This is a genomic window from Pantoea sp. FN0305, assembly GCF_050113845.1.
GTDB classification, from domain to species: domain Bacteria; phylum Pseudomonadota; class Gammaproteobacteria; order Enterobacterales; family Enterobacteriaceae; genus Mixta; species Mixta alhagi.
Window position 1 is genome coordinate 461374 of record NZ_JBNJSN010000001.1, and the last position, 57671, is coordinate 519044.

Below are 57671 nucleotides of genomic sequence, written 5' to 3' on the forward strand. Positions count from 1 at the left end.
TGCTGCTGGCAGCGGCGGAGCAGCGTGATATTCTGCTGCTGGATGAGTGGGCCGCCGATCAGGATCCCCATTTCCGCCGGGTTTTCTATCGTGAACTCTTGCCCTGGCTACAGCAAAGCGGCAAAACCGTTTTCGCCATCAGCCACGACGATCACTATTTTATCCATGCCGATCGGCTGCTGGAGATGCGCGAAGGGGAGCTGTACGAGTTAACAGGTAGTGAGAGAGAGAAGGCGACGCTGGATGCAGTTCAGCGCACCGATACCGGGCGTTAGGCGTGTACCGTAAGCCGGGGTATGCGAACGCAACCCCGGCCGAGTGTTGTCAGTCATTTGGCGGGATAGCGAAACCTTTTACCGACAGCACGAAGTGATGCTGAGAGCGGGTAATTTTTGCTCCACGCTCGCACCAGTGGCTGGCAAGATGGAAGAAATCATCGCTGTCTATTTCCCAGTCCAGTTCCACCTTGTTAACGCCTGAATGCAGCAGGGCTTCAGTATCCTGTATGTTTTTTGCTTTAACAGCCGCCATAGCCTGATTCCCGTTTCGTTAAGGTGGCAACAGGCTAGGAAAGATTTGTGACAATAATGTGAAGGTTTTATTAAGTTAAACCGCTTTGTGACAGGGCGCAGCATTTATCCGGCCCTGATTAACTGAAGGCTACCGGATAAAATCGCGATACTTTTCCTGATTTTCTACCAGCGGAAGGGGGAATTGTTCCTTACACAGAGGAACGGCTTTTAATATCCTTTCTCGCTTCCAGATATCCTTCCCTTCTGACATCAGTTCAGCGCTTTTTCTTGCCGGTAAAAGTGTGGGTAGATTCAACAATGACAAATTTATCAATATGAGGAGCCAGGACGTTGAGTCGTAACTCCAGCAGCATATCTTCGTCATAATAAAGAAAATAATCGTAAATCATAATGACCCAAATATGTGTCGCAGCATCGGGTGTCCTGCATTAAGGGGAAGGGCTGGAGAGATAGGCGGGCAGATGGTGGTGGTTAGCGCCTGAGCGCTAACCACAGAGTAAAAATATCAGGCACAGCGTGCTTTGCACGCTGTTTGGTGAAAACCAGGCCAGCCTCAGGCCTTCGGCTGGCATCAAATATTGTTCCGATCAGACGCGGAAAGTATCCACCATACCCCGTAAGGCATGAACCTGCTCCGCCAGCGACTGCGACGCGGTGCTGGACTCTTCAACCAGCGCGGCGTTGCTCTGCGTGACACCATCCATCTGACCTACCGCGACGCTGATCTGGGAGATCCCCTGCATCTGTTCTTTTGAAGCGAGCGCGATTTCATCCATCGCACTGGCCAGTTCGCTGACCATAGTGACCACGCTCATAATGCTGGCCGCAGTGCCGTCAGCAACCGTGACCCCTTGATCCACCAGTGTTACCGCCTCTTCGATAAGCCCTTTGATATCTCTTGCCGCCGTGGCGCTGCGCTGCGCCAGGGTGCGCACTTCGCCAGCGACTACCGCAAAACCGCGTCCCTGCTCGCCAGCGCGCGCTGCCTCAACGGCAGCATTCAGCGCCAGAATGTTGGTCTGGAACGCAATACCTTCAATGGTGCTGGTAATGTCCCTTACCTTCGCCGCGCTGAGAGAGATATCAGCCATGGTTTTGTTCATCTTGCGCACGCTCTCTTCCCCGTTACGGGCCAGAGTAGCGGTATCACGCGCCGACCCTGCCGTATGGCTGGCACCTGCCGTGTTGCTTTTCACCGTTGCTGTGAGCTGCTCCATGCTGGCAGCGGTTTCCTGCAGAGCGGCAGCCTGCTGCTCGGTACGTGCAGAAAGCTCGGTATTGCCGCGCGCGATTTCATCCGAGGCGAGTGAAACGGAAGCGGAGGCATCTTTAATCTGTGTGACCATCTCGCTCAGGCGCGTTTGCATACGCAACAGCGAGGCCAGCAGGCTGGTGGTATCGCCCGAACGCAACGACATGGTGGAGGTCAGATCGCCGTCTGCGATGGCCGCTGCCAGCGTCTGCGCCTGCGCCGGTTCACCGCCTAACTGTCGCATCAGGCTCCGTACGGTTATAAAACCTGTTGCCGCCGCCAACGCTATCGACACTGCTACCAGCACGCTCAGGAAAATAAAGGTACGCGTGATTTCGTCGCTGCTATCCGTAACCGCATTGCGGGCGTTTTGCATTTGCACATTGGTCATGATGTTTAGCGCGTCGAGCAACTTATTTTGCGCCGGACGCGTTACGGTCATCAGGTAGGTGGTTGTCTCCTGCTGCAGGTTTTGCAAGCCGAGCTGTCCCGCTTTTTCATAGGCGTTAAATGCCGCCTCTTCATTATCCAGCACCTTGCGGAAGGCATCGCGTCCTGCCGACGTCGAATCAATTTTCATTATCTGCGACAGTTCTTCGCGATTATGAATGTAAAGCTGCTTTTGCTTCTGCAGACGCTCCCACTCCGGCTGCATTGCCTTTGGATCACTCAGCAGCGCCAGGTTGCGGACGGCAATAGCCATATCCCGAATGCTGCCGCGCATATCAAGGATCAGCTGATATTTTTTCATCTTAACGTTCACCGTATCGTCCATGCCTTCCCGAGCATTAGTCAGGGCATGCAGCGCTACGCCAGCGCAAAGAACTAACAGTAAGATAAGCAGGCCATATCCAGCCGCAAGTCGGGTCGATAATTTCATGAGGGTTTACCTGGATGATTAATGAACGTTGTTACTATCGGCCTGCGGTAAAAAGTTTATAGATCCCCTCATTAAAGAAATTAATAAGCGAATGATTGCTCAGGGAAAATATTTCGTTGCGTAAAGAAAATACGTAACCATAGAGAGATATCGAACCTGTCAAACAAGTGTTTCGCAGTGTATTGAGTCAGCCAGGGCGGATTTAACGGTACTTTTTGGGCACCAGTTTAAGCATTATGTATACAGCCAGTAGTGTCAGGCCAATATAGATGCCTCGTTCTGTCCAGGTCTCAAAATGGAAAAACCAGTAGGCGCACAGGAATACGAGCAATCCACCGATTAGTGAACCAGCGTAATGCAGGAGTATGCGAATAGCGGTCTCGTGTTTTGCATCATTTTTGTTTGAGTTCATTATCTACCGCATCGAGAATTCGGTTAAAGGCTGGCGTTCCGTTAGTCCATTTCACATGTAACGCTTCTACAAAGGGTTGCAAAGCTGGCTCAAGTAAAAAATAAAGTAAATCATAATTGTGAGCTCGTAGAGCTTTATAAACCTCAGGAGCGTAATTTTGAAGCCGTAGGGACGTATAAATACTGCGTTCCGCCATTCCTCCGGCCAGTAATACATTACCAACGACACTACCACGTATGCCGACAAAAAAGCCTGAATTTTGTGCAATAGCTTGTGCTAATCGTCCAGAAATCAGCGTATTAGTCGTGGCTCTGCCCGCAATGGAAAACAGCGTTTTACTGTAGATACTGTTCTGTTTTTCTTGCGGGACATATTGATTAAAAGCCTCAAACACGATCTCAATGGTTTTAATGAAATTATGATTCTTCAAAATGCCATAGCGAATCGCTGTCACTATCCTGATGCGTTCGGTTTCCCGAATATACCGTGAGTCAGTATCTATAAAGCCATATGCCAGATAACCAATATCTTTTGGTACTGAAAGCACGCCATTCCAGAAGCCGAAAGCTGAATCGGGTGAGATGAGTATTTTTACTATACGCTGCGCTATTTCCCTGTAGTTGCTCATACCTTAATTCCTTTCAGGTAGATAAAAATCAAACTGAATTTATCAGATTTTTAAGGCCAGAAAAATATAAACGAAAGGATGTGTGAGTTAACAGGGCGGTATAGGGTCCTGAAAACTACCTGTACAGAAATTTACCCTGCAATATCAGAATGCTGCTGGGCTTCTGCCGTCCGGTATTTTCAGGAAGAAAAAAACCAGCCGGTTAGGGCTGGTTTTTTAGGGAATTTGGTCGGCACGAGAGGATTTGAACCTCCGACCCCTGACACCCCATGACAGTGCGCTACCAGGCTGCGCTACGTGCCGATATGTGGACGCTATACTACCTGGAATCTCGCTAAATGCAAGACGCCGGCTTTCTAACTGCTTTATTAATAATCAGTTAGCGATAAAGCGTTTCTCGTCTGTCAGCACTTGCAGCAGCAGTGCCAACTGCGGCTTATGATCCTTCAATTGCTGACCTTCGCGGTTATAAGCCTGATAGCTGCCGTTAGCATCCAGCACCAGCGTAATTTGCGACGTGGTGACAATGAGCCGATCGTTATCCGCACTGGTAACCCAGTCATGGCGACGTCTGGCAGCAAACAGATCCTCTCCCTGCGAATACTCCGCAGGGGGCGTGCTGACATGCAGCAGGCGTTGCATTAATGTCGTCATAACATCCTGATGATCGGTCAGCTTGTTGATGGTTTGCGCTGGCGTTTTCGGCCAGTGGATCAGCAACGGAACCTGCAGGGCAGGGCGGGCATCATTACTCTGCTGAGCATGCAACGTAACGGCCTGCTGAGCGGTGATCACCACCACGGTATTATCCAACAGTCCTTTTTGCTGCAGCGTGGCTAATACCTGACCGATCTCGCTATCAATTTCTTTGGCGTTACGGCTATAGCGCTGCGCGCGCTGTTTAGCGCCATCCGGCAGATCGCTCAGCCCGGTATAGGAAATCCATGAGAACCACGGCGCGCGGCCTGACGGCAGCGAACCGAGCCAGCGCTGCCATTGCCCGGTAGTCTGACTGTTGGGCTGATCGCCTGCCAACGGCAGAGAAAAATCAGCCAGCAGCGCCTGACGATAAAGCGGCGAGCTGAAACCATCAGAGGCAAACAAGCCAAACTGATAGCCTTGCTGACTTAGCGCATTAATAAAGGCAGAAGGGATACGCGAGGCCAGCACCCCATCCATATAGCTGGGAGAAATGCCGTAAAACAGGCCAAACAGGCCGCTATCCGGCGAGCTGCCCGCAGTAAAATGCTGGTTGAAACGTACGTTCTCTTCCCCGAAGCGCGTCAGGTTAGGCAGCGTCTTAGGTAGAGAAGCCTGATTAAGACCGTCAACAGTAATCACCAGCAGATTTTGACCGGAGCCGCCGTCGCTAAAGCGAATATCGCTCAGCGGATAGGCCACAGAAACCGCTTCCGGATTGCCCTGCTGCATCAGACGGCGTTGATATTCCTGTGCATCCAGTAAGCCATGCTTTTCCAGAAAACGGCGGGCGGTCATCGGATAAGAGAGCGGCAAGTTAGCGCGCTGCATGGTGATCGGGCGATAGAAGTTGGCGTCTGCCCAGATATAAAGCAGGTGGCTGGCGAAAAAGGCGCTAATAAACAGCGCGGCCAGCGGCTTGCCAAAGCTGCGGCGGTTAAGGCTACGCAGCTTTTGCCAGCTCCAGGTGGCGAACAGCATCTGCACCAGAAAAATAGCCGGCACGCTGATAAACATCAGCTGCCAGTCTCGCGCCATTTCGCTTTGATCCGGGTTAACGACCAGCTCCCAGACCACCGGATTCAGGTGAAGATGGAAACGGTTAAACACGGTACTGTCAACCAGCAGCAGCGTAAGCCCGGCGGTGGCGACAATAGCGGATAAAAAGCGCAGCAAACGCTGCGACATCACCACAAATGTGAGGGGAAAGATCAGCAGCAGATAGGCCGCAAAAACAATGAAGCTGAAGTGGCCGATCCAACTGGTAAACGCGTAAACGCGCCCCGCCAGTGAACCGGGCCAGTCAGCAACCAGCAGATAACGGCTGCCCAGCAGGGTAGCAAAAATGATATTAAACAACGCGAACCAGTGCCCCCAGCTAATCATCTGGGAGACTTTTTCACGGTAGCGTTGCCGATTGGTAACCATATTTGCGGTCAGATCATCACATTAATGGGCTTTATCTTCGCGCACTGAGGCTTGCAGCGCATCAGCGAAGGAACGGGCCAGCGCACGACGCTGTGCAGGCGCTACGCTGGTATTGATTAAGTTGGTGACCATGTTTCCCAGCACCATCAGGGAAAGATCGGTTGGTGCCTGGTTTGATTCCAGCACCTGCACCAGCTGCGCGAGGATCTGCTCCACGCGTTCGTCACTATAACGGGATGATTGTGGCATAACCTTAACTAATACGTATTGAAAAGGCGGTATCTTACCGTAAGCACGCCTTTTTTTCTGCACTTTTATCGTGTCCGTAGCGTTAAACTTCGGCAACGCTTCCGGATGATGAAGTCGCCAGTTGATCGCAAGGGCGCGGGGTGTTTGAATACGCGCCTGAAGCTTAAAGGAGAGTCTAACATGAGTCTGGATATCGACCAGATTGCCCTGCATCAGTTGATCAAACGTGATGAGCAAACGCTGGAACTGGTGCTGCGTGATAGCCTGCTGCCCGCCACCCAGGCCGTGTCGGAACTGGTGGAAGAGCTGCACCGGATCTACAGCGCGAAAAGCAAAGCGTTTGGCCTGTTTAACGCCGAGAGCGAACTGGCGCAAACCCTGCGGGAATGCCGCGATGGCCAGCAGGATTTTCTGGCCTTCAGCCGGGCCGCGACCGGACGGCTGCGCGATGAACTGGCAAAATATCCTTTTGCCGAAGGCGGCATTGTACTGTTTTGCCACTACCGCTATCTGGCGGTGGAGTATTTATTGATCGCCGTACTGAACAGTCAAAGCAGCATGCGCGTTAATGAGCAGCTTGATATCAGCAGCGTTCACTACCTGGATATTAACCACGCCGATATCGTTGCGCGCATTGATTTAACCGAATGGGAAACGAATCCGGAATCCACGCGTTATTTGACCTTCCTGCGCGGGCGCGTCGGGCGTAAGGTCGCTGATTTCTTCATGGATTTTCTGGGAGCCAGCGTAGGGCTGGATACCAAAGCGCAGAACCGGGGATTACTGCAGGCGGTGGACGACTACTGTGCCGAATCCAGCCTGGATAAAGCCGAGCGGCAAAACTATCGCCAGCAGGTCTACAGCTACTGTAACGAACAGCTGCAGGCGGGCGAAGAGATTGCCATTGAAGAGCTGGCGCGCGAGTTGCCGCCGCTGGGGGAAAAGAACTTTCAGCAGTTTACTCAGGAGCAGGGATACGAACTGGAAGAGAGCTTCCCGGCAGATCGCACTACGCTGCGTCAGCTGACCAAATTTGCCGGCAGCGGCGGTGGGCTAACCATCAATTTTGATGCCATGCTGCTGGGCGAGCGTATCTTCTGGGATCCGGCGACCGATACCCTGACCATCAAGGGCACGCCGCCAAATCTGCGCGATCAGCTGCAGCGTCGCACTGGCGGGCAGTAAACGCGAGCGCGTGGGTTACTGCCCGCGCGCAGGCATAAAAAAACGCCGCAGATGCGGCGTTTTTTTTGGGTCCGAAACGCGATTAAACGCGAACGAAGTCCATGTGGTGCAGTTTTGGCTTGAACGGGTGACGCTGTACAGCCTGCACTTTAACTTTGGTCTCTTTACCATCGACAACCAGAACCAGTTCGTCGGTGTAGAAGCCAGGCTTAGCCTGCAGGTTCAGCACAGAGTCGTGATCCAGTTCGATAGAAACTGCTGCTTCCTTGCCACCATAGATGATAGCCGGGAATTTGTTAGCAGCACGCAGGCGGCGGCTCGCACCCTTACCCTGCTCTTTACGTTCAGTTGCTTTGATAGTTAACATGGTAACTCTCTTTAATAAATGATCCTGCTACAGGCGACCCAGCAACAGGTTGGATTGTTCAGCTCTTGTCAGACAAAAGCGCGCGGCATTATAGCGATGTTTAGCCGCCGGGGCAAACGGAAGTGCTGAAGCCTGCGCGCCTGGCGCAGCTCATTAGCGCAGCTCATTAGCGCGGCGATAGCGGCCCTGATAATCGAATACCTTTTCCCGCACCTGCCAGAACTGCCCGCGTGCGCGTGCCACGACAAAGTCGGGATGACGCAGCAGTGGCTGCAGCGCGACCACGTCACGGGCGCTTTGCCAGCCGAGCGGTACGCCAGGCGCGCGCTGATGCGGCCGCATAAACAGTTGCTCAAAGGCAGTGCGCTGGGCCGACGTTTGTAGGCGGAAGCGTTCGCTAACGCTGGTGCCATCCTCATCGTAATAGGTGGCCTTCAGCCATTCACCTTTATCGTCACGGCCCGCCTCAAGCGTCATGCCGCCGCAGCGTAACACCAGCGCATCCTTGAGCTTCAGCGCGGCTTTCAGCATATCATCGGGATCGACCAGCACCGCATCGCACTCATGGCAGCGGCGCGCGGCAATATCATTTTCCGCGTTGCAGTGCGGACAGCTTTTAAAGCGAAAACGATAGTCGCACTGTTCACGATTCCCTTCGTCATCCTCCAGCACGCCCTGGCAGCGGCGACCAAAGTGCTCGATCAAGGTGCCGTCAGCGGTGGTTTTGCCCCAGAAAGTATTGGCGAAGCCGCAGGCCGGGCAAAATACCTGCACCGGCTGGTTATCGCTCTGACCTTTCGGCGCGCCCACTTCCGGCGTAAAAAGATCGTGCGGGTTACCGGCATAATCCAGAATCAGGCAGTCGCTCTTTCCTTCACACAGACGCAGTCCACGCCCCACAATCTGCTGGTAGAGGCTGATCGATTCGGTAGGACGCAAAATCGCGATCAGGTCGACATGCGGCGCGTCAAAGCCGGTGGTTAACACCGCGACATTAACCAGATATTTGATCTGCTGCTGTTTGAACGCATTGATTAGCGCATCGCGCTCCGGCCCTGGCGTGTCGGCGCTGACCAGCGCTTTACCTTCCGGCAGCAGCGACAGCACCTCTTTGGCATGTTCAACGGTGGCGGCAAAAATCATTACGCCTTTACGCTCGGCGGAAAATTCTACGATCTGGCTAATAATATGCGGCGTAATACGCTGCTGCTGTTTTAGCTCGCGGTTAAGATCGGCTTCGGCAAACAGGCCGTTACCCTGGGCGCTCAGGCGGCTGAAATCGTACTGCACCACCGGCATATCCAGGCGTTCCGGCGGCACCAGAAAGCCATGCTTGATCATATAACGCAGCGGCAGTTCATAAATGCAGTCATGGAACAGGGCGCGCTCGTCGCCGCGCACCATGCCATGATAGTGAAACCGATAGATCCAGCCTTTGCTGAGACGATAGGGCGTTGCGGTCAGCCCCAGCAGCCGCAACTGAGGATTATGCTGACGCAGATGCGTAAGGATCTGCTGGTACTGGCTGTTTTCATCGTCGCCGATGCGATGACACTCATCGACAATCAGCAGCGAAAAGGCGCTGTCGAACAGCGGCAGATTACGCGCCACCGACTGAACGCTGCCAAATACCACTTTGCTTTTACTCTCTTTGCGCGCCAGTCCGGCAGCGAAAATATCCGCTTCCAGCCCCAGCGCCAGATATTTGCTGTGGTTTTGCGCCACCAGCTCTTTAACGTGAGCCAGCACCAGCACGCGTCCGCGCGCCAGCCGCGCCAGTTCGGCAATCACCAGACTTTTACCGGCGCCGGTGGGCAGCACGATAACCGCAGGCTGTTGGGAGCGGCGGAAGTGGTTAAGCGTGGCTTCAACCGCTTCCTGTTGATAAGGACGCAGAGTAAACGACATGAGCAGAATTGATTTTGGAAACCGGCCCATATTATGCCATGAAAGCGGGTGAAACGGCATTTCACTCTGTCCGCTGCTGACAACTCCAGGTATACTTAGCGCTCTTAATGCGCCGCAGGCGTATCTCTCCAGGTCAGACAACAGGCATCAAAACAGTAATGCGACTTGATAAATTTCTTTCTCAACAACTGGAAGTTAGCCGGGCCATCGCCGCACGGGAACTGCGGGCCAAACGCGTAACGGTAGACGGCGAAATTGTACGCGACGGCGCATTTAAAGTGCTGCCGGAACACCAGGTAGAATATGAAGGTAATCTGCTCCAGCTTCAGGTCGGGCCGCGCTATTTTATGCTGAACAAACCGCAGGGCTATGTCTGCTCTACCGACGATCCCGATCATCCTACCATTCTCTATTTTATTGAGGAGCCGACCGCATGGAAACTGCATGCGGCAGGGCGTCTTGATATTGACACCACCGGGCTGGTGCTGCTCACCGATGACGGCCAGTGGTCGCATCGCATTACCTCGCCGCGTCACCATTGTGAAAAAACGTATCGGGTCACGCTGGAGCATCCGCTACGGGAAGATACCGCGCAGCTGTTTGCTGAGGGCGTGCAGCTGCATGGAGAAAAAACGCTGACTAAACCGGCCACGCTGGAGGTGCTTAGCGAAACAGAGGTGCGTCTGACCATCAGCGAAGGGCGCTATCACCAGGTAAAACGTATGTTTGCCGCGATAGGCAACCATGTGGTGGCGCTGCATCGTGAGCGCATCGGCGAGATTACGCTGGATGACGATCTGGAGCCGGGCGAATACCGCCCGCTGACCGAGGAAGAGGTCGCCAGCGTCGGCGCGCCGCGTTAACCATGACATCTGTGGCATAAGCTGACAAAAGGAGCAGAGGTTGCGTAAGGAAAAAAATTCCTCGATCGGGCTGGTGATTATCCTTGGCCTGCTGGCGATGTTAATGCCTTTATCGATCGATATGTATTTGCCAGCGATGCCGCAGATCGCCAGGGAATTTGGCGTGTCCGCCGGCAGCGTACAGATGACGCTTAACGTCTATATCCTGGGCTTTGCGCTGGGACAGCTGGTATATGGCCCGCTGGCGGACAGTTATGGCCGCAAGCCGGTGATCACCATCGGCACGCTGATTTTTGCGCTGGCTGCGGCCGCCTGTGCCCTGTCACAAAGCATTGAGCAGCTGATTAATATGCGGTTTCTGCACGGCCTTTCGGCGGCAGCTGCCAGTGTGGTAATTAACGCGCTTATGCGTGACGCTTTCTCGAAAGAGGAGTTTTCACGCATGATGTCGTTTGTCATGCTGGTAACCACCATTGCGCCGCTGCTGGCACCGATTATCGGCGGCTGGCTGCTGGTGCTGTGGAGCTGGCATGCGATTTTCTGGAGTCTGTCGCTGGCGGCGCTGGCGGTCACGGTAATGGTCGCGACGCAAATTCGCGAAACGCTACCAAAAGAGCAGCGCCAGCGCTTTCATTTACGCACCACGCTACGCAATTTTCTGTCGCTGTTTCGCCATAAGCGCGCCTTTAGCTACATGATGGCCAGCGGCTTCTCGTTTGCCGGGCTGTTTTCATTTCTTAACGCCGGGCCGTTTGTTTATATCGAAGTTAACCATGTCTCGCCGCAGAACTTTGGCTACTACTTTGGGTTAAACGTAGTGTTCCTGTTTATTATGACGCTGATTAACAGCCGCTCGGTGCGCCGCTTTGGTGCGCTGGCAATGTTTCGATTTGGCCTGCTGATCCAGTTTGCTATGGGCATCTGGCTGCTGGTGGTCAGCGCGTTCGATCTCGGTTTTCTGCCGCTGGTGTTTGGCGTGGCGCTGTTTATCGGCTGTGTGGCGATGGTTTCCTCTAACGCGATGGCGGTAATTCTGGATGAGTTTCCTCATATTGCCGGCACCGCATCGTCGCTGGCAGGCACGCTGCGCTTTGGTGTGGGCGCGTTGGTAGGCGCACTGCTCTCTATGGCTAATTTTACCACCGCCTGGCCGATGGTATGGTCAATAGCCTTATGCGCCACCTGTTCGCTGCTGCTGTTTAGCTATGCCAGCCGCGCGCATAAGCACGCGCAGGCAAGTTAACGTTCTTCGCCCTGGCAAAAGTGCGGTTTGTTGATTATATGTAAAAGTATAGGCGTGTAAAAGTTACAGGGATGAAGCAAAAGTGGTTGTGCCTGTTTCCCGAACGCGGTACATATAGCAGCAAAATGAGAGCTACCTCTCAAAATGCCGTAACAATAAAATGCTCGCTACGCGCTTTTGCCATCTGGTCAGGCTGTGATCGGAGGCAGCGAACCGCGAGCATCAGGTGCCCTGGGGATTGCATTTGAACACTTTACAATTGTCGATTGTACATCGCTTACCACAAAGCTACCGTTGGGCTGCCGGAATGGCTGGCGGGGCGATAGAACTGAATACGCTGGCGGCCGATGACGATTTGATTGGTTTGCGGCTGCTTAGCCATGATGGTGCGCCCGCCTGGGAAGTGATGCAGAAAATGCGCGCCATGCTGGCGGAAATCCAGGTGGAATGTGCCATTGTCGAGTGGCAGGGCGAGCCCTGTCTGTTTGTGCAGCGCAGCGATGAAAGCGCTGCTACGGTACGCCTGAAAAATCAGGGCGTGGCGATTGCCGAAACCTTTACCGCTCAGTCGCTTTGATTCGGTCACTCCGGTCATTTGGCTAGCTATCGGCCGGATAGTGATACTGATAAGGCGCTGCGGTGCCTCTGCTAATCCGCCGTTTGCGCCAGCGTTAACAATTGCCTCGTATATTCCTGCTGCGGTGCGGCAAAAACCGCAGCGCAATCTCCCTGCTCAACCACTTCGCCCTGACGCAAAACCACCACCTGATGGCACAGCGAACGCACCACCTGCAAATCGTGGCTGATAAAAATGTAGGCCAGGCGATGCTCTTGCTGCAGCTTTTTTAACAGCTCCAGGATCTGCTTCTGCACCGAGCGATCCAGCGAGGAGGTTGGCTCATCGAGGATCACCAGTTCAGGTTGCAGGATCAAGGCGCGGGCGATAGCAATGCGCTGACGCTGACCGCCGGAAAATTCCGCCGGATAACGATGTCGGGTAGCGGGATCGAGCCCGACCTCCTGCATTACCTGAATTACCTGCTCTTCACGCTGCTGCGCCGTAAGCGCCGGACGATGTACCTGTAAACCTTCTTCAATAATCTGCACCACGTTCAGGCGTGGGTTCAGCGAAGAGTTAGGATCCTGAAAAACCACCTGTAGCCGGGGCCGCCAGGGCAGCATTTGCCGACGGCTAAGATGCTGTAGCGGCTGACCTGCAAAGTTAATCTCGCCCTGCGAGGCGATGAGCCGCAGCAGCGCCAGACCGGTTGTGCTTTTCCCGGAGCCAGATTCGCCCACCAGCCCCAGGCTTTCCCCGGGCCGCAGGGTAAAGCTGAGGTTCTTTAATGCCTGATATTGATGCGTGGTACGGCGCAGCAGCCCACGTTTTACTGCAAAAGCTACCTGCAACTGATTCACCTGCAGAAGCGCGGGCTGGCTTTGGTCAACCGGTGCGGGACGTCCGGTCGGCTCCGCATCGATCAGCTTACGCGTATAGGGATGCTGCGGCGTCGCAAACAGCCGATCGCAGCGATTATGCTCTACGCCTTTACCGTTTTGCATCACGCTGACGCTATCGGCCAGTTGGCGAACAATGTTCAGGTTATGAGTAATAAACAGCAGGCCCATATTCAGCTCGCGCTTCAGCTCTTTCAGCAGCGTCAGGATCTGCGCCTGCACCGTGACATCCAGCGCGGTGGTTGGCTCATCGGCGATCAATAAATCTGGCTGGGTCAGCAGCGCCATCGCAATCATAACGCGCTGACGCTCGCCACCGGAAAGCTGATGCGGATAGTCAGCCAGGCGCGCACGCGCGTTACGGATGCCAACCCGATCAAGACAGCTTAGCATTTCAGCGCGCGCCGCCTCGCGTCGCATGCCCCGATGCAGCGACAGCACCTCATACAGCTGTTTTTCCAGAGTATGCAATGGGTTAAGCGACACCATCGGTTCCTGAAAAATCATGGCCATGCGGTTGCCGCGCAGCCGCTGTAGCGTGCGTTCATCGGCGCGCAGCAGATCCTGCCCCTCGAACAGGATCTCACCCTGCGGCCAGACCACCGGCGGTGACGGCAGCAGACGCATCACTGAAAGCGCGGTAACGCTTTTGCCGGAGCCAGATTCGCCGACCAGCGCCAGCGTTTCGCCCGCTTCGACCCTAAGCGAAAGGTCATCCACCACGCGTTGCTCGGTAGCGCCGTGGCGAAAAGCGATGCTGAGATGATTGATGCTAAGCAGGGGAAAAGACATATCAGGAGACCTTAGCGGGATCGAATGCGTCACGTACCGCTTCGCCGATAAAAATCAGCAGCGACAGTAAAATAGCCAGAGTAAAGAAGCCCGCCAGACCGAGCCAGGGCGCCTGCAGATTGTTTTTCCCCTGCAGCAGCAGCTCGCCGAGCGAAGGAGAGCCGAGCGGCAGGCCAAAGCCCAGGAAATCGAGCGAGGTTAAGGTAGTGATTGAACCACACAAAATAAACGGCAGCCAGGTCAGGGTCGCGACCATCGCATTGGGTAAAATATGGCGCAGCATAATCCGGCTGTCGCTGACGCCCAGCGCGGTTGCCGCCCGAATATAGTCAAAGTTGCGTGTGCGCAAGAACTCGGCGCGCACCACGCCGACCAGGCTCATCCAGCCAAATGCCACGGTAATTGCCAGCAACCACCAGAAGCCGGGCTGGACAACGCTGGAAAGCAGAATAATCAAAAACAGTGTCGGCATACCGGACCAGATTTCAATAATACGTTGACCAAACAGATCCACTTTGCCGCCAAAATAGCCCTGCATCGCGCCCACCGTAATGCCGATAACGCTGGAAATCAGCGTCAGCATCAGGCCAAACAGCAGAGAAATGCGCGTGCCGTACAAAATGCGCGCCAGCACATCGCCGCCGTTGGCGTCGGTACCCAGCCAGTTTTGCGTAGAGGGCGGAGAAGGGAAGGGGACTTTCGTGGCAAAATTAATGGTGTCGTCATCAAAGCGGATCGGCGCCCACAGCGCCCAACCATCCTGCGTCAGACGCTGTTTCAGCCACGGATCCTGATAATCTGCGGCGGTAGCAAAAGGACCACCGAAATCGCTTTCGCTATAGTTAAACAGCAGCGGGGCATACCAGCGATCCTGATAATGCACCAATAGCGGCTTGTCGTTAGCCAGCAGTTCCGCGCCCAGACATAGTATAAAGATCAGCGCAAACAGCCACAGCGACCAGTAGCCGCGACGATTTTGCCTGAAGCGCTGCCAGCGCGCCTGGTTTACCGGACTTAAACGGCTCATTATCGTCCCTCAAAGTCGATGCGAGGATCGACCAGCGTATAGGTAATATCGCTTAAGATATTGAGCAGCAGGCCGATCAGGGTAAAAATATACAGCGTACCAAACATCACCGGATAGTCGCGCTGGATGGTGGCGTCATAGCCCAGCAGGCCCAGACCGTTAAGTGAAAACATGACTTCAATCAGCAGCGAGCCGGTGAAAAACATGCTGATAAATGTGGCGGGGAAACCGGCGATAACCAACAGCATGGCGTTGCGAAATACATGCCGGTAGAGAATTTTGTTTTCATCCAGCCCTTTTGCACGCGCGGTCACCACATACTGTTTACGTATCTCATCCAGAAAGGAGTTTTTTGTCAGCATAGTTAAGGTGGCGAAGCCGCCGATTACCGTCGCCACTACCGGCAGCGTAATATGCCAAAAGTAGTCAGCGATCTTTTCATACCAGGGCAGCGTAGCAAACTGCGGCGACGTCAGGCCGCGCAGCGGAAACCAGTCCAGATAACTGCCGCCGGCAAACAGCACAATCAGCATGATGCCAAACAGAAAGGCGGGGATCGCATAACCAATGATAATCAGGGTGCTGCTCCAGACATCAAAGGCGCTGCCGTTGCGTACCGCTTTTTTAATACCCAGCGGAATCGACACCAGATAAATAATCAAAGTACTCCACAGGCCAAGCGATATCGACACCGGCAGGCTCTCTTTAATCATCTGGATCACCGAGGCGCTGCGGAAAAGACTGTCGCCGAAATCAAAGCGAATATAGTCCCACAACAGGTTGAAATAGCGCTCGTGTAGCGGTTTATCGAAACCGTAACGTTTGGTGATCTCGGCGATGACTTCAGGATCGAGGCCGCGCGAGCCGCGATACTGACTATCGCCCGGCGAGCTGTTAAGTATTGCCCGGCTGCTTTCCGCGCCATCGCTGCCGGGCAAACCGGTGGTCTGACCAAACTGCGCGTTAGCCAGCGCCTGTTCTACCGGGCCGCCGGGCGCAATCTGCACAATAAAAAAATTCAGCGTAATGATCGCCCACAGCGTGGGGATAATCAGCAGTAAACGACGAATCAAATAAGCGCCCAAATTGACTCCTTAACGCCGCTGGGCCGGCAATTTTTCAGCCTTGTTCACATCGTACCACCAGTTCTCCAGCCCGACGGAAAAGGCGGGCGTTACTGTGGGATGTGAAAATTTATTCCACCAGGCGTAGCGGTCACTGGCACCATACCACATCGGGATCATGTAATAGTTCCACAGCAGGATGCGGTCCAGCGCGCGCCCTAACGGCAGCAGCGCTGCCTTATCGCCCTGATGCGCCAGAATACGATCGATTAACGCATCCAGCACCGGACTTTTTACCCGTGGCCGGTTCCAGCTGGAATCGATAAATGGCGACTGCCAGAGCTGGCTAAGGCTGCTGTTTGGCCAGGGCGTGGCGTAATACAGCCCTGGCGTCATATCATAATCACCACCTCGCAGCCGCCGTAAATATTGCGAGCTGTCGACCCGGCGAATATCTACGGTAATGCCTAAACGCTTAAGACTGTGCTGGAAGGGGAGCACCCAGGCGATATTACCACCGCTCGGCAGCAGCAGTTCAAAACGAAACGGCTGTCCGGCGCTGTTAACCAACTGCTGATTTTTAAGCTGCCAGCCCGCCTGCTTCAGCAGCGCCAGCGCTTTGAGCAAGTTGGCGCGATCGTAGCCGCTGCCGTCGCTGCGCGGCGGCTGATAACGCTCGCTGAAGACCTCATCCGGAATTTGGCCTTTATACGGCGCGAGGATCGCCAGTTCCGCAGCATCCGGGTAGCCGCGTACGGCATATTCGGTATTCTGGAAATAGCTGCTGCTGCGTAAATAGGCACCATAAAACAGCGCCTTGTTCATCCATTCGAAATCAAAGGCCAGCGTTAATGCCTGACGCACCCGGCGATCGCTGAACAGCGGTTTTTCATTATTAAATGCCAGCCAGGCCGTATCGGTGGTGACCTGATTCGGTCGCGCCTCTTTCACGATCTGTTGCTGCTCGAAACTGCTGCCACGGTACTGGGTCGCCCAGTTCTTGGCCGAGCCTTCAGCGCGGAAATCTGAGGCGCCCGCTTTAAAGGCCTCAAAGGCGACATTGTCATCCAGGTAATAGTCGTAGCGGATGGTATCGAAATTAAAGCGGCCTTTGTTTACCGGCAGATCGGCGGCCCAGTAATCTTTAACACGCGAATAGGTAATATACTGGCCAATTTTATAGGCGCTGATACGGTAGGGGCCGCTGGAGAGCGGCGGATAGCCCAGCGGCTCGTTGAATTTACGCGACTGCCAGAATTTCTCCGACAGCACCACCATGTTAAACAGCCCCAGCATCTGGCTTTTATCCGCTTTCGGCAGCTCAATGCGTACCGTCAGCCGTGAAATCGCTTTTACCGTAACGCCTTTATAAACCAGACGAAATGAGGTTACGCCTTCAGTCATAAACTTTTCAAAGGTAAAGGCGACATCCTGCGCGGTAATCGGCGAACCATCATGAAAGCGGGCGCGGGGATTGAGTGTGATCTCCGCCCACTTAAAATCGGCGGGATAGCGTGCATACTCCGCAATCAGTGGATAGTAGCTGCCGAGCTCATCGTCAGAGGTGGCGAACAGCCGATCGTACAGCGTAATGGTTCCTTCACCGGGATAGCCGCGAGAGGCAAAGCGGTTGAAGTTATCGTAATTACCTATCACCGCCAGGGTAATTTTACCGCCTTTCGGCGCAGCCGGATTAGCGTAATCATAATGGGTAAAATTTGCGTCATATTTTGGCTCGCCCAGCTCGGCGAAAGCGTGGCCTTCCTGAATGACTTCGGCCCACGCAGCAGGCGCTGCGCCAATAGCAAGAGCCAGTATAAGCAGACGAAGTAACATTAAATCGGTTATCTCCCGAACAAACAGGCGGCGCGGTGGCCGCCGTCAAGAACCAGCGGGCTAAGCATCGGCTCGATCGGCCTGCTGCTTTTGCAAATATTGGATAAGCTGCTCAGGCGGTAACGGGCGGCTAAACAGATAACCCTGCATATGGGTCACGCCGCGCTTAATCAGCCAGGCGGCCTGCTCCTCCGTCTCCACGCCTTCGGCAACGGTTTTCAAGTTTAGCTTACGCGCCAGCGTCAATACCGCATCCAGTACTGGTGAAGTAACCGTTTCCATGCCGATACTTTGCACGAAACCACGATCGATTTTCAAATAGTCAAAGCTGAATTTCTCCAGATAGATCAGCGCGCTATGACCGGTGCCAAAATCATCAATCGCGATGGTGATCTGCTGTTCGTGCAGCCAGTCAAATACTGCCGCCGCCTTTTGCCCGGCAACCATGGTGCGTTCGGTTATTTCAAATACGTAATCAAAATGCGCAGGCGGCATGCTGGCAATCCACTCGTTCACATCCTGGCGAAAGCCTGGGGCAGAGAGATGCCCCGGCGCAATATTCAGCCCCATCGTAGCACCCGGTGGGAGATGGCAGCAAAGCAGCCGGGCATCCTGCGCGACCAGCCTGAACAGATGGCGCGTCAGCGGGACGATCATATTCTGGCTTTCGGCATAGGTGATAAAGGCATCAGGCGGAATAGGGCCGGTTACCGGATGCGTCCAGCGTAGCAGAGCTTCCAGCCCGTAGACGCGACCGGATGCCGCTTCGATCAACGGCTGATAAACCACGTGAAACTCATTACGTTTAATGCCCAGCAAAATCTCTTTGCCGGGGCGCAGACGCACTGAAAAGAGTAGCCAGCTGACCGACGCCACTATCACCGCCAGCAGCAGGCCAGCCAGTAACACGAAAGCGATATCGCGTACCGAGAGTTCTTCACCGTACAGATAGAAGGTCAACGCGTAACCCGGCACGCTAAACTGACGCAGGGCGGTAGCGGGCAGCGCCATGCGCGGAACCAGCTCATTACTCCAGGTGAGCAGCGCCTTATCGCCTGATACGATTGCCAGTCCATCCAGGCTCTCCTGGCTCGCTGCCAGCAACAGCAAAGGCGTCATATTAACATCCAGCGTGGCGAGTATACCTTGACTGGCAACACTGGGATGCTGTAGCCACAGCAAAATCGCAGGCTGATGGGGAAGCATGGGCGTGCCGCCGACCAACGCAACATCATATGGACGCGACAGCACCAGCGAGGAGGAAAAATTACGCACCGGTAGCAGAAAAGCGCCGGTAGCCGATGAACACCAGGCCTGACCGTCGCGCACCAGCATGATAGTGCGAATATCGTTGATAAAGGCTGCGCGCGAGGTAAGTATGCTACTGACGCGCTGACAGCTATCGTTAGTATACTTAAGTAGCGGCAGCAGATTTTTCTGCAGATTATTAAACAAATTCTGCATATAAACCTTGCTGGCATTGGCCAGCCGATCATGTTGCTGCGCCCGCTTGTGCTGAATAATAAACAGAGTAGCGGTGCTAAAAATAAGAAAGAAAATGAGACCCGCAACGGTACTGATCCAGGCTATCCGGCGCGGATGATCCGCTTGGCGCTTTATAACTTTGGACAATGGCATTGGGCATAATCTCCCGCTTTAGCCTTTTTTATAGTGAGAATTAGTACAGCCAGTATCTGGTAATAAGAAACGGAGAATATAACGAGTGAGGCTGTATGTCTTGCTATTCTGGAGTAAAGGTTTTTAGCAGGGCATTTTTTCCAAAAGCTGTGTATTCAGGGCGAAAAAAACGCTGCCGGGGCAGCGTTTTTAATTGCTCATTAATATCAAACTTCAGGGAGAAGAATTAACTTTGTGTTCGGCTCAATACGCGTCGTGCTTCGCGATAACGATTTTTCCAGTATGAATCGTTGAGACTGGAGATCATGACACCGCTGCTGGTCGAAGCATGGACAAAATTGTCGTTGCCCAGGTAAATCCCTACGTGGCGGCCGGTAGAGCCCGCCCGGAACAGCACCAGATCGCCAGGACGCAGCTTGGTACGCGCCACCTCACGGCCAGTATCTTTTTGCTCTGAAGTTGAGCGCGGCAGATCAAGACCGAATTGTTCACGGAAAGTGAGTTGTACAAATGCGGAACAATCAATGCCACGTTTAGTGGTACCGCCTAAACGATAACGCACGCCTTTCCAGTCGGCATATTGTTCCAGAATGCGCGATTTAATATCGACATTCTGCACCATTTGTTCAAATTCATCCTGAGACGCTTGAAGTAAAAAACCATTCTGGTTATTCACTGCATGGGTCTCAGTTTGCGCATTTTGTCCGTGATGACCACTACATGCTGAGAGTAATGTCGCCAGCGCGACAGCAGGGATTACCCGCAAGATATATCTCAGAAACGGTTGAGATTTGACCATTGTGTTTATTATCCCTTGAAGTCCTTACGACCGGAGGTCGCTGATTAATGAGCAAAACGGCACGAGATTAAATACTCCCAGCACATAAGACAATTTCTGAATCTTTAAAATGTGTGAATACGCACATTTTTTATTTACAGAAGCGTACATTACGTACGACTTTTGCCTGGCTGTGGCTGAGGTTAACCGATTGCAAGCCGCATGGCGAGTGGTTTTACGCACTTTTTTATAGGTTTTTTTGATGTGAAATCAATACATAACCATTTGGCTACTTTATCGACAACTTTGTGCAAATAATGGCGGGATTAAAGGGGCTTTAACCGGTCAATTTATCGGATAGCGGCATTTTTCAGAAAAAACAGGCTGGACAAGCAGGGCCGCCCGCCAATATTCAGGCCGGGCGGTCATCACTATTTCTTTTACGTCGCTAATTAGCAGACTCATTACCAGGAAATAAAAAAGCCCCGTCGGCAATAACCAGACGGGGCTTTTCACGGTTTCGACACGCGCAGGCTGAAGCTTAGCGCGGCAAACCGGGTTTATATTTGCCGGGCAGGGTGCGCCAGAGCCAGTTAACCAGCGCATCGCTGGCCGGCGTTATCAGCCACCAGCTCAACCCAACCAGCACCACCGAGAGCGAACCTACCGCAACATCGGTAAACCAGTGCGCGCCCGCCATAATGCGCGGCAGCGAAAACAGCACCACAATAACCAGCGCAATGGCAAAAGCCCTTTTGCCAAAGTAGCGCAGCATAAAGCAGGCAAAGATCATCAGCATCATGCCGTGATCGCCCGGGAAGCTGTCTTTGGAGGCATCCTTGGCAGGAATGCCGGTCAGCTCGCTTACACGATAAGCCTGCTCAAAAAACAGCGTCGGGCTGCTGTGTTTTACCGGCAGCAGATGGCCGAGCTGGTTGAGCACCACCGCCGTCAACAGCATGCAGATACCGATCGCCAGCATACGGCGACGCTCTTGCGGCGTTTCACGCAGCCAGTACGACCAGTACAGCAGGCCCATCGCCAGCAGCGATACCGCATCAAAGCCGCGATAATTAGTGATCGCCAGCAATAAGGCAAACGCATGACTGGTGGCCATATGCTGGTTAAACCAGAGAAAAATCGCGCTGTCGATGCTGAACCAGGCACCGTGATGTTCAGGCACGAACCAGGATAAAAACAGCGCCACCCCAAGTAAGTTCAGCAGCAGAATAATCGCCAAACGTTTTGCGTTCATAGGGAACTCACAGCAAAGGTCAAAAATAGCGACATAGCCTAGGTATTATCGCTTAAACGGAGCTTCAACAACTCGCTTTGTAGCTGATTCCAGTCCGCTTCACTGTCGTGAATAATTTCGATCCGGCTATCCGGCGGCGGCGCCTGGCGCGTCTCGATATGGAAATCGGCACCCTGACGATTAATGCTGACCGCGCCTTCAGCGATGCGCATAACCCCTTTAACGCGGGTCACCGGAGCCAGGCGCGCCCACTCAAGAATGCCGATGGTATCGAACAGCGTATCGCTGTCAAAAGCCCAGCCGCAGGCGTAATAGCCCTGGCCCTGATTAAAGGCGCGACGCCAGCGCGCATTGCGATCGAGACGTAGCGCTGAGAGCCCTGAACCAAGGTGACTATGCTGATGCGCCTCGCTCTGCGGCAGCGTACGCAGATTACGGCGCGGTTGCGCCAACAGCGCCGGATCGATGCGGCCATACTCGGTGGAGACCAGCAGGCGACCTGCCAGCGCCTCCGCCTGCCACTGCGCCAGTGCCTGTCGATCTTCTTCCTGCCAGCGATCCTGCTTGTTGGCGATGATAATATCCGCCGCGGCCAGCTGATCGCGGAAATTTTCATTGGTCCATACGCGCGCATCGCTTAGCTGACGCGGATCCAGCAGCGCCAGCGAAGCCTGAAGCGTCAGCCAGGGCTGGTAAACTTCGGCGCTCAGCATATCCAGGATCTGTTTGGGATGACCCAGACCGGTGGGTTCGATCAGCAGGCGATCAAGCTGATGCTGACGTAGCAACATATTAAGCCCTACCTGCATGGGCAGACCATTAACGCAGCACATGCAGCCGCCGGGGATCTCTTTTAATACCGCGCCGCTTTCGGCCAGCAGCGCGCCATCGATACCGATTTCACCAAACTCATTTACCAGGATGGCCCAGTTTTCGCCTTCTGGTTTCTGCGCCAGCAGATGCAGCAGCGTGGTAGTTTTGCCGCTGCCAAGAAACCCGGTAATCAGGTTGACCTGGATCATGGAGATCTCCTTTTATTGATTAATTCGCCTTCTGCTGCTGCTGCAAACTAACGAAATGCCGTTAATGATATATTTAACCGGCAATAAACCATCAGGGGCGCGATAATCATGAAATACCGCATCGGCTTGACCTTAATATTAACGCTGTTATCCCTTTCTGCTCACAGCAGCGGAACCCTTATGTTTCATGGCGGCCTGGAGGAGCCAGGCTGCAATATCGCAGTAGCGCAGGGCACATTAAACAGCGAGTGTTATCGTCAGGGTCAATGGTTGCGTCAGTCTCAGCCGTTAGCGCACCTTACCCGCAGCGATCTGGCGGAGAAAAGTGTGCAAGCCCAGCTTATCTGGCTGGATAACCAGCAGCAGCGGGGACTGATTATCGTCAGCTATCAGTAACAACCAAATGTTATAATGTAACATTTGGTTTGGTGAAAGACAGAGCGGAATTTTAGTCAGCGCGACCCATATAGCGGCGCTCCGCAATATGAATACGGATTTTGTCGCCGTTACTAAGATATTCCGGCACCTGAATAGATAATCCGGTTGCCATCACGGCGGGTTTGGTACGTGCGCTGGCTGAAGCGCCTTTAATGCCTGGCGAAGTATCCACAATTTCCATATCAACGGTCTGCGGCAACTCAAGCGCCAGCACCTGACCATCCATCGTCAGCACTTGCATACCCGGCATCCCGCCTTCAGGAATGAACAGCAGCTCTTCTTCGATTTGCTCTTTTTTCAGGATGTAAGGGGTGTAGTCCTCTTCATCCATAAACACATATTCATCGCCATCGACATAAGAAAAGGTTACCGAGCGGCGAACCAGAGAGATAGCGTCAACGATATCGTCGCCTTTAAAACGTTCTTCTACTTTCATACCGGTACGAATATCGGTAAAACGCATTTTATATAAAGTTGAGGCGCCGCGTGCGCTGGGGCTTTGAATATCAATGTCTTTAACCAGCAGCAGCTTGCCGTTCCAGGTCACGGCCATACCGCGTTTAATTTCGTTAGCTTTTGGCATCTACATTCTCTCTGCATCGTATAGTTAAGAATCGCGACAAAGTACTCCCGGCCAGCAGAACAGGCAAGATCCCGCAGCGATTTTTAACGAGTCAGATAGCAATTCATGAAACGGGCTGCTATTGTCGCGAGGTTTTCAGCGGGGGAATGTTATGGAATGTCGTAGCGGTTGTGGGGCCTGTTGTACAGCGCCGTCCATCTCATCACCCATTCCCGGCATGCCGCAGGGCAAGCCGGCCAATACGCCCTGTATTCAGCTGGATGCCCAACAGCGCTGTAAAATATTCGGCTCGCCGCTGCGCCCTAAAGTCTGCGCTGGTTTGCAGCCTTCCGCTGAAATGTGCGGCTCCTCCCGTGAGCAGGCGCTTACCTGGCTGTTAACACTGGAAGCAGCCACTGCCCCCTGAAAATATCCCTGCCTGTTCGCTTTTCCTGTGGTCTTTTACCGCCTCTTATTCTTATCAGCTGATGCTTGCTGAAGCTGAACGATAAAGCACCTTTGCCGTCAGCGCTATTTTCAGCTTTGCAGCAGAATTATTCTGAAAACGTAAATGAAATGTGCGTTGCTTCAAAAATATGCTACGTGGATTCAGACATAACTTGCGTGTCAACGCTACTCTGTACCAAACTGATTGAAACGTTTCAGCGTTATCTCGCAAGTAAAGTTGGCATGGGGTAACGCTTTTTTTCTCAATACAGCTGAAACGATTCAATTTCGGCAGGAGAGGAGAACTATGTTCCAGCTCGATATCAAGGCTATCCATCCAGGGCAGACAGCCAGTAATAAAGAAGAGGCCATTCGCCAGGTCGCCGCAGCGCTGACTGCCGCAGGCAATGTAGGCGAAGGGTATGTCAACGGCATGCTGGCCCGCGAACAACAAACTTCAACTTATCTGGGCAACGGCATTGCAATCCCTCACGGCACCACCGACACCCGCGACCTGGTTCAGCAGACCGGCGTGCAGGTGTTTCAGTTTCCGCAAGGCATTGTCTGGGGCGACGATCAAACCGCGTATGTGGTAATCGGTATCGCCGCCCGTTCCGACGAGCATCTGGCGCTGCTGCGTCAGCTTACCCATGTGCTGAGCGATGATGATGTTGCCGCGCAATTAAGAACCACCAGCTCTGCCGAAGAACTGCGCAGCCTGCTGATGGGTGAAAAGCAGGGCAGCGAATTCAAATTTGATACCTCGCTGATTGCCGTTGATGTCAACGCCAGCGATTTAATGACGCTACAGGCGCTCAATGCGGGCCGACTGCAGCAGGCGGGTGCGGTTGATGCACGTTTTGTCGCGCAGGTTATTGGCGCGAAGCCGCTGAACCTTGGCCAGGGCATCTGGCTGAACGACAGCACCGAAGGCAATCTGGGCAGCGCCGTAGCGGTCAGCCGCGTCGCACAGCCTGTTGTTGTTGATGGTGAAACCGCAGCGATGCTGGTGACCGTGGCGGTGGCTGATGATAAGCCGCTGCAGGTGCTTAACTATCTCAGCGATCTGCTGCTGAAAAATAAAGCGGAGCGTCTGCTGAAAGCGGATGCCGCTGGCGTGCTGGCGCTGTTAACCAGCGAAGTGGATGAACAGGCGGAAGTGCTGACGGCGGAATTTATTATCCGCAACGAACATGGTTTGCATGCCCGACCGGGCACCGCGCTGGTCAGCGTGATCAAGCAATTCAACTGTGATGTCACGATCACCAACCTTGACGGCAGCGGTAAGCCAGCCAATGGTCGCAGCCTGATGAAGGTGGTGGCGCTGGGTGTGAAAAAAGGACATCGCCTGCGCTTTACCGCCAGCGGTGAAGATGCGCAGCAGGCGCTGAATGCGATTGAAGAGGCCATTAACAGCGGCCTTGGCGAGGGGGCAGCATGAGCAGACGCGTTGCAACCATCACGCTAAATCCGGCCTATGACCTGGTGGGATATTGCCCGGAAATCGAGCGTGGTGAAGTTAACCTGGTGAAAACCACCGGGCTGCATGCCGCCGGCAAAGGCATTAACGTGGCGAAAGTGCTGAAGGATCTGGGCATTGATGTCACCGTTGGCGGTTTTCTGGGTAAAGAGAATCAGGACGGCTTCCAGCATCTGTTTAGCGAACTGGGTATCGCCAACCGTTTCCATGTGGTGCCGGGCCGCACGCGTATCAACGTTAAGCTTACCGAGAAAGATGGCGAAGTCACCGACCTGAACTTTTCCGGTTTTGACGTGAGCGCGCAGGACTGGGAGCGTTTCACCACTGATTCCCTGACCTGGCTTGGACAGTTCGATATGGTTTGCGTTAGCGGCAGCCTGCCGGCTGGCGTTGCGCCGGAAGCCTTTACCCGCTGGATGAGCGATCTGCGCGCCCAGTGTCCCTGCATTATTTTTGACAGCAGCCGCGAAGCGCTGGTGGCAGGACTGAAAGCTGCGCCCTGGCTGGTGAAACCAAACCGCCGCGAGCTGGAGATCTGGGCCGGACGCAAGCTGCCCACGCTTGAAGATGTTATTGAAGCTGCGCATGCGCTGCGCGAGCAGGGTATTGCTCATGTGGTGATTTCGCTGGGTGCGGAAGGCGCGCTGTGGGTCAACGCCTCCGGCGAGTGGATCGCCAAACCACCGGCCTGTGAGGTGGTCAGCACCGTGGGTGCGGGCGACTCCATGGTAGGCGGGCTGATCTACGGCCTGCTGATGCGCGAATCAAGCGAACATACGCTGCGCCTGGCGACAGCGGTTGCCGCGCTGGCGGTCAGCCAAAGCAATGTGGGCGTTACCGATCGTACTCAGTTGGCCGCGATGATGGCGCGCGTCGACCTGAAACCCTTTAACTGACAGCAGGAGAGGTAGAATGAAAACGCTGCTGATTACAGATCCTTCGCTGGGGCTGGCCTCCGGTTATATGGCAAAACAACTTATCACGGCGGCGGCGGGCAATGCTGGCCTGACGCTGGTGGAAAATCCTGCTGATGCTGAACTGGTGATTGCGCTGGGCAGCAAGATGCCTGCTGACAGTGCGCTGAACGGCAAAGCGGTATGGCTGGGCGAGGCGGCGCAGGCGGTACGCGATCCGCAGGCTTTCCTTGCGCGCGCCAAAGCAGAAGCAAAACCCTGGCAGGCTCCGGCTGTGGAAACGATTGCGGCTCCGGCGGCAACCGCCGACGCCGCTGCGACAGGCGCAAAACGCATTGTGGCGATCACCGCCTGTCCAACCGGCGTAGCCCATACCTTTATGGCTGCCGAAGCGATTGAAACCGAAGCGAAAAAACGCGGCTGGTGGGTAAAAGTGGAAACACGCGGTTCGGTTGGGGCGGGTAACCTAATTACCCCGCAGGAAATTGCCGATGCCGATCTGGTGATCGTGGCGGCAGATATCGAAGTGGATCTGGCGAAATTTGCCGGTAAGCCGATGTACCGCACCTCTACCGGCCTGGCGCTGAAGAAAACCGCGCAGGAGTTTGACAAGGCGCTGGCTGAAGCGCGGCCTTATCAGCCGAAAGGCAATCAGTCGGGCGCGTCCAGCGACGGCGAGCAGAAAGAGCGCGCCGGGGCCTATCGTCACCTGTTGACCGGCGTTTCCTATATGCTGCCGATGGTCGTGGCGGGCGGTCTGTCAATTGCGCTTTCCTTTGCTTTTGGTATTACCGCGTTTAAAGAGCAGGGCACGCTGGCGGCGGCGCTGATGCAGATTGGCGGCGGCACCGCTTTTGCGCTGATGGTACCGGTGCTGGCAGGCTTCATCGCTTTCTCTATCGCTGACCGTCCGGGCCTGACGCCGGGTTTGATTGGCGGGATGCTGGCCAGTTCAATTAACGCCGGTTTCCTTGGCGGGATTATTGCCGGTTTTATTGCGGGTTATGCCGCCAAATTCCTGAGCAGCAAAGTAAAGCTGCCGCAGAGTATGGAAGCGCTGAAACCGATTTTGATTATTCCGCTGGTAGCAAGCCTGATTACCGGCCTGCTGATGATTTACGTGGTGGGTACGCCGGTCGCGAAAATCATGGAAGGTCTGACGCACTGGCTGGGCAATATGGGCACAGCGAATGCGGTGCTGCTGGGCGCAATCCTTGGCGGTATGATGTGTGCTGATATGGGCGGGCCGATTAACAAAGTCGCCTATGCCTTTGGTGTGGGATTGCTGAGTTCGCAAACCTATGCGCCGATGGCGGCAATTATGGCTGCCGGTATGGTGCCGCCGCTGGCGATGGGCGTTGCGACGCTGCTGGCGCGCCGGAAATTCAACAAGGGTCAGCAGGAGGGCGGTAAAGCGGCGCTGGTGCTGGGGCTGTGCTTTATTTCCGAAGGGGCTATTCCGTTTGCCGCTCGCGATCCAATGCGCGTTCTGCCGTGCTGTATCATTGGCGGCGCGGTGACGGGTGCCATCTCCATGATGGTAGGCGCAAAACTGATGGCGCCGCACGGCGGTCTGTTTGTGCTGTTGATCCCGGGCGCGATCACCCCGGTGCTGGGTTATCTGCTGGCGATTGCGGTAGGTACGTTGCTGGCTGGCGTCTCTTATGCGGTGCTGAAGCGCCCTGAAGCTGAGCTGGTAAAAGCCTGATTAACCGGTTCACGTTGTTAAAAAGCCAGCCTTCGGGCTGGCTTTTTTTATAGCGCCTGCATTCAAAGTGTGGGAGTGCCTTCAGAAGCAAGCTGCTGCGACTTCAGCCAGGCGATCTCATCTTTCCAGATATCGGGATTAATGGTTTCCAGGATCAGCGGAATATGGTCAAAGCGGCTATCTTTCATCAGCCAGCTAAACACGGTTTTGCCAATATTGCCTTCACCCAGGCTGTGATGCCGATCGACGCGGCTGGCATAGGCGCTTTTCGCATCGTTCAGATGCATACCGCGCAGATACTGAAAGCCCACAATGCGTTCAAACTCGGCGAAAGTCGCCTCGCAGTCCGCTTCGGTGCGCAGGTCGTAGCCGCCAGCAAACGCATGACAGGTATCAATACAGACACCAACGCGCGACTTATCTTCTACCCGATCGATAATCGCCGCCAGATGTTCAAAGCGATAGCCCAGATTACTGCCCTGGCCTGCCGTGTTTTCAATCACTGCGGTAACGCCGGTGGTTTTATCCAGCGCAATATTCACCGACTCAGCAATACGCTGCAGGCACGCATCTTCGTCAATCTGGCTGAGGTGGCTGCCGGGATGGAAGTTAAGCAGGGAGAGCCCCAGCTGTTCGCAACGTTGCAGCTCATCGATAAAGGCGTGGCGGGATTTCTCCAGCGGCTCTTCCTGCGGATGACCGAGATTAATTAAAAAGCTGTCATGCGGCAGGATTTGACCGCTGCTATAGCCGTACTTTTCGCAGGCGCTGCGAAAGGCGTCGATGGTCGCAGTGGATAACGGCGCTGCCCGCCACTGCCGCTGGTTTTTGGTAAACAGCGCAAAAGCGGTTGCCTCCAGTTCATGAGCGCGTAACACCGCCTGTTCCACACCGCCCGCCGCACTGACATGCGCGCCAATAAATTTCATGCTGTTCTCCTGTTAATGGCCTGCCTGAGCAGGCAGGCCATGATAACTGATGCGCCTATGGCATGAAATGGTGAACCAGCAGGTTAATGGCACCGCCGCCCAGCAGTAGCCAGATAAACAACATCAGGCCCAACAGCAGCGGGCGCATGCCTGCCTGTTTAATCGCGCTCAGGCGCGTCGTCAGCCCCAGGGCAGCCATCGCCATCGCCAGCAGCAGCGTATCGAGCTGGTTAATAAACGTAATCCAGCCAGCAGGCAGCAGATGGAAGGAGTTAAACAGCGTCACCGCAATAAACATCAGGGCAAACCAGGGAAACGGCACGGCGCTTCGCTGCGTCGAAGAGTGCGGGCTCTGGCGCTGGATCCAGGCGGAGAGCAGCAGCAGAAACGGTGCCAGCATCATGACTCGCAGCATTTTGGCGATGACCGCTGCGTTTTCCGCCTCCGGGCCGATCGCGTGGCCCGCCGCAACCACCTGCGCCACCTCATGCACCGTCGAACCGGTATAAATGCCGAACTGCGTCATGGTCAGCGCAGGAAACAGCTGCTGCGCCAGCGGCCAGAGCAGCGGCCAGATAAAAATTGCCAGCGTGCCGAACAGCACTACGGTAGCGATCGCCACCGCCACCTTTGCCGCCTGCGCTTTGACCACCGGTTCGGTTGCCAGCACGGCAGCAGCACCGCAGATGCTGCTGCCTGCGCCGATCAGCCAGCAGCTCTCGCGATCCAGCCCCAGCCAGCGACGGCCAAGCCAGCAGGCCAGCAGAAAGGTTGAGCTTAGCGTCAGCGCATCAATAACGATGCCGCTGATGCCCACGCCTGCAATCTGCTGGAAGGTAAGACGAAAACCGTACAGGATAATCCCCAGCCGTAGCAGACGCTGTTTCGCCAGCAGCACGCCGCTATCGCACACAGCGTGAAGATGCGGATAAAGGGTATTGCCCAACAGCATGCCCATAACGATCGCCAGCGTCAGCCCGCTCAGACCCAGCGCGGCGAAGGAAGGCTGATTGCCCAGCGTCAGCGCAGCGGCAGCCATCAGGCCGGTCAGCAGCAGCCCAGGTAAAAAACGTGCTGGACGATAGTGCGGTTTTGTCAGGGTTAACTCAGCCATATGCAGATTCCTTTTTTCCTGTAAGGCAAGTGTGCGCCGCGCCTGGCTTAAAAGTGAAATTGATTATATATTTATTATCAATCGGAATAAGTAATATAGGCGGAGGTGAAAGTGCTGTTTAATCGTCTACGTCGCTGGGTGCGGCTTATTAAAAAAGATGCGCTTACGCTATGGTTCGCCTGTCGCGACCCTCATGCGCCTCTGTGGTTAAAGCTTTTTACCGGGGGGCTGGCGGTTTATGCGGTTAGCCCCATCGACCTGATCCCTGATGTAATGCCCATTGTGGGATGGCTGGATGATGCGGTTATCGTACCGTCGGGTGTGATGCTGCTGTTGCGCCTGATGCCAACGCAGGTACGCGCCCGCAGCGAGGCCAACGCTGAGCTACGCCAGCGGCAGGGTAAAAAAATGATGAGCAGCAGCCTTATTATTTTGCTGCTGTTTTGGCTGGCGCTGCTGATGTGGGGCGTCAGGCATTTTGTGACGTAAAGGACAATCGATGCATATTACGCTGCGTCAAATAGAAGTATTTACCGAGGTGCTGAAAAGCGGTTCTACTACCCAGGCTTCACAGCAGCTGGCGCTTTCGCAGTCGGCGGTCAGCGCGGCGCTGGCCGACCTGGAGGGGCAGCTGGGCGTGCAGCTATTCGATCGCGTGGGCAAGCGGCTGGTGGTAAACGAACATGGCCGTCTGCTCTATCCACGCGCGGTAGGGCTGCTGGAGCAGGCGACCGATATTGAACAGCTGTTTCGCGAAGACAACGGCGCGATTAGGCTGTACGCCAGCAGCACCATTGGCAACTACCTGTTGCCGGGAATGCTTGCCGCCTGGCGACGCGACTATCCGCAGCTGCCGCTGGAGCTGAGCGTGGGCAACAGTCAGGATGTGATCAATGCGGTGGCCGATTTTCGCGTGGATCTTGGGCTGATAGAAGGGCCCTGCCACCTCAGCGACATCATCAGCGAACCCTGGCTGCAGGATGAGCTGGTGGTGTTTGCCGCGCCTGATACGCCGTTGCGCCAGCAGCCGGTCACGCTGGAGAGCCTGGCCGCTGCGCCCTGGATCCTGCGTGAGCACGGCTCGGGCACGCGTGAAATCGTGGATTATCTGCTGCTCTCGCACCTGCCGCATTTTCAGCTGGCGCTGGAGCTGGGCAATTCTGAGGCGATCAAGCATGCGGTACGGCACGGGATGGGCATTAGCTGCCTATCGCGGCGGGTGATTGCCGAACAGCTGGAAACGGGCTCGCTGGTGGAAATCAAGGTGCCGTTGCCAACGTTGTCGCGTACACTTTATCGTATCCATCATCGGCAGAAGCATATCTCCAAGGCGCTGAGCCGCTTTCTGAGCTATTGCCGGGAGTAAGCAACGGGCACGGCTAATAATCCAACGCGGATCATGAAGGTAACTTATAACGCAGGGTTATCACTATACTTGACCCGATGAGTTGCTACAATCGCGCCTCTTTTCACCCCATTTACAGCGTTTAAATATGGTTCAGGATAAAAAAACAACACAACCACCTGGGTTGCAGCGTGCGCTAAAAGCGCGCCATCTGACAATGATCGCTATCGGCGGATCTATCGGCACCGGGCTGTTTGTCGCCTCTGGCGCGACGATCTCGCAGGCGGGGCCTGGCGGTGCGCTGCTCTCCTATGCGCTTATCGGGCTGATGGTTTACTTTTTGATGACCAGTCTCGGCGAACTGGCGGCGTTTATGCCGGTTTCCGGCTCTTTCTCCACCTATGGTGCCAAATATGTCGAAGAAGGGTTTGGCTTCGCGCTTGGCTGGAACTACTGGTACAACTGGGCGGTTACCATCGCCGTTGACCTGGTGGCATCACAGCTGGTGATGAGTTACTGGTTCCCGGATACGCCGGGCTGGATCTGGAGCGCACTGTTCCTCGGCCTGATGTTCCTGCTGAACTATATTTCAGTAAAAGGCTTTGGCGAGGCGGAATACTGGTTCTCACTGATCAAAGTCACCACCGTGATTATCTTTATCATTATCGGCGTGCTGATGATGATTGGTATTCTGCGCGGCGGAGAGAGCGCTGGCTGGCAAAACTGGCAGATTGGCGAAGCACCTTTCGCTGGCGGTTTTTCGGCAATGATTGGCGTGGCGATGATTGTCGGCTTCTCTTTCCAGGGGACTGAACTGATTGGTATCGCGGCGGGCGAGTCGGAAGATCCGGCAAAAAATATTCCGCGCGCGGTACGTCAGGTGTTCTGGCGTATCCTGCTGTTTTATATCTTCGCCATTCTGATTATCAGCCTGATTATTCCTTACACCGATCCCAGCCTGCTGCGTAACGATGTAAAAGATATCAGCGTTAGTCCGTTTACGCTGGTGTTCCAGCATGCCGGTCTGCTGTCGGCGGCGGCGGTTATGAACGCGGTGATCCTGACGGCGGTGCTGTCGGCGGGCAACTCCGGGATGTACGCCTCGACGCGCATGCTGTTTACCCTTGCCAGCGAAGGCAAAGCGCCGCGTATTTTCGCTAAGCTGTCGAAAAACGGCGTGCCGCGTAACGCGCTCTATGCCACCACCGTGGTAGCGGCGCTCTGCTTCCTGACCTCAAAATTTGGTAACCAGCAGGTTTACCTGTGGCTGCTGAATACTTCCGGGATGACTGGCTTTATCGCCTGGCTGGGCATTGCCATCAGCCACTATCGCTTCCGTCGCGGCTACGTGGCGCAGGGACATAAGCTGGAAGACCTGCCTTACCTGTCCGGTTTCTTCCCGCTGGGGCCGATTTTCGCCTTTGTGCTCTGTTTGATTATTACACTCGGTCAGAACTATCAGGCTTTCCTGGCGGACACCATTGACTGGTACGGCGTGGCTGCTACCTATATCGGCATTCCGCTGTTCCTGATCATCTGGTTTGGCTACAAGCTGGTACGCCGCAGCCGTTTCGTACGCTATCGCGATATGGAATTTCCACGCTTCGGTGAATAACGGTTAATGCCGGGCAAATAAAATAAAGGCGCGACGAAAGTTGCGCCTTTTTGTTATCTGGTACGATGCCACAAATTGCATTGATAACCATTATCGTTTGTTTTATTGTTCCAGCCCTTACCGTTGGGCCTGCGGCCAGCGGCGGAGCAGGGCGGCGCGCAAACTTTATTGCGGCTCCACTAACGCAAGGGACACAGCCCGCCCGCGCCGGAAATAACGGACATTGACAGGATTTAACATGAGTGTGACACCCGAATCCGCCCACTATGCCAGCGCTAAACCGCCTGAGCAGGTGATGGGACGCTACCGCCAGCTGTTACGGCACCGCCTGATGATGATGGGCCTGTTGCTGCTGGCTATTCTGGCCTCGCTAATCGTCGATTTTACCCTTGGCCCTTCCGGCCTGACGCTGGAGACACTCTGGCATACTTTGCTGCAGCCGGAGAGCGTAGATGCCGGAACACGAGTCATCGTGTGGGAAATCCGTCTGCCCTATGCACTGATGGCAGTGGTGGTGGGCCTGGCGCTTGGCCTGGCCGGTGCGGAAATGCAAACCATCCTGAATAATCCGCTGGCCAGCCCGTTTACGCTGGGCGTTTCATCCGCAGCGGCGTTCGGTGCCGCGCTGGCCATTATTCTCGGCATCGGCATTCCCGGTATTCCCGATCAGTGGTTTATCTCCGGCAACGCTTTTGTCTTTGCGCTGTTTGCTGCGCTGATGCTGGATGGCGTCACGCGCTGGACGCGGGTTGCCACCTCCGGCGTGGTGCTGTTTGGTATTGCGCTGGTGTTTACCTTTAATGCTCTGGTCTCCATGCTGCAGTTTATAGCCAGCGAAGATACGTTGCAGGGGCTGGTGTTCTGGACCATGGGCAGCCTGGCGCGCGCCTCCTGGGAAAAGCTGGGTATTTTAAGCGCGGCGGTGCTGCTGCTGCTGCCGTTCTCCCTGATGAGTTCATGGAAGCTGACCGCGCTGCGCCTTGGTGAAGATCGCGCTATCAGCTTTGGCATCGACGTGCGTCGTCTGCGTCTCGGCACGCTGCTGCGTATCAGTATCCTTTCGGCGCTGGCGGTGGCTTTTGTCGGACCGATCGGCTTTATTGGCCTGGTTGCGCCGCATATCTCCCGGCTGATATTCGGTGAAGATCACCGCTTCTATCTGCCTGCCAGCGCGCTGACCGGCGCGCTGGTGCTGTCGATGGCCTCTGTGGCTTCCAAAAACCTGATCCCGGGCATCATTATTCCGGTCGGCATCGTTACGTCGCTGGTCGGCGTGCCGTTTTTCCTGACCATTATTCTGCGTCATCGGGGGAATGTCTGATGGAAGGCTTACAGATCCGTGCGTTTCACACTGGCTATCCGAAACGTAAAGTCATTGAAAACCTCAACGTTCCCCGACTGCCGCGCGGCAAAATCACCGTGCTGCTGGGGCCAAACGGCTGCGGTAAATCAACGTTGCTGCGTTCCCTGGCTGGCCTGAATCAGGCCCAGGGCGAACTCTGGCTTAACGGTGAAGAGTTAATGGCGCTGCCGTTTGCGCGCCGTGCGGAAAAAGTGGTTTATCTGCCGCAGTCGCTGCCGGCGGGCGTGCATTTACATGTGCTGGAATCCATTATTGTTGCTCAGCGCGCCTCCGGAGGTTACGGCGCCAGCGCAGCCAGCGAAGCGGAAGTCATGGCGTTGCTGGAACAGTTGGGTATTGCGCATCTGGCATTAAGCTATCTTGATCAGCTTTCCGGCGGGCAAAAACAGCTGGTGGGATTAGCGCAATCATTAATTCGACGTCCGCAGCTGTTATTGCTGGACGAACCGCTAAGCGCGCTCGATTTAAATTATCAGTTTCACGTAATGGATTTAGTGCGGCGGGAAACCCGGCTGCGAAATATTGTTACCCTGGTTGTGGTTCACGACATTAATATTGCGCTGCGCCATGCAGAGCATGTATTGATGCTGCAGCAGGGCAGGTTAATTGCTGATGGTGAACCGGAAACGGTCATTACTGCGGAAAGCCTGGCCAAAGTATATGGCGTGCGTGGCCGCATTGAGCGCTGCTCACAGGGTTCGCCGCAGGTACTTATTGACGGACTGGTAGCGGAACCCGGCCTGTAAGCCATCCAGCCCTTATTTAAAGCGCTAACACAACGGCGAATAAATAAGGGCTGGGTTCAGCGAATAGGCAAGGGAACAGTTAATAACGTCCTGTTGACTGTGGTCGCGCCCGGAGCGCAGGACCATGCGCCCACGAACAACCTGTTTACTTACCTGCTGGCATACCGATCTGCTGGGCAGATTTTAGGTGCTGCTCGACAACCGGCGTGTGCGCGTCGGCCAGGGCCTTCACATCCGGATCCTTGATCTTCATGGCGTCACTCTGCAGCGTCGACAGCACCATCTTGTGGTCTTTGATGCCGGCGTTTTCCATATACATCTTGTCAAATGCGTCGCCGCTCTGCTTTTCCAGCATGGCGGCTATGGCCTTGTGGCTGGCGTCCGGCTCAGTTGGCAGTGTCACGCCCTTTTGTTGGGCGACCGCCTGTACTTTGGTCAAGGCACCGCCGTGGTCGTCGACCATCTGCTGAGCAAATTCTTTGACTTCACTGCCCTGAGCCTTGCTCAGCGCGATCTTGGCGGCGGCGATTTCATTGATATTGGCCTGCGCCATGTCCTTCAACGCTTTTTCGTCGCCGGAGCTGAGCCCGGCACGCGAGCCGGTCTGGCCTGCGGCGTCATTCTGCACGGCGCTCGTTGGCGTCTGAGCTTGCACGCCGACCGTGCTGAACATAACTGCTACTGCCGATACGGCCAGCAGCCCTTTCAAGGTTTTACTCTTTAGCATTTTGCTCTCCGGGTGGTCATGGGTAAGGTTGGTGTCAGGCCATTAACCGTGCGTAGCCTCGTATGTAAATTACAACTGCAATAGTCAGTATAGTGGATTAACGATTTAAGGCAGCAGATTGAGTTATGGACCTTCACGGAAGATTAGGCGTGGCATATGTGCCGGAGCGCCGCGCGCCTGAGAGTGGCCGATATGCAATGCACCTGTTTCTCTGTGCTCAGAGACAGACTATTGAACACGGTATGATTCAGCCGCGATGATAAGGGTTATACCCAAGATGGACGCCGCTACTGCCTGGCAATGTACTGTAGGTTCTGCAGGAATAAGGGCGGCCTGCGCCGCCCCTGGTTTTATGCCAACAGATGCTGCGCATGAAAGCGCAGGTGATCCTCAACAAACGAGGAAATAAAGAAATAGCTGTGATCGTAACCCGGCTGAATACGCAGCGTCAGCGGCCAGCCTTTCTGCTGCGCGATCGCCTCCAGCTGCTCTGGCTGTAGCTGATCGGCCAGGAACTGATCGCTGTCGCCCTGATCGATCAGCAACGGCAGCTGCTGCTGCGCCTGCTGCATTAGCCAGCAGCTGTCATATTGCCGCCACTGCTCACGATCTTCACCTAAGTAGGCGTTAAAGGCTTTCTGACCCCAAGGCACCGAGCAGGGATTAACGATCGGGGCGAACGCAGAAGCTGAGGCAAATTTTTGCGGATTACGTAGCGCCAGCATCAGCGCGCCGTGACCGCCCATCGAATGCCCCATCACCGCCTGACGATCGCTTACCTTAAAGCTTGCGGCAATCAACGCCGGCAGCTCCTCGTTAACGTAATCGTACATATGAAAATTCTGCCGCCAGGGTTCCTGCGTTGCATTCAGATAGAAACCCGCGCCCTGTCCCAGGTCGTAAGCTGCATCGTTCGGCACCTCATCACCACGTGGGCTGGTATCGGGCATCACCAGTACCAGGCCCAGCTCCGCCGCCACACGCTGCGCGCCTGACTTCACGGAAAAGTTTTCATCAGTGCAGGTCAGGCCCGCCAGGCACCAGACCACCGGTGGCGGCGCATCGCCCTGCGGACCTGGCAAAAAAATGCCGAAGGTCATGTTGCAGCCCAGCACCGACGAGTGGTGCCGCCAGCGCTGCTGCCAGCCGCCAAACAGGCGATGTTCTTCCAGTAATTCCAGCGTCGTTGGCATGATGGCTCCCGTTTATTTACTGAAATGCACCACGGAGCGGATCGATTTGCCTTCATGCATCAGCTCGAACGCTTCATTGATCTCCTCCAGCGGCATGGTGTGGGTAATAAAATCGTTTAGCTGGAATTTACCGTCAAGGTAATCCTGCACGATACCCGGCAGCTGCGAACGACCTTTTACGCCGCCAAAGGCGGAGCCGCGCCAGACGCGTCCGGTCACCAGCTGGAAAGGACGGGTAGAGATCTCTTCGCCCGCGCCCGCAACGCCGATAATTACCGACTCACCCCAGCCTTTATGGCAGCACTCCAGCGCTGAACGCATTACGTTAACGTTACCGATACATTCGAACGAGTAATCTACGCCGCCGTCAGTCATCTCAACGATCACTTCCTGAATCGGCTTATCGTAATCTTTCGGGTTAACCAGATCGGTGGCACCCAGCTTGCGTGCCAGATCGAATTTGCTGGTATTGATGTCGATGCCGATAATACGGCCCGCTTTCGCCATCTTCGCACCAATGATCGCCGACAGGCCAATGCCGCCCAGACCGAAAATAGCAACAGTGTCGCCTTCTTTGACTTTAGCGGTGTTCATTACCGCACCCATACCGGTAGTGACGCCGCAGCCCAGCAGACAGACTTCTTCCAGCGGCGCTTCTTTGCTGATTTTAGCCAGCGAGATTTCCGGCACGACGGTGTATTCAGAGAAGGTTGAGGTGCCCATGTAGTGGAAAATCGGCTTGCCGTCTTTAAAGAAACGGGTGGTGCCGTCCGGCATCAGGCCTTTACCCTGAGTGGTACGAATCGCCTGGCAGAGGTTAGTTTTGCCGGACAGGCAGAACTTACATTTGCCACATTCCGGCGTGTAGAGCGGGATCACATGATCGCCGACTTCAACGCTGGTGACGCCTTCGCCTACCGCTTCCACAATACCGCCGCCTTCGTGGCCGAGGATTGCCGGGAATACGCCTTCAGGATCCTTGCCCGACAGTGTGTAAGCATCGGTATGACAAACGCCGGTGGCGACAATACGCACCAGGACTTCACCTTTCTGCGGCGGCATCAAATCCACTTCTTCAATTTTCAGCGGTTCGCCTGCGGCCCAGGCAACGGCGGCACGGGTTTTAATCATTTCCATTTATCAGCTCCAAAGGATGCATCAGTTCATCGTTAACGGGTTTGTCGTCAAACTGTTCAATAATCAGATATTTCAGCGCTTCCACATTCGGGGTAAACGCATCACGCCGCCAGATTAGCCAGGTGGCGGTATCAGAAAACTTAGGCGGCAGCACATGCGCCTGAACCCGCTCGCGGGCAGGCATCTGCGCCAGCACCGACTGCGGGATCAGCGCCACGCCAGCACCGCTGGCAACGCAGGCCATCATGGCGTGATAGGACTGGATCTCCATAACATTATGCGGTTGCACGCCATCTTCGCGAAACCACTCTTCCAGCCGCAGGCGATAGGAACAACTGCTGCGAAAGGCGAAAACCGTATCGCTGCTGGCGTCCACCGCGCTGCGGATCGGCTCATGGCCAGCGCTGGAAATCAGTATCATCTGTTCACGAAAGGCAATGCAGCCGTTCAGCTCTTCATAATTCACCGGCCCGTCAACCAGCGCTGCCGCAAGGGTTCCTTCGCGCACGCGATCGATAATCTCGCCAGAAGTGCCGGTGATCAGCGAAAGCGCCACCGCCGGATAACGCTGATGATAAGCCGCCAGCAGGTTCGGCAGGCGCGTGGCGGCAGTGCTCTCCATTGAACCAAGGGCGAAATTGCCCCCCGGCTCGCCGTTGCGCGCCATGCTCAGCGCCTCTTCGCTCAGCGTCAAAATTTTTTGGGCGTAGCTCAGGAAATTATGGCCCATCGGCGACAAACGCAGGCGTTGTTTTTCACGAATAAACAGGTCAACGCCGATCTCCTGCTCAAGCTGACGCAGGCGCGTGGTCAGGTTAGAGGGCACACGATGCAGCTGTTCAGCGGCGCGCGCCACCGAACCGGTTTCTGCAACCAGGCAGAACATACGTAACTGGACTAAATCCATCTGTTCTCTTACCGTAATCAACTTGGTTATAAATATTCACTTTTCGTGAGTTTAAACGTCGCGCATCGTGGGCGCAACCGTTGATTACAAAAGATGATATGGCTTATGCAGAATCGGGGCGCTCAGACAGGGGCAGGGCGCATTGCGCTCAGTGCGCTGCTGTCCTTGGTGGTGGCGATGGGCATCGGGCGTTTTGCTTTTACGCCGCAGGTGCCGCTGATGATTGCCGGGCATCAGCTAACGTTAACCAGCGCCAGTCTGGTGGCGGCGCTTAACTATCTGGGCTATCTCTGTGGCTCCTTTGATGCGATGCGCGCCCGTCAGCGCGTGGAGTGGCGGCTGCAGGCGGGCGTCTGGGGCGCGGTGGTGCTGACGCTGCTTTCGGCATGGCTGAACGATCCCTGGCTACATGGCGCGCTGCGCTTTCTTATCGGCTGGGCCAGCGGCTGGGCGATGGTGCTGGTAGCGGCATGGTGCGGCGAGCAGTTGCAAAAGCAGGGCAGACCGGCGCTGCTGGCGATGGTTTTTGCCGGGCCGGGTATCGGTATTTTCCTTAGCGGCATGCTGGCAGTGCTGTTGAATCACTACCATCTCTCGGCGGCTGGCGCATGGCTGGCCTACGGCACGCTGGCGCTGCTGCTGGTTGCGCCGATTGCGATCAACCTGCCGCGCCGGGGCGAGCTGCACCAGCCAGAAACGGCCCCCGCGCCGCTGGTACTGAACGGCAACCTTAAGCGGCTGGTCTGGAGCTACAGCCTGGCAGGCTTCGGCTATATCCTGCCTGCCACCTTTCTCTCCCAGCTGGCAGTTACTCGCTTCCCACACAGTCTGTTCGCCCAGTTTGTCTGGCCGATTTTTGGCGGGGCGGCAGTGGCAGGTATTGTGCCTGGCATTGTGACCCGACAATTGGCTGGCTCTCATACCCGACTGGCGATAGCGCTATGGGCGCAGGCGCTGGGAGTGTTTATCGGCGGACTGATGCCGGGCATCGGCGGTTTGCTGCTGGGCGCGCTGCTGACGGGCAGCGGTTTCCTTTGCGTGGTGCAGCTTACGCTGCAGTATGGTCGTGAGCTGGCTCCGCAGCATGCGCGCTATCTGGCAGGATTGCTGACCACCGGCTACGCCATTGGCCAACTGACCGGGCCGATGCTCTCCTCGCTTTCCAGCCTGTTTCTGCATCGCCTCGACCCCGCGTTATATGTTGCTGGCGCGGCGCTGCTGGTGGCTGGCGCTCTGGTGTGGCGACGCGCTGCATGAAGCAATTTCAGTGGTGATTACGTGTATTCACTGGATAAACCGGGCGGAGTGCTTCAGAATACGCCCTCAGATTATTACCCCGATAACGACCACGCTGGCGATTATCGGCTGTTACACCTGCTGGAGAAACATTACATGGCGACGTTAAGTCATGAAGCTGCTCTGGTTCACGACGCGCTGGTCGCGCGTGGACTGGAAACCCCGTTACGTGCGCCCGTACGTGAAATGGATGACGAAACGCGTAAGCGGCTGATTGCCGGGCATATGACTGAAATCATGCAGCTGCTCAATCTTGATTTAGAAGATGACAGCCTGATGGAAACCCCACACCGCATCGCCAGGATGTATGTTAATGAAATTTTCTCTGGTCTGGATTACGCGAACTTTCCCAAAATCACCCTTATTGAAAATAAAATGAAGGTGGATGAGATGGTGACCGTGCGGGACATTACCCTAACCAGCACCTGTGAGCATCATTTTGTGATTATTGATGGTCAGGCGACCGTTGCCTATATTCCCAAAGATAAGGTGATTGGTCTGTCAAAAATCAACCGCATCGTTCAGTTCTTTGCCCAGCGTCCGCAGGTCCAGGAACGTTTGACGCAGCAGGTACTGATTGCGTTGCAGACGCTGCTCGGCACCAATAACGTAGCGGTATCGATTGACGCGGTGCACTACTGCGTTAAGGCGCGCGGCATTCGCGATGCCAACAGCGCTACCACCACAACATCGCTGGGCGGCCTGTTCAAGTCCAGTCAGAACACGCGCCAGGAATTTTTACGTGCGGTGCGTCATAACTAATCTCCTCTGACGGCAGAGGGAAGCGCAGCAGGAACGGGCATGCAACGAAATATCACGCTGGATTTTATTCGTGGTCTCGCCATTCTCGGTATCCTGCTGCTGAATATCAGCGGCTTCGGCCTGCCTTCCGCCGCTTACCTGAACCCTGCCTGGCACGGTCAGCCCTCTCTGAGCGATGCGCTTAGCTGGGCGGCGCTCGATCTGCTGGCGCAAAGTAAATTCCTTACGCTGTTTGCCCTGCTGTTCGGCGCGGGCCTGCAAATGCTGTTGCCGCGCGGCAAACGCTGGCTTCAGGCACGCTTAAGCTGGCTGGTGATCTTCGGGTTTATTCACGCTCTTTTCCTCTGGGAAGGGGATATTCTTCTCGCCTACGGCATTATCGGCCTGATTGCCTGGCGAATGATCCGCGATGTCCCTTCCACGCGCTCGTTGTTTAACACCGGCGTGATGCTTTATCTGGTCGGCGTTGGCGTACTGCTGCTGTTTGGCCTGATTTCCTCGCCGGAACCGGCGCGTTCCTGGCTGCCCGGCGCGGCGGATATACAGTATGAAACTTTCTGGAAGCTAAACGGCGGCTGGAACGCGGTGCAAAACCGGCTCGCTCATCTCTCATCCATGCTGCTGGCGCTGGGGGCGCAGTATGGCTGGCAGCTGGCGGGACTGATGATGATCGGCGGTGCGCTGATGCGCAATGGCTGGTTGCAGGGGGCGTTTAGTCGTCGTCACTATCGCCGCACGGCAGCGATCTTATTAGGCCTCGGCTGGCTGATTCAACTGCCGGCGACGCTGTTACAGTGGCAGCTGGACTGGGCGTTTCGCTGGTCAGCGTTTTACCTGCAGGCGCCGCGCGACCTGGCCGCGCCGCTGATTAGCCTTGGCTATGCAGCGCTTTGCTTCGGCTTCTGGCCTCAGCTGGCCAGATTGAAAATTATCCAGCCGATCTGCTGCGTAGGCCGGATGGCGTTAACTAACTATCTACTGCAAACCCTGATTTGTACCACGCTGTTCTACCATCTGGGCCTGTTTATGCACTTTGACCGCCTGCAGCTGTTGATGCTGGTGCCGCTGGTCTGGCTGGCAAACCTGCTGTTTTCCACGCTGTGGCTGCGCCGGTTTCGTCAGGGACCGCTGGAGTGGTTATGGCGTAAGCTTACCGCGTTGGCAGCGGGCAAGCCGCTGAACAGCGCCCGCCCTGGACAATGACGCCTGTCACAATTGTTACAAAATTGTATGTAACCGTTTTCATGAGTGTGACCTGTTTCACGTAGCCCGTCGCGGTTGCCTGCCAGAATAGCCGCCAGCAATCCCAGTTGGCAGGTACATCATGCAGCATATCTTCCTTATTTCAGGTCACTCATCATGATAACTATTCGTGATGTCGCGCGTCTGGCGGGCGTCTCCGTCGCAACAGTCTCGCGCGTGCTGAATAACAGCAGCGCGGTAACCGCTGAAACCCGTGACGCTGTGCAACAGGCGGTGAATACCCTGGGCTATCGGCCAAATGCGAATGCGCAGGCGCTGGCCACGCAGGTTAGCGATACCATCGGCGTGGTGGTGATGGATGTTTCCGATCCCTTTTTCGGTGCGCTGGTAAAAGCAGTGGATAGCGTGGCGCAGCGGGTGCAAAAACATGTGCTCATCAGCAACTCCTGGCATCAGGAACAGGAAGAGCGCCACGCCATTGAAGTATTAATCCGTCAACGTTGCAACGCGCTGGTAGTGCATTCTAAATCTCTTTCCGATGCCGAGCTGGGCAACTTTATGGATCAGGTGCCGGGTATGGTGCTGGTCAACCGTATCGTGCCCGGCTATGAATATCGCTGCGTCGGGCTGGATAACGTAAGCGGGGCACTCATGGCGACGCGTATGCTGTTGCAACAGGGCCATACGCGTATTGGCTATCTCGGCTCCAGCCATGCGATTGAGGATGAGGAACAGCGTCGGGCGGGCTGGCTGCAGGCGCTGCACGAGCAGGGCATTACGCCGCCGGACGTCTGGATCGGCAGCGGCGAGCCGGACATGCAGGGCGGGGAGGCGGCCATGGTTGAGCTGCTGGGGCGCAATGTGCGGCTTACGGCGCTATTTACCTATAACGACAGCATGGCTACCGGCGCGCTGACCGCGTTAAAAGATAACGGTATTCTGGTGCCGCAGCATATCTCTATTATCGGCTTCGATGATATTCCGGTGTCGCGCTATACCGATCCGCAGCTGACCACTATCCGTTATCCCATTGTATCTATGGCAAAACTGGCTACGGAGCTGGCATTAAAAGGCGCAGTCGGCGAACTGGATACCAGCGCCCGACACTTTTTTATGCCAACGCTGGTGCGGCGTCATTCAGTGGCCGCCCGGCAAAATGTGGGGCCGGTCACTCTTTCAAACGATTCCGCCATGTAACCGTTTTCAATCTGTGAGTAAATTCACAGTTAATTAACATACGCCTCTCTATGATAGCAGCGACTTAACGGCGATGAAACATTATGTAACGGTTTTAGCCTGCAGGCTGAACTGCTTTACAGCGTGCCGCGCAACAGTTTGGCATTACTTTCCAGGAAGCGTTACCGATTAAGGAAGTCAGGTTTTGTGTCAGCAATCCATCGGCTTTGCGTAACGTTTAGTTAACTACCCGCCCAGGCCGATTTTTTCACTGAGTATCCGCACACCTTCATCTGCTGGATGGAGGGTTTGGATGTAGAACGACCCCTGTAAAAACCGGAGATACTAATATTATGAATAAGAAGGTTTTCACCCTCACAGCCCTGGTTGCCAGCATGATGTTTGGTGCAACGGCGCACGCAGCAGATACCCGTATTGGCGTGACCATCTATAAATATGACGATAACTTTATGTCGATGGTGCGTAAGGATCTGGAAAAAGATGCGCAGGCTGCCGGTGGCGTCCAACTGCTGATGAATGACTCGCAGAATGACCAGTCAAAACAGAATGATCAGATTGACGTGCTGCTGGCAAAAGGGGTTAAAGCGCTGGCAATCAACCTGGTTGACCCGGCAGCGGCAGGCGTAGTGATTGATAAAGCGCGCAGCAACGACGTACCGGTGGTGTTCTTTAACAAAGAACCGAGCGCCAAAGTGCTGGCTGGCTATGACAAAGCGTATTATGTCGGTACCGATTCTAAAGAGTCTGGCGTGATCCAGGGGCAGCTGATTGAGAAGCACTGGAAAGCGACGCCGGCATGGGATCTGAATAAAGATGGTCAGATTCAGTTCGTGCTGCTGAAAGGCGAACCGGGTCACCCGGATGCGGAAGCACGTACCAAATACGTGATCGAGACGCTGAATAAAGACGGTATCAAAACGCAGCAGCTGGCGATGGATACCGCGATGTGGGACACCGCTCAGGCAAAAGACAAAGTTGACGCCTGGCTCTCTGGCCCTAACGCCAACAAAATCGAAGTAGTGATCGCTAACAACGATGCGATGGCGATGGGCGCGGTAGAAGCGCTGAAGGCGCACAATAAATCTTCCATTCCGGTATTCGGCGTCGATGCGCTGCCGGAAGCGCTGGCAATGGTGAAATCGGGTGCAATGGCCGGTACGGTACTGAACGACGGTGCCAACCAGGCGAAAGCCACCTTTGAACTGGCGAAAAATCTGGCGGCTGGCAAACCGGCTGCTGAAGGCACCAACTTTAAGCTGGAAAATAAAATCGTACGTATTCCTTACGTTGCGGTAGATAAAGAAAACCTTGCTCAATTCAGTAAATAAACGAAGTCGGGCACAGCGATAGCTGTGCCCTTTTTTGCCAGACGCAGATATATTTAGCCAGGTAAATTATGGCCAGTGAAAAAACAGCACAGCATGAATATTTGCTGGAGATGACTAATGTCAATAAGTCATTTCCCGGCGTAAAGGCTTTAGATAATGTCAATCTAAAAGTCCGGCCGCATTCCGTTCACGCGCTGATGGGAGAGAATGGCGCGGGGAAATCGACCTTATTAAAATGCCTGTTTGGTATTTACAGTAAGGACAGCGGCAGCATTGTTTTTCAGGGTAAAGAGGTTAATTTCCAGAGCGCGAAAGAGGCGCTGGAAAATGGCGTATCCATGGTGCATCAGGAATTAAACCTGGTGCTGCAGCGTTCGGTAATGGACAACATGTGGCTGGGGCGTTATCCGCGCAAAGGCATATTTGTCGATCACGATAAAATGTATCGCGATACCAAGGCCATTTTTGATGAGCTGGATATTGATATCGATCCGCGCGACAAAGTAGCGCTGCTTTCCGTTTCGCAAATGCAGATGGTGGAAATTGCCAAAGCATTTTCCTATGACGCTAAAATCGTGATTATGGATGAGCCTACCTCTTCTCTGACTGAGAAAGAAGTTAATCATCTGTTTACCATTATTCGTAAGCTAAAAGATCGTGGCTGCGGCATTGTTTATATCTCACATAAGATGGAAGAAATATTTCAGCTTTGCGATGAAATTACCATTCTGCGCGACGGCCAGTGGATCAATACCCAGCCGCTGGAAGGGCTGGATATGGATAAGATCATCGCCATGATGGTAGGACGCTCTCTGAATCAGCGTTTCCCCGATAAAACCAACGTGCCGGGCGAAGTGATTCTGGAAGTGCGCAATCTGACCTCGCTACGTCAGCCTTCGATCCGTGATGTTTCCTTCGATCTGCATAAAGGGGAGATCCTTGGCATTGCCGGTCTGGTGGGCGCCAAGCGTACCGATATCGTAGAGACGCTGTTTGGCATTCGCGAAAAGTCGGGCGGCACCATTAAGCTGCACGGCAAGGCGATCAATAATCACAGCGCCAATGAGGCGATTAACCACGGCTTTGCGCTGGTTACCGAAGAGCGTCGATCCACCGGGATTTACGCCTACCTGGATATTGGCTTTAACTCGTTAATTTCTAATATTCGTCAGTATAAAAACCGCTTCGGCCTGCTGGATAACAGCCGTATGAAAAGCGATACCCAGTGGGTGATTGATTCCATGCGGGTAAAAACGCCGGGACATCATACCTCAATAGGCTCGCTTTCCGGTGGTAACCAGCAGAAAGTGATTATTGGCCGCTGGCTGCTTACCCAGCCGGAAATATTAATGCTGGATGAACCAACGCGCGGCATAGACGTTGGCGCAAAGTTTGAAATTTATCAGCTTATTTCCGAGCTGGCGAAGAAAGATAAAGGCATCATTATTATCTCTTCTGAAATGCCGGAGCTGTTGGGAATTACTGACCGGATCCTGGTAATGAGTAACGGTCTCGTTGCCGGTATTGTCGAAACCAAAAATACCACGCAGAACGAAATATTACGTTTAGCGTCGTTACACCTTTAATGATGTAAGGGCTGTTACCATGAAAGCTACAACTAAAAAGAATGCGCTGACCTGGTTAAAAGAGGGCGGCATTTATATGGTATTGCTGGTGCTGCTGGCAATTATTATCTTCCAGGATCCCACTTTTCTCAGCTTAATGAACCTGAGTAATATTCTGACTCAGTCTTCGGTGCGTATTATTATCGCGCTGGGCGTGGCTGGATTGATTGTTACCCAGGGCACTGACCTTTCCGCCGGACGACAGGTTGGGCTGGCGGCGGTGGTAGCGGCAACGCTGCTGCAGTCGATGGAAAACGCCAATAAAGTGTTCCCTGACATGGCTACCTTACCGATCCCGCTGGTGATTCTGGTGGTCTGTGTGGTGGGCGGCCTGATTGGTCTGGTTAACGGCATCATTATCGCTTATCTGAAAGTGACGCCGTTTATCACCACGCTGGGCACCATGATTATCGTCTACGGCATTAACTCGCTCTATTACGATTACGTGGGCGCTTCGCCGATTGCCGGGTTTGATGCGAGCTTCTCTACCTTTACCCAGGGCTTCCTGCGTTTTGGCGATTTTAAACTCTCCTACATTACCTTCTACGCCATTATCGCTATTGTGTTTGTCTGGATCCTGTGGAACAAAACGCGCTTCGGCAAAAACATTTTTGCCATTGGCGGCAACCCGGAAGCGGCAAGAGTTTCCGGCGTTAACGTTCCTCTTAACCTGATCCTGATTTATGCGCTGTCCGGCGTGTTCTATGCCTTCGGCGGGTTGCTGGAAGCGGGCCGTATCGGCAGCGCCACCAACAACCTTGGCTTTATGTACGAACTGGATGCCATCGCGGCGTGCGTGGTGGGCGGCGTCTCCTTTGCCGGCGGCGTCGGTACCGTAGCGGGCGTGGTGACCGGGGTACTGATCTTTACCGTTATCAACTACGGTCTGACCTATATCGGCGTTAACCCTTACTGGCAGTACATTATCAAGGGCGGCATTATCATTTTCGCCGTGGCGCTCGACTCACTGAAATATTCGCGTAAAAAATAAGCACCAAGGCGGCGGTGAAAACCGCCGCCTGTGATGTTATAGGTTAATTTTATTCACCTGATACCATCTTTATAGCCATTAGCAATCAGCGGAATACAAGCAACTGGCTTTTTTTGAACATGCTATTGCCTGGAGAAAGATAAGTAATAAGCATTAATGTGATTAAATAAAACACATTAAAACGGCGATGTTTTAATTTAATTAAATAATTAAAGCCACGCTGGAAACAATTTGTATATTTTTAGTGAGAGTAAGTTTTTATTCCGTTTGCCAGAATAGGCGGCACATACTTGTGCTACGGTACTCCCCCTAAATGAAGTGGTTCACAAAAAGCGCGGTTTTGTTTTCATGCAAAACGTCTCTCGCCGCGTTTCTGGCTTTATCGATTGCGCTTCTCCTTAACTTTGAAAAACCTGCCTGGGCAGTAACAACGGTTTTTGTTACTTCGCAGTTATATGCCGCTTCCACGCTGTCAAAATCGGTGTTTCGCCTGTTGGGAACGCTGCTTGGCGGTTTCTTTATTTTATTGATTTATCCCGAAACGGTGCAGTCACCGCTGTTTTTCAGCTTTAGCGTTTCGTTATGGGTGTCCGTTTGTCTCTATCTGTCGCTGAAAGATCGTACGCCTAAAAGCTATATTTTTATGCTGGGTGGATACAGCGCGGCTATCATGGGATTTCCTGATGTCAGCTCGCCCTATGCCATTACCGGGACGGTGATTTCACGCCTTGAAGAGATTACGTTGGGCATCGTCTGTAGCTCGCTGATTCACCGACTGATACTGCCTGTTCCCATGCATCATCTGCTAAGCCAGAGCGTAAACAACTGGTATAAAACGGCACAGAAACTCTGTAATGATTTAATTGCCCATACCTCAGGACGCCGTTCGCCTGAGCGGGAAGATATCCTGATTGGCATGGCGAACTATCCACTGAATGTTGAAACGCTTCTCACCCACTGTATCTATGATGGCGAGGCCGCGCGCAACGTGATCAGGCTGGTCAGCGTACAGTACAAGCATTTAACCTGGCTGTTGCCAACGCTGACCGCGATTGAAACCCGGCTCACGCTGCTGGCCGAACTGAAAATCCCGTTTCCGCCGTGCGTGACGCATGTTTTTCAACACTTCCTCTTATGGCTTAATTTTGATGTTTCCCGCAATACGGCAGTGATACAGCACCTGCTTGCGGAATGTCAGACTTCCCTGCAACAAGCGTGGCGTGAAGGAAACATCAGCACGGAGGAGATTTTACTCTTTACCGGGCTACTGGAGCGGCTGGGGAATTTTGTCCGCATTGATGACGCCTGGCACAATGTGACCGCCCGTGCAGCGGATCTCTACAGCAGCAGCGATGCCGTTTTGTCTAAAAGCAGCACGAATATGCGGCATACCGACCAGCGCCTGTTGCTGCTTTCGGCCGTAACCGCGTTTATGGCGACCTTTCTTTCCTCGCTGTTCTGGATAGGCAGCGGCTGGGCTGACGGAGCGAATGCGCCACTGATGGCAGCAATCACCAGCTCTTTTTTTGCCAGCATCGATTCTCCGGTCACGCCCATGCGGCTGTTTATTAAAGGCGTGGTAATTGCGCTGCTGATCAGTCTGTTTTATATCGCGGTGCTGATACCGCAGGCCAATACGTTACAGGCGCTGATCATCTGCCTGTTTCCCGGACTGTTCGTGCTGGGTCTGGTACTGGCCCGGCCTGCCACCAATTTGATAGGGCTGAGCGTGGCCATTCAGCTGCCCGGCTTTATTGGGCTTAGCCATCACTATGTGCCCAATTTGATTGCGACGCTGAATGCCGGTATTTCTACTCTGGCCGGTATCATCATTGCCGTGGCGCTTTCTGCCATTATCAGAAACAGGCGGCCTTCCTGGATCGCCCGGCGCGCGTTTTCCATGGGAATAAGGGATCTGCTGGGGTTCATTAAAGCGGTGGAAAGGAACTCTTCTTCTCTGCTGATGCGGCAGCATTTTATTATCCGCATGCTCGACCGGGTCAATATCATTCTGCCGCGCAGACAGCTCGATCCTGATGCTGAGCTAAGTGCGGCAGGCGATCTGATCGCTGAAACCTGGATTGGCGCTAACTGCTATGACTTTTACGCGCGCTATCACACGGAGCTGCAACAGCATCGGATTGACAGCAGCCAGATGTTTCACGAGCTGAGCCTCTATCTGCGGCGCAAAATAAAGGCGTTACAGACCCAGCCGCATCAGGATTTACTGAATGAACTGAATCAGTTACTGAAAAAGCTGGAGACGCTTTCGCTTACCTGCCCGGCGACCTTTGCGGCCATGGTGCATCTGTTCAATATCCGCGTCTCGCTTTATCCGCAGCAGCGCTGGCTCTGAGTCTCATTCGCTGCTCAATAGCAAGGCGGCGTTATAAGAGGCGACAGAGAAGCCGCTACTTCTTCTGTCGCTTTTGCTCCAGCTCCAGCAGCTGTTCCGGCGTCACCGCCGGATAGCTCTGCGCATCCTGCGGCACTTCATGCACCGCCGGGATTGGGACCAGCGGGCCAAGAAAACGCGGCTCACGCTTCATAATATAGAGATCGGCCAGCGCGCCAAGACGGGCGGCCACTTCACGCGCGCGAACCGTTAACATATTTTTCGGCGAGGGCACCGCGTAGCACTGCGCCTGGATGCCCATATGCAGCGCGATAAACAGCGCACGTTCGCAGTGGAAGCGTTGGGTAATAATAATAAAATCGTTGGTATCAAACACTTTGCGGGTGCGCACAATCGAATCGAGAGTACGAAATCCGGCATAATCCAGTACGATATCGCCAGGATTGACGCCAGCGGCGATCAGATCGCGACGCATGGTCATCGGCTCGTTGTAGCTCTGCTGCGCGTTATCGCCGCTGAGCAGCAGATAGTTAACCTTGCCGCTGTTATAGGCATTGATTGCGCCCCGGATGCGGTAGTAGTAGTACTGGTTCTGTACGCCGGTACGATAATATTTGGCGGTGCCCAGCACCACACCCACCTGACGATGCGGCAACGAGGTCAGATCTTCATAAATCCACGGGGCCGTTTTCCATGCAATCCAGCGATCGAGGCCGAGCGCGGTCAGGATCATCAACAGCAGGATGATAATCAGACCATATGTCATGCGTTTCAACATGTTCGGCATTGCTCAGGATGGGGCGGAAAGAATGTCTCAAGGCTACTTGAGGCGTTAACGTGAAGCAAGCGCGCGCCGGTCGGGCGCGGCTTTTTTAAACAATCTCCGCCGTTGCTCGGGTGGAGAGGGTGTCGCTTAAATCGAGGTGCGACGATAGTTACGATACTGCGGCATCCAGAAATTATTGGCAATCGCCCGGGAGAGCACATCTTCCGAGGTGACAACCGCCACGCCCGCCAGCTGCGCCGCCTTGCCTACCGCCATCGCGATCACTTTGGATACGCCCTGAATATCTTTGATTTCCGGCAGCACCGGCCCTTCGCCTTCATTTACCAGCGGCGAGCAGTCTGCCAGCGCGCGGCTGGCCGCCATCAGCATGCTGTCGGTTACGCGCGTTGCGCCAGAGGCGATCACGCCCAAACCTATGCCCGGGAAAATATAGGAGTTGTTGCACTGGGCAATAGGATAGGTTTTGCCCTGCCAGGTTACCGGCGCAAATGGGCTGCCGGTCGCAACCAGCGCCGCGCCATCGGTCCAGCTGAGCAGGTCGGCTGGCGTGGCTTCTACCCGGGAGGTTGGGTTAGAAAGGGGCATCACGATCGGACGCGCGCAATGTTTATGCATCTCGCGGATAATTTCTTCGCTGAACAGACCCGGCTGGCCCGATACGCCAATCAAAATATCTGGTTTGGCATTGCGCACTACATCCATCAGCGAGATGGCGTCGCTGGGCAGATTCCAGTCGCTAAGGTTTTCGCTTTTCTGTACCAGCTTGCTCTGGAAGCTGAGCAGGTTAGGCAACTTATCGGTCAGCAGGCCAAAGCGGTCCACCATAAAGACTTTGGCGCGCGCTTCTTCATCGCTCAAACCTTCCGATTTCATCTGGGCGATAATCTGTTCGGCGATGCCGCAACCTGCGGAACCTGCGCCGAGGAATACCACGTTTTGATCGCGCAGGCGATTGCCCGCAGCACGGCTGGCGGCGATCAGTGTGCCAAGCGTTACTGCGGCGGTGCCCTGAATATCATCGTTGAAACAGCAAAGCTGATCGCGATAGCGCTCCAGCAACGGCATTGCGTTCTTCTGGGCGAAATCTTCAAACTGCAGCAGCACGTTCGGCCAGCGGCTGCGCACCGCCTGAATAAATTCATCGACAAAGCGGTCATACTCTTCGCCGGTAATACGCGGATGACGCCAGCCCATATAGAGCGGATCGTTCAGCAACTGCTGATTATTGGTGCCGACATCCAGCACCACCGGCAGGGTGTAAGCCGGGCTGATGCCGCCGCAGGCGGTATAGAGCGACAGTTTACCGATCGGAATGCCCATGCCACCGATACCCTGATCGCCAAGACCCAGAATACGTTCGCCGTCGGTGACCACGATCACCTTCACATTCTGTTTGGTGGCGTTCTGCAGCATATCTTCAATGCTGGCGCGATTGGGGTAGGAGATAAACAGCCCGCGCGCGCGACGGTAGATCTCGGAGAAATGCTCGCAGGCAGCCCCTACCGTCGGGGTATAAATAATCGGCATCATCTCTTCCAGATGATTGTCGAGCAGGCGATAGAACAGCGTTTCGTTAGTGTCCTGAATGTTGCGCAGGTAGACGTGCTTATCGTTATTGTTTTTAAAATCCTGAAACTGACGCCAGGCACGCTCCGCCTGTTCCTCAATGGTTTCCACTGTTTCCGGCAGCAGGCCGTTAAGGTTAAAGTCGTTGCGCTCTTCAATGGTAAAGGCGCTGCCTTTGTTGAGTAGTGGAAATTCCAGCAGAATGGGACCAGCGTAGGGAATATAAAGCGGACGTTTACTCTCGTAATCGAGTTCCATGCAGTGTTTGCTCCGGTTACAGGCACGTTCTCTTTGGGGAAGTGGCCCGTGTTTTTATCACGATAAGGGGTGCCACGATCCTAAGAAAATTCTCGCAGAAGTACAGCTTTTGTTAACTTTCGATAACAAAAGCTGACACTTTGCGCCAGGCGTTACGCTTTTTTTAGCGTAACGGTATGAAGCGTACCGCAGCCCAGCGCCTGAAGGGTGGCGGCGGTGGCGGGCTGCTGCTGCAATTGCGCATCGGGCAGTTCCGCCAGTACGGCGCGGACGATCTGCTGGCAGCTTTCGCCATGCATATTCAGCAGGATCAGCGCCGCCTGTAGCGGAGGCAGGCTGGGGTTAAAGGCCGCATTTTCAATATATCCGCCGTGATAAATTGCGCCGCTGGCGCTTTCCAGCGCAATGCCGCTATGCGCCTGGCTGTAGGGGGCATGGCTGCGGTTGGCCGCCGCGATGGCCGCCTGAGCCAGCGCATCTCCTGTGGGCGCATAGCCGTGATCAACCTCATCCATCACCAGGGTGGAGATATGCAGATCTCGTGGGCCAAAGGAGTCCGGCAGATAGTCGCCCAGCGTCGCCACCGGGCGGCCAGGTAAACTGATACGCAGCGCCGTGCCGCTGTTCAGTTCGTTCATAAACTGGCGGCAGTGGCCGCAGGGCGTGTAGTTGACCGTGATCGTTTGCAGGCCGCTTTCGCCACGTAGCCAGGCGTGGGTTACCGCGCTCTGCTCCGCATGCACCGTCTGCTGCATAGTGGCACCGGCAAATTCCATATTGGCACCAAAATACCAGTGCCCGCTGTTGCCGCGCGCAACGGCGCCGACGTTAAAGTGCGACAGCGGCGTAACGGCGCAGGCAGCAGCCAGCGGCAGCAGCGCCAGTGCTAAAGCGTCTGCATCCATGCCGCTCCGCTGACATAAAGAATCGACCTGGTCGGGTGTTAAAAAGGCGGCAAAATCTTCAGCGTCAAGGATGGGAAGAAGGGCGGTCTGAATTTCAGCCGCTAAGTCGGCAAAGGCCGGACGAAAACGTGGATGCATTGCATGCCTCTTATAAAAGGGATATCCCAAAATTGTAAAGCACCGACAACGGGTTATATGTGATCTGTGTCGCTACGGCAATGCAATGTATGAAATGAAATTACAATTTGCGCGATCTCTCGCAACTTTTAGCCAAAAAGGACGAGCAACACAGGAAAAAGAAACGGTGCCAGCAACGAGGTAATGATGCCGCAGATTACCAGCGCCAGCGAACTGAATGCCCCTTCCTGATAGTCCATTTCGGCGCAGCGTGCCGTGCCAAGCGCATGCGACGCGTTGCCGATCGCCAGTCCGCGTGAGGCTTTGGTTTTAATTCGCATCAGGTTAAGCAGCATGTGGCCAAATACCGCGCCCAGTACGCCTGCAATCAGTACACAGATAGCACTAATCGCCGGAATGCCATGCAGTGAGGCGGAAACTGCCATCGCAATCGGCGTGGTGACCGATTTCGGCATAATGGTGGCGGCAATTTCCGGCGTTGCGCCAAGCCACAGGGCGATAGCGGTGCCGGAGACCATGGCGGTAATGCTGCCGATAAAACAGACGCCGATAATCGATTTCCAGCGGGCGCGAATTTGATGGATTTGCTCATAGAGCGGCAGGGCCAGCGCGACCACGGAAGGCTGCAACAGACTATTCAGGATCTCGCTGCCCTGGAAGTAGCGCGCGTAGGGCATATTGATCAGCAACAGCAGGGGAATGATCACCGCCATTGAGATCAGCAGCGGATTAAACAGGGAAATTTTTACCCGCGCCGCCAGCCAGCGGGCAGAAAAAAACACCGCCAGGGTCAGCGGCAGCGACCACCACATATCACTCATTTTTATTTTCCCCCACGATGGGCTTGCTGTGCAGGCGATGCGAGCTGTAGCCGACGACCATTAATACCAGCAGGGTGCTGAGCACACAGGAAACCATAATCGGGCCGAACTGAGCGGTGAGGATATCGGTGTAGTTCATCACGCCGACGCTGATCGGTACAAACAGCAGTGCCATGTAACGGATGATCAGATAACAGCCAGGCTTCACCCATTTTACCGGGACAATCTGAAATCCCAGCAGCAAAAAGAGGATCAGCATGCCGATGATACTGCCGGGGATCACGATAGGCAGCAGGGATGAAATACCGATACCGGCATAGAGACAGAGATAAATAATGATGAAGGCGCGCAGATAGCGCCAGCAGGCAGACAGCACAACTGACATGGCAGACTCCTGTGGTTAGCGCTGATAATCATACGCTGAAACCCCTTTTCGTGCTACCGGTCACGTTTATCTGTAAGAGCGATGAAGGAGTAAAGCGGCCTGCGGCATAACATCCGCAGGCCAGGCTGTCAGGGGGCGTCTTTACCATTGGCCGGAACGTCCGCCGCCGGCACCGGACCCGGTTTTAACGCTCCCCATCAAGGAGTTTTATTTTACCGGCATGCCCGGCTGAGCGCCGTCCGCGCCAAGAATAAACAGATCTTTACCACCCGGGCCTGCCGACAGCACCATGCCTTCCGATACGCCAAAGCGCATTTTACGCGGGGCCAGGTTAGCCACGATAATGGTATGACGCCCCACCAGCACCGACGGATCCGGGTAAGCGGCGCGAATACCGGAGAAGATCTGGCGCATTTCACCACCCACATCCAGCTCCAGACGCAGCAGCTTATCGGAACCTTCAACCAGCTCGGCGGTTTTAATCAACGCCACGCGCATATCCACTTTGGCAAAATCGTCGATGGTAATGGTGTCAGCGATGGGATCGTCCGCCAGCGGGCCGGAGACCGCTGGTTTTGCGGCGGCAGCGGCATCTTCTTTTGATGCTTCGATCAGCGCGTTTACCTTCGGCATTTCGATACGGCTGTAAAGGGCTTTAAACGTGGCAACCTCATGATCCAGCAGCGGCGTAGCGATCGCATCCCACTGCAGTTCAGTTTTCAGGAAGCTTTCCGCGCGCTCACTTAACGATGGCAGTACCGGCTTCAGCCAGGTCATCAGCACGCGGAACAGATTAATGCCCATGGTGCAGATCGCCTGCAGATCGGCATCGCGGCCTTCCTGCTTCGCCACCACCCACGGTGCCTGTTCATCAACATAGCGGTTAGCCACGTCCGCCAGCGCCATGATTTCACGGATCGCTCGGCCATATTCGCGGCTGAGCCAGGCATCGCCAATGCTGTCAGCGGCATCGGTAAAGGTCTTATACAGCGCCGGATCTGCCAGATGGTCTGCCAGCTTGCCGCCGAAACGTTTGGCGATAAAGCCAGCGTTGCGTGAAGCCAGGTTAACCACTTTATTGACGATATCGGCATTAACGCGCTGGACAAAATCCTCCAGGTTAAGGTCAATATCATCGATGCGTGAAGAGAGCTTGGCCGCATAGTAATAGCGCAGGCTGTCGGCATCCAGATGCTCAAGCCAGGTGCTGGCCTTGATAAAGGTGCCGCGCGATTTAGACATCTTGGCGCCGTTTACCGTCACGTAGCCATGAACAAACAGGTTGTTCGGCTTACGGAAATTGCTGCCTTCCAGCATGGCTGGCCAGAACAGGCTGTGGAAGTAAACAATATCCTTACCGATAAAGTGATACAGCTCGGTAGTGGAGTCTTTCTGCCAGTATTCGTCAAAGTTCAGATCGCCACGCTTATCGCACAGGTTCCTGAACGAGCCCATATAGCCGATCGGCGCATCCAGCCAGACATAAAAATATTTACCCGGCGCGCCCGGGATCTCAAAGCCGAAATAGGGCGCATCGCGGGAGATATCCCACTGTTGCAGACCCGATTCAAACCACTCCTGCATTTTATTTGCTACCTGCTCCTGCAACGCGCCGGAGCGAGTCCAGGCCTGCAGCATTTCGCTGAAGGAGGGCAGATCGAAGAAGAAATGCTCAGAATCACGCATCACCGGCGTCGCGCCGGAAATCACCGATTTCGGATCGATCAGCTCGGTCGGGCTATAGGTTGCGCCGCACACTTCGCAGTTATCACCATACTGGTCGGCCGATTTACATTTCGGGCAGGTGCCTTTTACAAAGCGATCCGGCAGAAACATGCCTTTTTCCGGATCGAATAACTGCGAAATAGTACGATTTTTAATAAACCCGTTCTCTTTCAGACGGGTATAAATCAGCTCCGACAGCTCGCGGTTCTCATCGCTGTGCGTGGAGTGATAGTTGTCGTAGCTGATGTTAAAGCCAGCGAAATCTTTCTGATGCGCCTGACTCATCTCAGCAATCATCTGCTCAGGCGTAATTCCCATCTGCTGTGCTTTCAGCATAATCGGGGTGCCGTGCGCGTCGTCGGCACAAATGAACCAAACCTGATTGCCGCGCATTCGCTGGTAACGGACCCAAATATCAGCCTGAATGTGCTCCAGCATATGGCCGAGATGGATAGGGCCATTAGCGTACGGCAGAGCGCACGTTACCATTATTTTTTTCGCGACTTGAGTCATAGCGGGACTTATTTCTTCTGGTTAAAAAGGGCTTTAGATGGTAACCGAAAGCCCGACCTGACGTAAACAAAGGGATTTCGCGCGCTGTCAGGCAAATACGATTTGTACGGGCTTCTGGTATGCTTAGAAACATCAACTTATGCCCGGAAAAGGCTGGTTGTCGAAACAGGCGACCAGCCCGGACATAAAACAACCCGAACACAAGGAGAAGGGATGAGTTCACACTCCCAGAGGGCCTTAGCGCCCGACACGCTGCGCGCCATGACCGCAGGCGTATTAAAAACCTTTACCCATCCGACGCTGAAGCATAACCTCACCGCGCTGAAAGCGCTGAACCATGTCGCGTTGATGGACAACAAGCTGCATATTGAAATCAAAATGCCCTTTGCCTGGGGCAGCGGTTTTGAAGCGTTACAGGAGCAAACCAGCGCCGATCTGCTGCGTATTACCGGCGCGCAGGCGATCGACTGGCGTTTAAGCCATGATGTCGCCACTCTGAAGCGGGTAAAAAACCAGCCGGGCGTTAACGGTGTGAAAAATATTATTGCCGTTAGCTCAGGTAAAGGCGGCGTAGGCAAATCCAGTACCGCAGTAAACATGGCGCTGGCGCTGGCGGCGGAAGGCGCACGCGTCGGTCTTCTGGATGCTGATATTTACGGCCCATCGGTGCCGA

52 protein-coding genes, 1 tRNA gene and 1 pseudogene (2 of these 54 only partly in view) are annotated in these 57671 nt (G+C 54.6%); 24 read left to right on the forward strand and 30 right to left on the reverse strand.

What is annotated here, in order from left to right:
- Positions 1–275, forward strand: the final stretch of a protein-coding gene (locus ACQE3Y_RS02120) for a multidrug ABC transporter permease/ATP-binding protein (RefSeq protein WP_426971942.1). It extends 1372 nt beyond the left edge of the window; 275 of the gene's 1647 nt are visible here — the last part of the coding sequence; its start codon lies beyond the left edge, outside the window; the stop codon is at positions 273–275.
- A 49-nt stretch (positions 276–324) separates the two neighbouring features.
- Here the strand turns inward: ACQE3Y_RS02120 and ACQE3Y_RS02125 are convergent, their stop codons facing one another.
- From ACQE3Y_RS02125 to ACQE3Y_RS02155, 7 genes and pseudogenes are all read right to left on the reverse strand, one after another.
- Positions 325–531 carry a hypothetical protein gene (locus ACQE3Y_RS02125; protein WP_085071069.1) on the reverse strand — a complete coding sequence of 69 codons (207 nt, stop codon included), beginning with the start codon at positions 529–531 and terminating at the stop codon, positions 325–327.
- 262 nt (positions 532–793) lie between these two features.
- Positions 794–922, reverse strand: a pseudogene (locus ACQE3Y_RS02130) (benzoate transporter); the annotation flags it as partial.
- Between the two features lie 198 nt (positions 923–1120).
- The gene (locus tag ACQE3Y_RS02135; protein WP_426971943.1) at positions 1121–2665 is read right to left on the reverse strand and encodes a methyl-accepting chemotaxis protein; all 1545 of its coding nucleotides are present in this window, start codon (positions 2663–2665) and stop codon (positions 1121–1123) included.
- A gap of 392 nt (positions 2666–3057) precedes the next feature.
- A complete protein-coding gene (locus ACQE3Y_RS02140; RefSeq protein ID WP_426971944.1) occupies positions 3058–3705 on the reverse strand; it encodes a hypothetical protein in 648 nt (215 codons plus the stop codon).
- A 226-nt stretch (positions 3706–3931) separates the two neighbouring features.
- Positions 3932–4008 (reverse strand) — tRNA-Pro (locus tag ACQE3Y_RS02145).
- 72 nt (positions 4009–4080) lie between these two features.
- On the reverse strand, positions 4081–5832 hold the full coding sequence (gene yejM, locus ACQE3Y_RS02150) for an LPS biosynthesis-modulating metalloenzyme YejM (protein WP_426971945.1): 1752 nt from the start codon (positions 5830–5832) through the stop codon (positions 4081–4083).
- 21 nt (positions 5833–5853) lie between these two features.
- Positions 5854–6081 (reverse strand): YejL family protein, encoded by a 228-nt coding sequence (locus tag ACQE3Y_RS02155; RefSeq protein ID WP_085071075.1) that lies wholly within the window; start codon positions 6079–6081, stop codon positions 5854–5856.
- 180 nt (positions 6082–6261) lie between these two features.
- On the opposite strand from ACQE3Y_RS02155, the gene yejK reads away from it, so the two are divergent.
- A complete protein-coding gene (gene yejK / locus ACQE3Y_RS02160; RefSeq protein WP_250650398.1) occupies positions 6262–7266 on the forward strand; it encodes a nucleoid-associated protein YejK in 1005 nt (334 codons plus the stop codon).
- 82 nt (positions 7267–7348) lie between these two features.
- On the opposite strand, the gene rplY is transcribed toward yejK, so the two are convergent.
- Together rplY and ACQE3Y_RS02170 are read right to left on the reverse strand one after the other, a co-directional pair.
- Positions 7349–7633, reverse strand: a complete 285-nt coding sequence (gene rplY / locus ACQE3Y_RS02165; RefSeq protein WP_250650397.1) for a 50S ribosomal protein L25 — start codon at positions 7631–7633, stop codon at positions 7349–7351.
- A gap of 153 nt (positions 7634–7786) precedes the next feature.
- Complete coding sequence (locus tag ACQE3Y_RS02170) at positions 7787–9541, reverse strand: DEAD/DEAH box helicase (protein WP_426980760.1); 1755 nt, start codon at positions 9539–9541, stop codon at positions 7787–7789.
- 158 nt (positions 9542–9699) lie between these two features.
- Between ACQE3Y_RS02170 and rsuA the strand changes: the two genes are divergently transcribed.
- The 3 genes from rsuA to ACQE3Y_RS02185 all read left to right on the forward strand — a co-directional run bounded on the left by rsuA (position 9700) and on the right by ACQE3Y_RS02185 (position 12224).
- Positions 9700–10404: a 16S rRNA pseudouridine(516) synthase RsuA gene (rsuA, locus tag ACQE3Y_RS02175; protein ID WP_250650395.1), complete on the forward strand. Its 705-nt coding sequence runs from the start codon at positions 9700–9702 to the stop codon at positions 10402–10404.
- A gap of 40 nt (positions 10405–10444) precedes the next feature.
- The gene (locus ACQE3Y_RS02180) at positions 10445–11647 is read left to right on the forward strand and encodes a Bcr/CflA family multidrug efflux MFS transporter (protein ID WP_426980761.1); all 1203 of its coding nucleotides are present in this window, start codon (positions 10445–10447) and stop codon (positions 11645–11647) included.
- A 244-nt stretch (positions 11648–11891) separates the two neighbouring features.
- Entirely contained in the window at positions 11892–12224 is a 333-nt protein-coding gene (locus ACQE3Y_RS02185; RefSeq protein ID WP_085072322.1) for a YejG family protein, read from the forward strand.
- A 71-nt stretch (positions 12225–12295) separates the two neighbouring features.
- On the opposite strand, the gene yejF is transcribed toward ACQE3Y_RS02185, so the two are convergent.
- The 8 genes from yejF to ACQE3Y_RS02225 form a co-directional block, all read right to left on the reverse strand.
- Positions 12296–13897, reverse strand: a complete 1602-nt coding sequence (yejF, locus tag ACQE3Y_RS02190; RefSeq protein WP_426971949.1) for a microcin C ABC transporter ATP-binding protein YejF — start codon at positions 13895–13897, stop codon at positions 12296–12298.
- A gap of 1 nt (position 13898) precedes the next feature.
- The gene (locus ACQE3Y_RS02195; protein WP_426971950.1) at positions 13899–14924 is read right to left on the reverse strand and encodes an ABC transporter permease; all 1026 of its coding nucleotides are present in this window, start codon (positions 14922–14924) and stop codon (positions 13899–13901) included.
- Positions 14924–16009 carry a microcin C ABC transporter permease YejB gene (locus ACQE3Y_RS02200; protein ID WP_426980762.1) on the reverse strand — a complete coding sequence of 362 codons (1086 nt, stop codon included), beginning with the start codon at positions 16007–16009 and terminating at the stop codon, positions 14924–14926. The genes ACQE3Y_RS02195 and ACQE3Y_RS02200 overlap by 1 nt, the downstream gene beginning before the upstream one ends.
- 9 nt (positions 16010–16018) lie before the next feature.
- On the reverse strand, positions 16019–17824 hold the full coding sequence (locus ACQE3Y_RS02205) for an extracellular solute-binding protein (protein ID WP_426980764.1): 1806 nt from the start codon (positions 17822–17824) through the stop codon (positions 16019–16021).
- A gap of 60 nt (positions 17825–17884) precedes the next feature.
- Entirely contained in the window at positions 17885–19462 is a 1578-nt protein-coding gene (locus ACQE3Y_RS02210; RefSeq protein ID WP_426980765.1) for a cyclic di-GMP phosphodiesterase, read from the reverse strand.
- 226 nt (positions 19463–19688) lie between these two features.
- On the reverse strand, positions 19689–20261 hold the full coding sequence (mepS, locus tag ACQE3Y_RS02215; protein WP_426971955.1) for a bifunctional murein DD-endopeptidase/murein LD-carboxypeptidase: 573 nt from the start codon (positions 20259–20261) through the stop codon (positions 19689–19691).
- 520 nt (positions 20262–20781) lie between these two features.
- Entirely contained in the window at positions 20782–21495 is a 714-nt protein-coding gene (locus tag ACQE3Y_RS02220; protein WP_426971957.1) for a phosphatase PAP2 family protein, read from the reverse strand.
- A 38-nt stretch (positions 21496–21533) separates the two neighbouring features.
- On the reverse strand, positions 21534–22517 hold the full coding sequence (locus tag ACQE3Y_RS02225) for a CobW family GTP-binding protein (protein WP_426971958.1): 984 nt from the start codon (positions 22515–22517) through the stop codon (positions 21534–21536).
- 180 nt (positions 22518–22697) lie between these two features.
- Here ACQE3Y_RS02225 and ACQE3Y_RS02230 point away from each other — a divergent pair, with 180 nt between their 5' ends.
- Positions 22698–22913, forward strand: a complete 216-nt coding sequence (locus ACQE3Y_RS02230) for a hypothetical protein (protein WP_426971960.1) — start codon at positions 22698–22700, stop codon at positions 22911–22913.
- 52 nt (positions 22914–22965) lie between these two features.
- Here ACQE3Y_RS02230 and yeiP read toward each other — a convergent pair whose 3' ends face one another.
- Entirely contained in the window at positions 22966–23538 is a 573-nt protein-coding gene (gene yeiP / locus ACQE3Y_RS02235) for an elongation factor P-like protein YeiP (RefSeq protein ID WP_426971962.1), read from the reverse strand.
- A gap of 151 nt (positions 23539–23689) precedes the next feature.
- Here yeiP and ACQE3Y_RS02240 point away from each other — a divergent pair, with 151 nt between their 5' ends.
- From ACQE3Y_RS02240 to fruA, 4 genes are all read left to right on the forward strand, one after another.
- Positions 23690–23944 (forward strand): YkgJ family cysteine cluster protein, encoded by a 255-nt coding sequence (locus ACQE3Y_RS02240; RefSeq protein WP_426980766.1) that lies wholly within the window; start codon positions 23690–23692, stop codon positions 23942–23944.
- A gap of 327 nt (positions 23945–24271) precedes the next feature.
- Positions 24272–25405, forward strand: a complete 1134-nt coding sequence (fruB, locus tag ACQE3Y_RS02245) for a fused PTS fructose transporter subunit IIA/HPr protein (protein WP_426971964.1) — start codon at positions 24272–24274, stop codon at positions 25403–25405.
- Positions 25402–26340 carry a 1-phosphofructokinase gene (gene fruK, locus ACQE3Y_RS02250; protein WP_085071091.1) on the forward strand — a complete coding sequence of 313 codons (939 nt, stop codon included), beginning with the start codon at positions 25402–25404 and terminating at the stop codon, positions 26338–26340. Before fruB ends, fruK begins: the two co-directional genes overlap by 4 nt.
- Positions 26341–26356: 16 nt before the next feature.
- Entirely contained in the window at positions 26357–28066 is a 1710-nt protein-coding gene (gene fruA / locus ACQE3Y_RS02255; protein WP_426980767.1) for a PTS fructose transporter subunit IIBC, read from the forward strand.
- Positions 28067–28128: 62 nt separating this feature from the next.
- Here the strand turns inward: fruA and nfo are convergent, their stop codons facing one another.
- Both nfo and ACQE3Y_RS02265 read right to left on the reverse strand, forming a co-directional pair.
- Positions 28129–28995 carry a deoxyribonuclease IV gene (gene nfo, locus ACQE3Y_RS02260; protein WP_426971966.1) on the reverse strand — a complete coding sequence of 289 codons (867 nt, stop codon included), beginning with the start codon at positions 28993–28995 and terminating at the stop codon, positions 28129–28131.
- Positions 28996–29050: 55 nt separating this feature from the next.
- Complete coding sequence (locus ACQE3Y_RS02265; protein ID WP_426971967.1) at positions 29051–30109, reverse strand: YeiH family putative sulfate export transporter; 1059 nt, start codon at positions 30107–30109, stop codon at positions 29051–29053.
- Between the two features lie 111 nt (positions 30110–30220).
- Between ACQE3Y_RS02265 and ACQE3Y_RS02270 the strand changes: the two genes are divergently transcribed.
- The 5 genes from ACQE3Y_RS02270 to ACQE3Y_RS02290 all read left to right on the forward strand — a co-directional run bounded on the left by ACQE3Y_RS02270 (position 30221) and on the right by ACQE3Y_RS02290 (position 35178).
- Positions 30221–30598: a YkvA family protein gene (locus ACQE3Y_RS02270; protein ID WP_426971968.1), complete on the forward strand. Its 378-nt coding sequence runs from the start codon at positions 30221–30223 to the stop codon at positions 30596–30598.
- A 10-nt stretch (positions 30599–30608) separates the two neighbouring features.
- Entirely contained in the window at positions 30609–31475 is an 867-nt protein-coding gene (gene yieE, locus ACQE3Y_RS02275) for a DNA-binding transcriptional regulator YeiE (RefSeq protein WP_250650380.1), read from the forward strand.
- A gap of 127 nt (positions 31476–31602) precedes the next feature.
- The gene (locus ACQE3Y_RS02280; RefSeq protein ID WP_250650379.1) at positions 31603–33069 is read left to right on the forward strand and encodes an amino acid permease; all 1467 of its coding nucleotides are present in this window, start codon (positions 31603–31605) and stop codon (positions 33067–33069) included.
- A gap of 238 nt (positions 33070–33307) precedes the next feature.
- Positions 33308–34390: a FecCD family ABC transporter permease gene (locus tag ACQE3Y_RS02285; RefSeq protein ID WP_426971969.1), complete on the forward strand. Its 1083-nt coding sequence runs from the start codon at positions 33308–33310 to the stop codon at positions 34388–34390.
- On the forward strand, positions 34387–35178 hold the full coding sequence (locus tag ACQE3Y_RS02290) for an ABC transporter ATP-binding protein (protein ID WP_426973035.1): 792 nt from the start codon (positions 34387–34389) through the stop codon (positions 35176–35178). The genes ACQE3Y_RS02285 and ACQE3Y_RS02290 overlap by 4 nt, the downstream gene beginning before the upstream one ends.
- Before the next feature lie 145 nt (positions 35179–35323).
- On the opposite strand, the gene ACQE3Y_RS02295 is transcribed toward ACQE3Y_RS02290, so the two are convergent.
- From ACQE3Y_RS02295 to ptrR, 4 genes are all read right to left on the reverse strand, one after another.
- Entirely contained in the window at positions 35324–35905 is a 582-nt protein-coding gene (locus ACQE3Y_RS02295) for a DUF4142 domain-containing protein (RefSeq protein ID WP_426971970.1), read from the reverse strand.
- A 350-nt stretch (positions 35906–36255) separates the two neighbouring features.
- Positions 36256–37098 carry an S-formylglutathione hydrolase gene (fghA, locus tag ACQE3Y_RS02300; protein WP_426971971.1) on the reverse strand — a complete coding sequence of 281 codons (843 nt, stop codon included), beginning with the start codon at positions 37096–37098 and terminating at the stop codon, positions 36256–36258.
- Positions 37099–37110: 12 nt separating this feature from the next.
- Positions 37111–38235, reverse strand: a complete 1125-nt coding sequence (locus ACQE3Y_RS02305; protein ID WP_250650374.1) for an S-(hydroxymethyl)glutathione dehydrogenase/class III alcohol dehydrogenase — start codon at positions 38233–38235, stop codon at positions 37111–37113.
- Positions 38222–39142 (reverse strand): putrescine utilization regulator PtrR, encoded by a 921-nt coding sequence (gene ptrR / locus ACQE3Y_RS02310; protein WP_426971972.1) that lies wholly within the window; start codon positions 39140–39142, stop codon positions 38222–38224. The genes ACQE3Y_RS02305 and ptrR overlap by 14 nt, the downstream gene beginning before the upstream one ends.
- Before the next feature lie 105 nt (positions 39143–39247).
- Between ptrR and ACQE3Y_RS02315 the strand changes: the two genes are divergently transcribed.
- From ACQE3Y_RS02315 to ACQE3Y_RS02350, 8 genes are all read left to right on the forward strand, one after another.
- On the forward strand, positions 39248–40399 hold the full coding sequence (locus ACQE3Y_RS02315; RefSeq protein WP_426980768.1) for a YbfB/YjiJ family MFS transporter: 1152 nt from the start codon (positions 39248–39250) through the stop codon (positions 40397–40399).
- Between the two features lie 135 nt (positions 40400–40534).
- Positions 40535–41200 carry a GTP cyclohydrolase I FolE gene (folE, locus tag ACQE3Y_RS02320; RefSeq protein ID WP_426980930.1) on the forward strand — a complete coding sequence of 222 codons (666 nt, stop codon included), beginning with the start codon at positions 40535–40537 and terminating at the stop codon, positions 41198–41200.
- Positions 41201–41239: 39 nt separating this feature from the next.
- Complete coding sequence (yeiB, locus tag ACQE3Y_RS02325) at positions 41240–42403, forward strand: DUF418 domain-containing protein YeiB (RefSeq protein WP_426971974.1); 1164 nt, start codon at positions 41240–41242, stop codon at positions 42401–42403.
- A gap of 156 nt (positions 42404–42559) precedes the next feature.
- A complete protein-coding gene (galS, locus tag ACQE3Y_RS02330) occupies positions 42560–43600 on the forward strand; it encodes an HTH-type transcriptional regulator GalS (RefSeq protein ID WP_426971975.1) in 1041 nt (346 codons plus the stop codon).
- Positions 43601–43932: 332 nt separating this feature from the next.
- A complete protein-coding gene (gene mglB / locus ACQE3Y_RS02335; RefSeq protein WP_085071117.1) occupies positions 43933–44928 on the forward strand; it encodes a galactose/glucose ABC transporter substrate-binding protein MglB in 996 nt (331 codons plus the stop codon).
- 68 nt (positions 44929–44996) lie between these two features.
- On the forward strand, positions 44997–46514 hold the full coding sequence (gene mglA / locus ACQE3Y_RS02340) for a galactose/methyl galactoside ABC transporter ATP-binding protein MglA (protein ID WP_420851568.1): 1518 nt from the start codon (positions 44997–44999) through the stop codon (positions 46512–46514).
- A 19-nt stretch (positions 46515–46533) separates the two neighbouring features.
- On the forward strand, positions 46534–47544 hold the full coding sequence (gene mglC / locus ACQE3Y_RS02345) for a galactose/methyl galactoside ABC transporter permease MglC (protein ID WP_426971976.1): 1011 nt from the start codon (positions 46534–46536) through the stop codon (positions 47542–47544).
- A 313-nt stretch (positions 47545–47857) separates the two neighbouring features.
- On the forward strand, positions 47858–49900 hold the full coding sequence (locus ACQE3Y_RS02350) for an FUSC family protein (protein WP_426980769.1): 2043 nt from the start codon (positions 47858–47860) through the stop codon (positions 49898–49900).
- A 55-nt stretch (positions 49901–49955) separates the two neighbouring features.
- On the opposite strand, the gene sanA is transcribed toward ACQE3Y_RS02350, so the two are convergent.
- The 6 genes from sanA to metG all read right to left on the reverse strand — a co-directional run bounded on the left by sanA (position 49956) and on the right by metG (position 56998).
- Positions 49956–50678: an outer membrane permeability protein SanA gene (gene sanA / locus ACQE3Y_RS02355; RefSeq protein ID WP_250650368.1), complete on the reverse strand. Its 723-nt coding sequence runs from the start codon at positions 50676–50678 to the stop codon at positions 49956–49958.
- A 135-nt stretch (positions 50679–50813) separates the two neighbouring features.
- Positions 50814–52511 carry an NAD-dependent malic enzyme gene (locus ACQE3Y_RS02360; protein WP_426971980.1) on the reverse strand — a complete coding sequence of 566 codons (1698 nt, stop codon included), beginning with the start codon at positions 52509–52511 and terminating at the stop codon, positions 50814–50816.
- A gap of 152 nt (positions 52512–52663) precedes the next feature.
- Positions 52664–53554 (reverse strand): cytidine deaminase, encoded by an 891-nt coding sequence (gene cdd, locus ACQE3Y_RS02365; protein WP_426980770.1) that lies wholly within the window; start codon positions 53552–53554, stop codon positions 52664–52666.
- A 128-nt stretch (positions 53555–53682) separates the two neighbouring features.
- Positions 53683–54375 (reverse strand): CidB/LrgB family autolysis modulator, encoded by a 693-nt coding sequence (locus ACQE3Y_RS02370; protein WP_426971983.1) that lies wholly within the window; start codon positions 54373–54375, stop codon positions 53683–53685.
- A complete protein-coding gene (locus ACQE3Y_RS02375) occupies positions 54368–54760 on the reverse strand; it encodes a CidA/LrgA family protein (protein WP_085071125.1) in 393 nt (130 codons plus the stop codon). The genes ACQE3Y_RS02370 and ACQE3Y_RS02375 overlap by 8 nt, the downstream gene beginning before the upstream one ends.
- Before the next feature lie 207 nt (positions 54761–54967).
- Positions 54968–56998, reverse strand: a complete 2031-nt coding sequence (gene metG, locus ACQE3Y_RS02380; protein ID WP_426971985.1) for a methionine--tRNA ligase — start codon at positions 56996–56998, stop codon at positions 54968–54970.
- 213 nt (positions 56999–57211) lie between these two features.
- Here metG and apbC point away from each other — a divergent pair, with 213 nt between their 5' ends.
- On the forward strand, positions 57212–57671 hold the 5' end (the start) of the coding sequence (gene apbC / locus ACQE3Y_RS02385) for an iron-sulfur cluster carrier protein ApbC (protein ID WP_426971987.1). Its footprint extends 653 nt past the window's final position; only the first 460 of its 1113 coding nucleotides appear in the window; the start codon lies at positions 57212–57214; its stop codon lies off the right edge, out of view.

Bases quoted from the DNA above. Each gene is read 5' to 3' on its own strand.
- ACQE3Y_RS02125 (WP_085071069.1), bottom strand. From the start codon at position 531: ATGGCGGCTGTTAAAGCAAAAAACATACAGGATACTGAAGCCCTGCTG.
- ACQE3Y_RS02135 (WP_426971943.1), bottom strand. From the start codon at position 2,665: ATGAAATTATCGACCCGACTTGCGGCTGGATATGGCCTGCTTATCTTA.
- ACQE3Y_RS02140 (WP_426971944.1), bottom strand. From the start codon at position 3,705: ATGAGCAACTACAGGGAAATAGCGCAGCGTATAGTAAAAATACTCATC.
- yejM (WP_426971945.1), bottom strand. From the start codon at position 5,832: ATGGTTACCAATCGGCAACGCTACCGTGAAAAAGTCTCCCAGATGATT.
- ACQE3Y_RS02155 (WP_085071075.1), bottom strand. From the start codon at position 6,081: ATGCCACAATCATCCCGTTATAGTGACGAACGCGTGGAGCAGATCCTC.
- yejK (WP_250650398.1), top strand. From the start codon at position 6,262: ATGAGTCTGGATATCGACCAGATTGCCCTGCATCAGTTGATCAAACGT.
- rplY (WP_250650397.1), bottom strand. From the start codon at position 7,633: ATGTTAACTATCAAAGCAACTGAACGTAAAGAGCAGGGTAAGGGTGCG.
- ACQE3Y_RS02170 (WP_426980760.1), bottom strand. From the start codon at position 9,541: ATGTCGTTTACTCTGCGTCCTTATCAACAGGAAGCGGTTGAAGCCACG.
- rsuA (WP_250650395.1), top strand. From the start codon at position 9,700: ATGCGACTTGATAAATTTCTTTCTCAACAACTGGAAGTTAGCCGGGCC.
- yejF (WP_426971949.1), bottom strand. From the start codon at position 13,897: ATGTCTTTTCCCCTGCTTAGCATCAATCATCTCAGCATCGCTTTTCGC.
- ACQE3Y_RS02195 (WP_426971950.1), bottom strand. From the start codon at position 14,924: ATGAGCCGTTTAAGTCCGGTAAACCAGGCGCGCTGGCAGCGCTTCAGG.
- ACQE3Y_RS02205 (WP_426980764.1), bottom strand. From the start codon at position 17,824: ATGTTACTTCGTCTGCTTATACTGGCTCTTGCTATTGGCGCAGCGCCT.
- ACQE3Y_RS02210 (WP_426980765.1), bottom strand. From the start codon at position 19,462: ATGCCATTGTCCAAAGTTATAAAGCGCCAAGCGGATCATCCGCGCCGG.
- mepS (WP_426971955.1), bottom strand. From the start codon at position 20,261: ATGGTCAAATCTCAACCGTTTCTGAGATATATCTTGCGGGTAATCCCT.
- ACQE3Y_RS02220 (WP_426971957.1), bottom strand. From the start codon at position 21,495: ATGAACGCAAAACGTTTGGCGATTATTCTGCTGCTGAACTTACTTGGG.
- ACQE3Y_RS02225 (WP_426971958.1), bottom strand. From the start codon at position 22,517: ATGATCCAGGTCAACCTGATTACCGGGTTTCTTGGCAGCGGCAAAACT.
- ACQE3Y_RS02230 (WP_426971960.1), top strand. From the start codon at position 22,698: ATGTTTCATGGCGGCCTGGAGGAGCCAGGCTGCAATATCGCAGTAGCG.
- yeiP (WP_426971962.1), bottom strand. From the start codon at position 23,538: ATGCCAAAAGCTAACGAAATTAAACGCGGTATGGCCGTGACCTGGAAC.
- ACQE3Y_RS02240 (WP_426980766.1), top strand. From the start codon at position 23,690: ATGGAATGTCGTAGCGGTTGTGGGGCCTGTTGTACAGCGCCGTCCATC.
- fruB (WP_426971964.1), top strand. From the start codon at position 24,272: ATGTTCCAGCTCGATATCAAGGCTATCCATCCAGGGCAGACAGCCAGT.
- fruK (WP_085071091.1), top strand. From the start codon at position 25,402: ATGAGCAGACGCGTTGCAACCATCACGCTAAATCCGGCCTATGACCTG.
- fruA (WP_426980767.1), top strand. From the start codon at position 26,357: ATGAAAACGCTGCTGATTACAGATCCTTCGCTGGGGCTGGCCTCCGGT.
- nfo (WP_426971966.1), bottom strand. From the start codon at position 28,995: ATGAAATTTATTGGCGCGCATGTCAGTGCGGCGGGCGGTGTGGAACAG.
- ACQE3Y_RS02265 (WP_426971967.1), bottom strand. From the start codon at position 30,109: ATGGCTGAGTTAACCCTGACAAAACCGCACTATCGTCCAGCACGTTTT.
- yieE (WP_250650380.1), top strand. From the start codon at position 30,609: ATGCATATTACGCTGCGTCAAATAGAAGTATTTACCGAGGTGCTGAAA.
- ACQE3Y_RS02280 (WP_250650379.1), top strand. From the start codon at position 31,603: ATGGTTCAGGATAAAAAAACAACACAACCACCTGGGTTGCAGCGTGCG.
- ACQE3Y_RS02285 (WP_426971969.1), top strand. From the start codon at position 33,308: ATGAGTGTGACACCCGAATCCGCCCACTATGCCAGCGCTAAACCGCCT.
- ACQE3Y_RS02295 (WP_426971970.1), bottom strand. From the start codon at position 35,905: ATGCTAAAGAGTAAAACCTTGAAAGGGCTGCTGGCCGTATCGGCAGTA.
- fghA (WP_426971971.1), bottom strand. From the start codon at position 37,098: ATGCCAACGACGCTGGAATTACTGGAAGAACATCGCCTGTTTGGCGGC.
- ACQE3Y_RS02305 (WP_250650374.1), bottom strand. From the start codon at position 38,235: ATGGAAATGATTAAAACCCGTGCCGCCGTTGCCTGGGCCGCAGGCGAA.
- ptrR (WP_426971972.1), bottom strand. From the start codon at position 39,142: ATGGATTTAGTCCAGTTACGTATGTTCTGCCTGGTTGCAGAAACCGGT.
- ACQE3Y_RS02315 (WP_426980768.1), top strand. From the start codon at position 39,248: ATGCAGAATCGGGGCGCTCAGACAGGGGCAGGGCGCATTGCGCTCAGT.
- folE (WP_426980930.1), top strand. From the start codon at position 40,535: ATGGCGACGTTAAGTCATGAAGCTGCTCTGGTTCACGACGCGCTGGTC.
- yeiB (WP_426971974.1), top strand. From the start codon at position 41,240: ATGCAACGAAATATCACGCTGGATTTTATTCGTGGTCTCGCCATTCTC.
- galS (WP_426971975.1), top strand. From the start codon at position 42,560: ATGATAACTATTCGTGATGTCGCGCGTCTGGCGGGCGTCTCCGTCGCA.
- mglB (WP_085071117.1), top strand. From the start codon at position 43,933: ATGAATAAGAAGGTTTTCACCCTCACAGCCCTGGTTGCCAGCATGATG.
- mglA (WP_420851568.1), top strand. From the start codon at position 44,997: ATGGCCAGTGAAAAAACAGCACAGCATGAATATTTGCTGGAGATGACT.
- mglC (WP_426971976.1), top strand. From the start codon at position 46,534: ATGAAAGCTACAACTAAAAAGAATGCGCTGACCTGGTTAAAAGAGGGC.
- ACQE3Y_RS02350 (WP_426980769.1), top strand. From the start codon at position 47,858: ATGAAGTGGTTCACAAAAAGCGCGGTTTTGTTTTCATGCAAAACGTCT.
- sanA (WP_250650368.1), bottom strand. From the start codon at position 50,678: ATGTTGAAACGCATGACATATGGTCTGATTATCATCCTGCTGTTGATG.
- ACQE3Y_RS02360 (WP_426971980.1), bottom strand. From the start codon at position 52,511: ATGGAACTCGATTACGAGAGTAAACGTCCGCTTTATATTCCCTACGCT.
- cdd (WP_426980770.1), bottom strand. From the start codon at position 53,554: ATGCATCCACGTTTTCGTCCGGCCTTTGCCGACTTAGCGGCTGAAATT.
- ACQE3Y_RS02370 (WP_426971983.1), bottom strand. From the start codon at position 54,375: ATGAGTGATATGTGGTGGTCGCTGCCGCTGACCCTGGCGGTGTTTTTT.
- ACQE3Y_RS02375 (WP_085071125.1), bottom strand. From the start codon at position 54,760: ATGTCAGTTGTGCTGTCTGCCTGCTGGCGCTATCTGCGCGCCTTCATC.
- metG (WP_426971985.1), bottom strand. From the start codon at position 56,998: ATGACTCAAGTCGCGAAAAAAATAATGGTAACGTGCGCTCTGCCGTAC.